The organism is Achromobacter sp. FW305-C-13 (assembly GCF_058783475.1).
Genome location: NZ_JBYSYN010000003.1, coordinates 337,320 through 394,287 on the forward strand (window position 1 = coordinate 337,320; position 56,968 = coordinate 394,287).

Annotated in this window: 51 protein-coding genes and 3 tRNA genes (1 of these 54 running past the window's edge); 30 read left to right on the forward strand and 24 right to left on the reverse strand. The window is 64.5% G+C overall.

The genetic code is table 11. The features are described 5' to 3' along the window. Window positions 1-706 carry the 3' portion of an amidohydrolase family protein gene (locus tag AC3WMU_RS20515; protein WP_492282885.1) on the forward strand. 485 nt of this gene lie to the left of the window's left edge, so 706 of the gene's 1,191 nt are visible here — the last part of the coding sequence; its start codon lies off the left edge, out of view; the stop codon is at window positions 704-706. On the opposite strand, the gene AC3WMU_RS20520 is transcribed toward AC3WMU_RS20515, so the two are convergent. Next, entirely contained in the window at window positions 703-1,587 is an 885-nt protein-coding gene (locus AC3WMU_RS20520) for a LysR family transcriptional regulator (RefSeq protein ID WP_424625424.1), read from the reverse strand. The genes AC3WMU_RS20515 and AC3WMU_RS20520 overlap by 4 nt on opposite strands. A 162-nt stretch (window positions 1,588-1,749) precedes the next feature. Between AC3WMU_RS20520 and AC3WMU_RS20525 the strand changes: the two genes are divergently transcribed. Continuing rightward, complete coding sequence (locus AC3WMU_RS20525) at window positions 1,750-2,877, forward strand: mandelate racemase/muconate lactonizing enzyme family protein (protein WP_280025843.1); 1,128 nt, start codon at window positions 1,750-1,752, stop codon at window positions 2,875-2,877. A gap of 73 nt (window positions 2,878-2,950) precedes the next feature. Further along, window positions 2,951-3,937: a Bug family tripartite tricarboxylate transporter substrate binding protein gene (locus AC3WMU_RS20530; RefSeq protein WP_280025842.1), complete on the forward strand. Its 987-nt coding sequence runs from the start codon at window positions 2,951-2,953 to the stop codon at window positions 3,935-3,937. Between the two features lie 28 nt (window positions 3,938-3,965). On the opposite strand, the gene AC3WMU_RS20535 is transcribed toward AC3WMU_RS20530, so the two are convergent. Next, window positions 3,966-4,814, reverse strand: coding sequence for an IclR family transcriptional regulator (locus AC3WMU_RS20535; protein ID WP_492282886.1), 849 nt, complete (start codon window positions 4,812-4,814; stop codon window positions 3,966-3,968). A gap of 172 nt (window positions 4,815-4,986) precedes the next feature. Between AC3WMU_RS20535 and AC3WMU_RS20540 the strand changes: the two genes are divergently transcribed. From AC3WMU_RS20540 to AC3WMU_RS20555, 4 genes are all read left to right on the forward strand, one after another. Next, window positions 4,987-6,639 (forward strand): MFS transporter, encoded by a 1,653-nt coding sequence (locus AC3WMU_RS20540; RefSeq protein WP_006223600.1) that lies wholly within the window; start codon window positions 4,987-4,989, stop codon window positions 6,637-6,639. Window positions 6,640-6,655: 16 nt separating this feature from the next. Continuing rightward, window positions 6,656-7,615, forward strand: coding sequence for a carbon-nitrogen hydrolase family protein (locus AC3WMU_RS20545; RefSeq protein WP_006223601.1), 960 nt, complete (start codon window positions 6,656-6,658; stop codon window positions 7,613-7,615). Window positions 7,616-7,618: 3 nt separating this feature from the next. Beyond that, on the forward strand, window positions 7,619-8,236 hold the full coding sequence (locus AC3WMU_RS20550) for a flavin reductase family protein (RefSeq protein ID WP_088587805.1): 618 nt from the start codon (window positions 7,619-7,621) through the stop codon (window positions 8,234-8,236). Between the two features lie 326 nt (window positions 8,237-8,562). Further along, the gene (locus tag AC3WMU_RS20555) at window positions 8,563-10,176 is read left to right on the forward strand and encodes a methyl-accepting chemotaxis protein (RefSeq protein ID WP_492282887.1); all 1,614 of its coding nucleotides are present in this window, start codon (window positions 8,563-8,565) and stop codon (window positions 10,174-10,176) included. Window positions 10,177-10,273: 97 nt separating this feature from the next. Here the strand turns inward: AC3WMU_RS20555 and AC3WMU_RS20560 are convergent. Then, a tRNA-Ser gene (locus AC3WMU_RS20560) sits at window positions 10,274-10,364 on the reverse strand. 199 nt (window positions 10,365-10,563) lie between these two features. Here AC3WMU_RS20560 and AC3WMU_RS20565 point away from each other — a divergent pair. The 3 genes from AC3WMU_RS20565 to yaaA all read left to right on the forward strand — a co-directional run bounded on the left by AC3WMU_RS20565 (window position 10,564) and on the right by yaaA (window position 13,468). Beyond that, on the forward strand, window positions 10,564-11,790 hold the full coding sequence (locus AC3WMU_RS20565) for a cation:proton antiporter domain-containing protein (protein ID WP_492282888.1): 1,227 nt from the start codon (window positions 10,564-10,566) through the stop codon (window positions 11,788-11,790). Between the two features lie 104 nt (window positions 11,791-11,894). Continuing rightward, window positions 11,895-12,677, forward strand: a complete 783-nt coding sequence (locus AC3WMU_RS20570; protein WP_088587808.1) for a 3-hydroxybutyrate dehydrogenase — start codon at window positions 11,895-11,897, stop codon at window positions 12,675-12,677. Window positions 12,678-12,697: 20 nt separating this feature from the next. Next, the gene (gene yaaA / locus AC3WMU_RS20575) at window positions 12,698-13,468 is read left to right on the forward strand and encodes a peroxide stress protein YaaA (RefSeq protein WP_006223606.1); all 771 of its coding nucleotides are present in this window, start codon (window positions 12,698-12,700) and stop codon (window positions 13,466-13,468) included. Between the two features lie 264 nt (window positions 13,469-13,732). Here yaaA and AC3WMU_RS20580 read toward each other — a convergent pair whose 3' ends face one another. Beyond that, entirely contained in the window at window positions 13,733-15,958 is a 2,226-nt protein-coding gene (locus tag AC3WMU_RS20580; protein ID WP_006223607.1) for an FUSC family protein, read from the reverse strand. Between the two features lie 438 nt (window positions 15,959-16,396). Here AC3WMU_RS20580 and AC3WMU_RS20585 point away from each other — a divergent pair, with 438 nt between their 5' ends. From AC3WMU_RS20585 to pssA, 4 genes are all read left to right on the forward strand, one after another. Next, window positions 16,397-18,166, forward strand: a complete 1,770-nt coding sequence (locus AC3WMU_RS20585) for an acetolactate synthase 3 catalytic subunit (RefSeq protein WP_492283045.1) — start codon at window positions 16,397-16,399, stop codon at window positions 18,164-18,166. Window positions 18,167-18,176: 10 nt separating this feature from the next. Beyond that, window positions 18,177-18,668, forward strand: a complete 492-nt coding sequence (ilvN, locus tag AC3WMU_RS20590) for an acetolactate synthase small subunit (protein WP_006223608.1) — start codon at window positions 18,177-18,179, stop codon at window positions 18,666-18,668. A gap of 75 nt (window positions 18,669-18,743) precedes the next feature. Beyond that, a complete protein-coding gene (ilvC, locus tag AC3WMU_RS20595) occupies window positions 18,744-19,760 on the forward strand; it encodes a ketol-acid reductoisomerase (RefSeq protein ID WP_006223609.1) in 1,017 nt (338 codons plus the stop codon). Between the two features lie 171 nt (window positions 19,761-19,931). Then, window positions 19,932-20,705, forward strand: a complete 774-nt coding sequence (gene pssA, locus AC3WMU_RS20600; protein ID WP_006223610.1) for a CDP-diacylglycerol--serine O-phosphatidyltransferase — start codon at window positions 19,932-19,934, stop codon at window positions 20,703-20,705. Window positions 20,706-20,773: 68 nt separating this feature from the next. On the opposite strand, the gene AC3WMU_RS20605 is transcribed toward pssA, so the two are convergent. Next, window positions 20,774-21,292 carry a hypothetical protein gene (locus AC3WMU_RS20605; RefSeq protein WP_492282889.1) on the reverse strand — a complete coding sequence of 173 codons (519 nt, stop codon included), beginning with the start codon at window positions 21,290-21,292 and terminating at the stop codon, window positions 20,774-20,776. A 299-nt stretch (window positions 21,293-21,591) separates the two neighbouring features. On the opposite strand from AC3WMU_RS20605, the gene rpsO reads away from it, so the two are divergent. From rpsO to AC3WMU_RS20625, 4 genes are all read left to right on the forward strand, one after another. Further along, window positions 21,592-21,861, forward strand: coding sequence for a 30S ribosomal protein S15 (gene rpsO, locus AC3WMU_RS20610; RefSeq protein WP_006223612.1), 270 nt, complete (start codon window positions 21,592-21,594; stop codon window positions 21,859-21,861). Window positions 21,862-21,955: 94 nt separating this feature from the next. Further along, window positions 21,956-24,118 (forward strand): polyribonucleotide nucleotidyltransferase, encoded by a 2,163-nt coding sequence (gene pnp, locus AC3WMU_RS20615; RefSeq protein ID WP_006223613.1) that lies wholly within the window; start codon window positions 21,956-21,958, stop codon window positions 24,116-24,118. A 182-nt stretch (window positions 24,119-24,300) separates the two neighbouring features. Further along, a complete protein-coding gene (locus tag AC3WMU_RS20620) occupies window positions 24,301-25,026 on the forward strand; it encodes a hypothetical protein (RefSeq protein ID WP_492282890.1) in 726 nt (241 codons plus the stop codon). Between the two features lie 15 nt (window positions 25,027-25,041). After that, a complete protein-coding gene (locus AC3WMU_RS20625; protein WP_006223618.1) occupies window positions 25,042-26,259 on the forward strand; it encodes a threonine ammonia-lyase in 1,218 nt (405 codons plus the stop codon). 21 nt (window positions 26,260-26,280) lie between these two features. Here the strand turns inward: AC3WMU_RS20625 and AC3WMU_RS20630 are convergent, their stop codons facing one another. The 3 genes from AC3WMU_RS20630 to AC3WMU_RS20640 form a co-directional block, all read right to left on the reverse strand. Then, on the reverse strand, window positions 26,281-26,907 hold the full coding sequence (locus tag AC3WMU_RS20630) for a PIN domain-containing protein (RefSeq protein WP_427957925.1): 627 nt from the start codon (window positions 26,905-26,907) through the stop codon (window positions 26,281-26,283). A gap of 442 nt (window positions 26,908-27,349) precedes the next feature. Further along, a complete protein-coding gene (locus tag AC3WMU_RS20635; protein WP_492282891.1) occupies window positions 27,350-28,885 on the reverse strand; it encodes a tetratricopeptide repeat protein in 1,536 nt (511 codons plus the stop codon). A gap of 29 nt (window positions 28,886-28,914) precedes the next feature. After that, complete coding sequence (locus AC3WMU_RS20640; RefSeq protein WP_492282892.1) at window positions 28,915-29,988, reverse strand: RDD family protein; 1,074 nt, start codon at window positions 29,986-29,988, stop codon at window positions 28,915-28,917. A gap of 187 nt (window positions 29,989-30,175) precedes the next feature. Between AC3WMU_RS20640 and AC3WMU_RS20645 the strand changes: the two genes are divergently transcribed. The 4 genes from AC3WMU_RS20645 (at window position 30,176) to AC3WMU_RS20660 (ending at window position 34,405) form a co-directional block, all read left to right on the forward strand. Further along, a complete protein-coding gene (locus AC3WMU_RS20645) occupies window positions 30,176-31,036 on the forward strand; it encodes a LysR family transcriptional regulator (RefSeq protein WP_427957875.1) in 861 nt (286 codons plus the stop codon). A gap of 162 nt (window positions 31,037-31,198) precedes the next feature. Then, window positions 31,199-32,407, forward strand: a complete 1,209-nt coding sequence (locus AC3WMU_RS20650) for a CaiB/BaiF CoA transferase family protein (protein ID WP_088587815.1) — start codon at window positions 31,199-31,201, stop codon at window positions 32,405-32,407. A gap of 71 nt (window positions 32,408-32,478) precedes the next feature. Beyond that, window positions 32,479-33,438, forward strand: coding sequence for a Bug family tripartite tricarboxylate transporter substrate binding protein (locus tag AC3WMU_RS20655; protein ID WP_088587816.1), 960 nt, complete (start codon window positions 32,479-32,481; stop codon window positions 33,436-33,438). Between the two features lie 37 nt (window positions 33,439-33,475). After that, window positions 33,476-34,405: a hydroxymethylglutaryl-CoA lyase gene (locus tag AC3WMU_RS20660; RefSeq protein WP_006223625.1), complete on the forward strand. Its 930-nt coding sequence runs from the start codon at window positions 33,476-33,478 to the stop codon at window positions 34,403-34,405. A gap of 12 nt (window positions 34,406-34,417) precedes the next feature. Here the strand turns inward: AC3WMU_RS20660 and AC3WMU_RS20665 are convergent, their stop codons facing one another. From AC3WMU_RS20665 to AC3WMU_RS20700, 8 genes are all read right to left on the reverse strand, one after another. Next, window positions 34,418-34,855, reverse strand: coding sequence for a universal stress protein (locus tag AC3WMU_RS20665; protein WP_088587818.1), 438 nt, complete (start codon window positions 34,853-34,855; stop codon window positions 34,418-34,420). A 162-nt stretch (window positions 34,856-35,017) separates the two neighbouring features. After that, a complete protein-coding gene (locus AC3WMU_RS20670) occupies window positions 35,018-35,383 on the reverse strand; it encodes a TonB-dependent receptor domain-containing protein (RefSeq protein ID WP_006223627.1) in 366 nt (121 codons plus the stop codon). After that, window positions 35,340-37,115, reverse strand: a complete 1,776-nt coding sequence (locus AC3WMU_RS20675; RefSeq protein WP_492282893.1) for a PepSY-associated TM helix domain-containing protein — start codon at window positions 37,113-37,115, stop codon at window positions 35,340-35,342. Before AC3WMU_RS20675 ends, AC3WMU_RS20670 begins: the two co-directional genes overlap by 44 nt. Beyond that, the gene (locus AC3WMU_RS20680) at window positions 37,105-37,386 is read right to left on the reverse strand and encodes a hypothetical protein (RefSeq protein ID WP_006223629.1); all 282 of its coding nucleotides are present in this window, start codon (window positions 37,384-37,386) and stop codon (window positions 37,105-37,107) included. The genes AC3WMU_RS20675 and AC3WMU_RS20680 overlap by 11 nt, the downstream gene beginning before the upstream one ends. 3 nt (window positions 37,387-37,389) lie before the next feature. Further along, window positions 37,390-39,873, reverse strand: coding sequence for a TonB-dependent siderophore receptor (locus AC3WMU_RS20685; RefSeq protein ID WP_492282894.1), 2,484 nt, complete (start codon window positions 39,871-39,873; stop codon window positions 37,390-37,392). A gap of 76 nt (window positions 39,874-39,949) precedes the next feature. Then, complete coding sequence (locus AC3WMU_RS20690; protein WP_006223631.1) at window positions 39,950-40,954, reverse strand: FecR domain-containing protein; 1,005 nt, start codon at window positions 40,952-40,954, stop codon at window positions 39,950-39,952. Between the two features lie 6 nt (window positions 40,955-40,960). After that, window positions 40,961-41,476, reverse strand: a complete 516-nt coding sequence (locus AC3WMU_RS20695; RefSeq protein ID WP_035212752.1) for a sigma-70 family RNA polymerase sigma factor — start codon at window positions 41,474-41,476, stop codon at window positions 40,961-40,963. Window positions 41,477-41,719: 243 nt separating this feature from the next. Further along, a tRNA-Ser gene (locus tag AC3WMU_RS20700) sits at window positions 41,720-41,807 on the reverse strand. 153 nt (window positions 41,808-41,960) lie between these two features. Between AC3WMU_RS20700 and AC3WMU_RS20705 the strand changes: the two genes are divergently transcribed. The 8 genes from AC3WMU_RS20705 (at window position 41,961) to AC3WMU_RS20740 (ending at window position 49,391) form a co-directional block, all read left to right on the forward strand. Continuing rightward, window positions 41,961-42,938 carry an NAD(P)H-quinone oxidoreductase gene (locus AC3WMU_RS20705; RefSeq protein ID WP_006223633.1) on the forward strand — a complete coding sequence of 326 codons (978 nt, stop codon included), beginning with the start codon at window positions 41,961-41,963 and terminating at the stop codon, window positions 42,936-42,938. A gap of 130 nt (window positions 42,939-43,068) precedes the next feature. Further along, window positions 43,069-43,815 carry a triose-phosphate isomerase gene (gene tpiA / locus AC3WMU_RS20710; protein ID WP_006223634.1) on the forward strand — a complete coding sequence of 249 codons (747 nt, stop codon included), beginning with the start codon at window positions 43,069-43,071 and terminating at the stop codon, window positions 43,813-43,815. 21 nt (window positions 43,816-43,836) lie between these two features. Continuing rightward, window positions 43,837-44,310: a preprotein translocase subunit SecG gene (secG, locus tag AC3WMU_RS20715; protein ID WP_006223635.1), complete on the forward strand. Its 474-nt coding sequence runs from the start codon at window positions 43,837-43,839 to the stop codon at window positions 44,308-44,310. A gap of 129 nt (window positions 44,311-44,439) precedes the next feature. After that, window positions 44,440-45,381 (forward strand): LysR substrate-binding domain-containing protein, encoded by a 942-nt coding sequence (locus AC3WMU_RS20720; RefSeq protein WP_035212754.1) that lies wholly within the window; start codon window positions 44,440-44,442, stop codon window positions 45,379-45,381. 81 nt (window positions 45,382-45,462) lie between these two features. Beyond that, entirely contained in the window at window positions 45,463-46,860 is a 1,398-nt protein-coding gene (gene hglS, locus AC3WMU_RS20725) for a 2-oxoadipate dioxygenase/decarboxylase HglS (protein WP_492282895.1), read from the forward strand. After that, a complete protein-coding gene (locus AC3WMU_RS20730; RefSeq protein WP_492282896.1) occupies window positions 46,857-48,032 on the forward strand; it encodes an alpha-hydroxy acid oxidase in 1,176 nt (391 codons plus the stop codon). The genes hglS and AC3WMU_RS20730 overlap by 4 nt, the downstream gene beginning before the upstream one ends. A gap of 108 nt (window positions 48,033-48,140) precedes the next feature. After that, entirely contained in the window at window positions 48,141-49,142 is a 1,002-nt protein-coding gene (locus AC3WMU_RS20735) for a Bug family tripartite tricarboxylate transporter substrate binding protein (RefSeq protein ID WP_280025801.1), read from the forward strand. A gap of 164 nt (window positions 49,143-49,306) precedes the next feature. Continuing rightward, window positions 49,307-49,391, forward strand: a tRNA-Leu gene (locus tag AC3WMU_RS20740). A 90-nt stretch (window positions 49,392-49,481) separates the two neighbouring features. Here AC3WMU_RS20740 and AC3WMU_RS20745 read toward each other — a convergent pair. The 8 genes from AC3WMU_RS20745 to AC3WMU_RS20780 all read right to left on the reverse strand — a co-directional run bounded on the left by AC3WMU_RS20745 (window position 49,482) and on the right by AC3WMU_RS20780 (window position 56,295). After that, on the reverse strand, window positions 49,482-50,108 hold the full coding sequence (locus tag AC3WMU_RS20745) for a PqiC family protein (protein ID WP_492282897.1): 627 nt from the start codon (window positions 50,106-50,108) through the stop codon (window positions 49,482-49,484). Next, entirely contained in the window at window positions 50,105-51,769 is a 1,665-nt protein-coding gene (locus AC3WMU_RS20750) for a PqiB family protein (RefSeq protein WP_492282898.1), read from the reverse strand. Before AC3WMU_RS20750 ends, AC3WMU_RS20745 begins: the two co-directional genes overlap by 4 nt. Then, on the reverse strand, window positions 51,766-52,398 hold the full coding sequence (locus AC3WMU_RS20755) for a paraquat-inducible protein A (protein WP_492282899.1): 633 nt from the start codon (window positions 52,396-52,398) through the stop codon (window positions 51,766-51,768). The genes AC3WMU_RS20750 and AC3WMU_RS20755 overlap by 4 nt, the downstream gene beginning before the upstream one ends. Beyond that, window positions 52,395-52,922 carry a paraquat-inducible protein A gene (locus AC3WMU_RS20760; RefSeq protein WP_492282900.1) on the reverse strand — a complete coding sequence of 176 codons (528 nt, stop codon included), beginning with the start codon at window positions 52,920-52,922 and terminating at the stop codon, window positions 52,395-52,397. Before AC3WMU_RS20760 ends, AC3WMU_RS20755 begins: the two co-directional genes overlap by 4 nt. Before the next feature lie 257 nt (window positions 52,923-53,179). Then, window positions 53,180-54,160, reverse strand: coding sequence for a helix-turn-helix transcriptional regulator (locus tag AC3WMU_RS20765; RefSeq protein WP_492282901.1), 981 nt, complete (start codon window positions 54,158-54,160; stop codon window positions 53,180-53,182). Window positions 54,161-54,371: 211 nt separating this feature from the next. Further along, the gene (locus AC3WMU_RS20770) at window positions 54,372-54,962 is read right to left on the reverse strand and encodes a lipid-binding SYLF domain-containing protein (RefSeq protein WP_492282902.1); all 591 of its coding nucleotides are present in this window, start codon (window positions 54,960-54,962) and stop codon (window positions 54,372-54,374) included. A gap of 300 nt (window positions 54,963-55,262) precedes the next feature. Further along, the gene (locus tag AC3WMU_RS20775) at window positions 55,263-55,796 is read right to left on the reverse strand and encodes an AAA family ATPase (protein ID WP_492282903.1); all 534 of its coding nucleotides are present in this window, start codon (window positions 55,794-55,796) and stop codon (window positions 55,263-55,265) included. Between the two features lie 22 nt (window positions 55,797-55,818). Next, window positions 55,819-56,295, reverse strand: a complete 477-nt coding sequence (locus tag AC3WMU_RS20780; RefSeq protein WP_492282904.1) for a hypothetical protein — start codon at window positions 56,293-56,295, stop codon at window positions 55,819-55,821. Window positions 56,296-56,968 lie beyond the last annotated feature (673 nt).

Below are 56,968 nucleotides of genomic sequence, written 5' to 3' on the forward strand. Positions count from 1 at the left end.
GGCCGAATTGCTGGACCAGGCGCTGGCCCAAGGCGCCGATGTGCTGGGTGGCCTGGATCCGTCCGCCATCGACCGCGACCCCGCAAGATCCCTGGATGTGTTGTTCGGCCTGGCCGACAAGCATGGCAAGCCCGTGGACATCCATTTGCACGAACCCGGCGAGCTGGGCGCGTTCACGCTGGACCTGACCCTGGACCGCGTCGCGGCACTGGGCATGCAGGGCAAGGTGGTCATCAGCCATGCCTTCTGCCTGGGCGGGATCGACGCCAAGCGGTTGGACGGCCTGCTTCGGCGGCTGGCCGCGCTGGATGTGGCCGTGCTGACCACGGCGCCGCCATCGCGGCCCGTGCCGGCCGTGCGCGCCTGCCGCGAGGCCGGCGTGACGATCTTCGGCGGCAATGACGGCATCCGCGATACCTGGACGCCTTATGGCAGCCCGGACATGCTGGCGCGCGCCATGATGATCGGCTTGCGCAACGACCTGCGCCGCGACGACGAGGTCGAATGGGCATTCGATTGCGTGACCGGGGCCGCGGCCCGTGCCTGTGGTTTCGCGGATTACGGCCTGACGCCGGGCGCGCGCGCCGATCTGGTCCTGGTGGATGCCAGCTGTGTGGCTGAAGCAGTGGTAACCCGCAAGCCCCGCCGCCTGGTCGTATCCGCCGGCGCGATCGTGGCGCGCAACGGGCAGGACGCGATCGCCTAAGGCTGGGACAGGCCGAGCTGCGACTCGGTCAGTTCCACGAAGGCCCGCATCAGCTCCGACCGCACGCCGGCGCGCAGCCAGATCGCGCCTACCGTGCGCACTGGGCAGGGCGCCGGCAACGGCCAGCGCTTGACCCGTGCCGCCAGCATGTCGGAGGCGGCCCAGTCCGGCAACAGCGCCACCCCCAATCCCTCTGAGACCAGCTTGGCGATGGAATCGATGCCATCGAGCTCGAATCGCACGTGGGGCCGCAGGTTGCGCGCCCGCAAATAGTCGTCCGCCATTTTTCCGCCAACCACGCTGCGGTCGTAGCAGATGTAGGGCTCGCGCGCGATTACCGCCAGCGGGTCGCGCACCTTCATGTCGGCGGGGGTGACCAGCACCAGCGGTTCATGGCGCAGGTCGCGCCACGCGCAGGTCTTGGGCAGGGAGAACAGTGGGTGCACCAGCAACGCGCCGTCTAGTTCGCCCGACAGCACCTTGCCGTACAGCAGCGTGGTGGGCGCGGGTTCGATATAGATTTCGATGTGCGGGTGGCGGGCGACCCAGGTGCGCAGCACGGGCGGCATGATGCCGGTCAGCGCGGTGGGCGTGGCGCCCAGCCGCAACGGGCCGGCGGGCAGGTCGGTGTCGCTGGCGGCCGAGCGCAGGTCCCGCACGTCGCGCAGGATGTGGCGCGCGCGGTCCAGGATGCGCAGGCCGGCCGGCGTCGGTTTGACGGTGCGCCCGGAGCGGGCGATCAGCGCGCTGCCTACGTCCGCTTCCAGCGCCCGCAGCCGCTGCTGCACGGTGGCCGGCGTCAGCCCCTGGTGCCGCGCGGCCTGGGCGATGGACCCCAGCTCCACGACATGCACATAGGTTTGCAGAAAACGCGAGTCCACGGTGGCAAGCCTCTTGGGAAGATGGAATATCCATATTCTAAAGATGCGTGACGATAATTGTTGTTTTCTTTGGCGAAGGGAAGAATACGTCCAGAGCATTCAGTCCGCGCAAGCTGCGTTGGCGCCGCCTGTCGGAATTTTTCCCTTATCAAGGAGCCTGCCGTGCCCATCATTGAATCCATTGACGTATGCGCCGCCGCGGTGCCGTTGGACAAAGTCACTTCATTCTCGAACCGCACCGTCTCCACGCGGCACTATGGCCTGGTCAAGGTGCGTTCCACCGACGGCGTGGAAGGCATCGGTTTTTGCTATGTGGGCAGCGCTGGTGGCGCCATCTTCGAGGCGGCGGTGCAAAGCCTGCTGGGGCCCGTGTTGCTGGGCAAGGACTCGCATGCCGTGGAAGGCCTGTGGCAGGCCATGTACCAGGAGGCGCTGCTGCAAGGCCGCCAGGGCACCGTGATGCGCGCGTTGAGTGCACTGGACATCGCGCTGTGGGACCTGAACGCCAAGACGGCCGGCCTGCCGCTGCACAAGTTCCTGGGCGCGGTCGAACTGGAAACCGTACCCGCCTATGCCAGCGGCGGCTACTACCTGGACGGCAAGACGCCGCAGCATCTGGGCGAAGAAATGGCCAGCTATGTGGACAAGGGCTTCAAGGCGGTCAAGATGAAGACCGGCCGCTTGTCGCCGCGCGAAGAAGAAGCGCGCTTGAAGGCGGCGCGCGAGGCCGTAGGCCCGGACGTCGAACTGATGATGGACTGCAATAACGCCTGGCAGGACGTGACTCAAGCCATGCAGTACATCCGCCGCTTCGAGCAGTACGAGCCCTATTTCATCGAAGAACCGTTCAGCCCGGACGATATCGACAGCCATGCCAAGCTGGCGCGCTTGACGCATCTGCCGATCGCCACTGCCGAAATCGGCTATGGCCGCTGGTATCACAAGGAGCTCTTGGACAAGGGGGCGGCAGGCATCCTGCAGACGGACGCGGCGGTGTGCGGCGGCATCACCGAATGGAAGCGTATTGCGGCGACTGCCGCCAGCTATGGCGTGGTTGTTTGCCCGCACTGGTTCCACGACGTGCACGCGCCGCTGGTCGCGGCCACGCCAAACGCCCGCTACGTGGAATTCTTCTGGGACGACCAGGTGCTGAACTTCCGCAAGCTGGTCGATCGCCAACTGACCCATAAGCAAGGACGCGTGGTGTTGCACCAGGAGCCCGGCTTGGGCTTCGGCTTCGACGAACGCATGGTCGAACGGTTCGGCAAGTGGACCCGCGTCGGCCGCTGAGGTCGCATCACCCGCAGGCAGTGCTTCCCTAAAACCAGTCGCCGGCCTACGGGACCGGCGCGAGGAGACAAGAATGCAACGCAGGCAATTCATGACCGGCGCCGCGGCGCTGGGGGTGGGGCTAGTCCTGCCCGCCGCGGCCCGGGCGCAACAGCCGGACTTGCCGTCCGGCCCCGTGAAAATCGTGGTGGGCTTTCCGGCAGGCGGCGGCACTGACGTGCTGGCCCGCTTGCTGGGGCAGAAGCTGGGTGTGATGTGGAACATCCCCGTCATCGTGGAAAACCGCGCGGGCGCGGCGGGCATCATCGCCGCCGAGCAGGTGGCGCGCCAACCCAACGATGGCAACACCCTCCTGATGGCGCACGTGAACAGCCACGGCATCGCGCCAGGCCTGCAGCCCAAGCTGGCCTATTCGGTGGACCGCGACTTCTCGCCCATCGCGCTGGTGGGCAAGACGCCCACCATCCTGATCGGCGGCGCGTCGCAGCCGGCCAAGACCTTGCCCGACCTGGTCAAGCTGTGCCGTGTTCAGCCCGGCAAGATCGTGTTTGGTTCCGCCGGCGCCGGTTCTGCGCAGCACCTGGCGCTGGAGATCTTCAAGGCGCGTGCCGGCATCGACGTGCTGCACGTGCCGTACAAGGGCTCCGCGCCACTCATGAATGACCTGATGGGCGGCCATGTGCAGTACTGCTTCGAAGGCATGACTACTGCTACGCCGCTGCTGCAGTCGGGCAAGGTGATCGCGCTGGCGCAGACCCTGCAGCAGCGTTCGAAAAGCCAGCCGGACGTGCCGACGGTCGCCGAGCAGGGCTATCCGGGGTTCGAGGCCAGCATCTGGTTCGGCATGGTGGGGCCGGGCAAGATGCCTGAGGGCATGGTCCAGCGTATGAACCGCGACATCGACCGCGTGTTGGCCATGGCGGACGTGCAGGAAAAACTGGCGCAGGTGGGGGCGGAAGACGGCGGCGGCAGCGTCCAGCGTTTTGCCGACTTCATGACGCAAGAGCAACAGAAATACGCCAAGACGATCAAGGACGCGAAGATCGTCGTCGAAAGCTGACGCGGCAACGGGCCCGCGACGTGGCGGCTCAGCGCGCGTCCGGGTCCACCCAGCCCGCCATCGCCGAAATCGAGAGGGCCTTTTCCCGCAAGAGGCGCGCGGTGCCGGACTCCAGTTCATCGTCGATCGCGCCCACCGGACCCATCAGGGTAATGGCCGCGGTCATCTCACCCAGCATGTCGAAGATGGGCGCCGACAGCGACGTGAAGTGCGGCAGCAGCGCGTGGCGGCAACGGCTGATGTGATGCTTCTGCACCTCGTCGCGGATCGCCTGCACGTCTTTCATCGTGTAGGAATTGCCCGGCGTGCCGCCATGGCTTTCCGGTACTGACGAAGCCAGTTCCTGCGCCAGCAGGTCGCGTGTCAGGGCATCCGGCAGATGGGCCAGGAAATTGCGCCCCAGCGCGGACGACAGCAGCGGCATCACGCTGCCCACGCGCAGTTCCAGCAACGGACGGCTGCGGCTGCCTTCGACGCGATAGACGATCGTCGGCCCCTTATTGCCCCATACCCCCAGGAACACGGTGTGCCCGGTGACGGCGGCCACTTCGGCCATGATGGGCCGTGCCGTGGTGAACACGTCGAACTGCTCCAGGGCTGCCAGGCCCAGCCGCAAGGCATAGGGCCCCAGGCCGTAGTGGCCGGTGTCGGCATGCTGCTGCACCACGCCCACCTTCTGGAAGCTGACCAGGTAGTAGTGCACGTTGGGCACGGTCAGCTCACAGGCGTCGGCGATTTCCTTCAAGGGCATGGGACGGCCGGTCTTGCGGATCACGTCCAGGATCCGGAACCCCACTTCGATCGATTGGATGCCCCTGCGCGCAGCGGTCGGCGCCTGTTCCGCGTTCTTTTCAACCTTGCCGGCGGGCCTTGCCATCACTGCCTCCACTGTGTCTTTGGCGGCAGTGTAGCAGCGGCCCAGCCGCGCTTTGCACGATGGCGGGGACAGGTTTTCCGGGTTTCCCCCAGCTAGGTGCGGCCTGGATTCCAGTTTGATAATAGTTAATGCGTACAGCAGTATCAATTAAAAACGATCGGGGAATGCAAGCATGGAAGCCAATGTCGCAATGCCGCGGATAGACGCCGCGCCGACGCTCAGCCGGAAAGAGGAACGCCAGGTGGTGGTGGCCTCGACCTTGGGCACGTTGTTCGAGTGGTACGACTTTTTCATCTACGGGACGCTGGCCGTCTTCATGAGCCAGGTGCTGTTCCCGCAGGACAACCCCACCGTGTCGCTGCTTGCCGCCTTGGGTGCGCTGGCGGTGGGCTTCATCATCCGCCCGCTGGGCGCGGTGATGTTCGGCTATCTGGGCGACAAGTGGGGTCGCAAGTACACCTTCCTGATCACCGTGGTGATGATGGGCGGCGCCACCGTGCTGATCGGCTGCCTGCCCACGTATGAATCGGCAGGCCACCTGTCGTGGATCCTGCTGCTGACGCTGCGCGTCGTGCAGGGTCTGGCGGTGGGCGGGGAATACGGCGGCGCCGTCATCTACGTGGCCGAGCACTGCGAACCCCGGCGCCGCGGCCTGTTGACGGGCTGGATCCAGATCACCTCGTCGGCCGGCCTGATCCTGTCGCTGGTCGTCATCCTGTGCACGCAGGCCGCCATGAGCGCCGAGGACTTCCGCCAATGGGGCTGGCGCCTGCCGTTCATCCTGTCGATCGTGATGCTGGCCATTTCGATCTATGTGCGCGCCAAGCTGCATGAATCGCCTGTCTTCACGCGGATGAAACAGCAGAAGCGCCTGTCCAAGAACCCCATCAAGGAAACGTTCGGCCAATGGTCCAGCCTGCGGCTGGTGCTGCTGGCGCTGATCGGCGTGACCGCCGGGCAGGGCGCGACCTATTTCACGGGGCAGTTCTACGTGATGATCTTCCTACAGCAGGCGGTGCAGATCGACCAGACCAGCGTCTACACGCTGATCCTGATCGGCTTCATCATCGGCGCGCCGACCTTCGTGTTGTTCGGCTGGCTGTCCGACCGCATCGGCCGCAAGTGGATCATGATGGCGGGCCTGTTCATCGCCGCCATCGGCTACCACTCCATGTTCGACGTGCTGCTGAAAGCCGGCAACCCGGCGCTGGCGCAGGCCATGCAAAGCACGCCGGTGCGGGTGCACGCCGACACCAGCGGCGGCGCATGCGACTTCGGCCTGCAGGCCGCAATGATCGGCAGCCACGCCGACCACAAGAAGGTGTGCGTGCAGGCCAAGAAATTCCTGGTGGGCAAGGGCATCAACTTTGAATACGCTGCCCCGCTGCCGGGGCAGGACATCGCCATGAGCGTGGGCGGCGTCACCGTCAACGGCTTCGACCGCGCTGGCTACGCGCGTGCGCTGACGGCCGCCGGCTACCCGGACCGCGCCGATCCCGCACGCGTGGACCGTGCCACCATCATCCTGATCCTGGTGCTGATGACGGCGGTGGTCGCCATGGTCTATGGGCCGGTCGCGTCCTATCTGGTCGAGCTGTTCCCGGCCCGCATCCGCTACACCGCGCTATCCTTCCCGTATCACATCGGCGCCGGCATCTTCGGCGGGATCGTGCCGTTCACTGCGACGTACCTGGCGCAGGCAAGCGGCAATATCTTCGGCGGTTTGATGTATCCGGTGGTCGTGATGGTGGTGGTGGGCATCATCGGCAGCCTGTTCCTGCCGAACACCCGCGCCCAGGCCATCGACGAAGACCCCATCCACTAGAAAAGCGAGGAGAGACATGTCAGTGCAATCCAGTTTCAAGGCTGCCGTCATCCAGGCGGCGTCCATCCCGACCGACAGCCTGGCCTGCGCCAACAAGGCGGCCTCCCTGATCCGCCAGGCGGCAGAGCAGGGGGCGCGCGTGCTGGTGTTCCCCGAAGCCTTCCTGGGCGGCTACCCGAAGGGCAATTCCTTCGGCGCGCCCATCGGCATGCGCAAGGCCGAAGGCCGCGATGCCTTCGCCAGCTATCACCAGCAAGCCATCCGCCTGGACGGCGAGGAAGTCGCGGTGGTGGCCCAGGCCGCGGCCGACACCGACACCTTCGTCGTGATGGGCTGCATCGAGGCCGACGGCGGCACGCTGTACTGCACCGTGCTGTATTTCAACGGCCAGGAAGGCCTTGCCGGCAAGCACCGCAAACTGATGCCGACCGCGGGCGAGCGGCTGATCTGGGGCTTTGGCGATGGCTCGACGATGCCCGTCTTCGATACGCCTTACGGCAAGATCGGCGCCGTCATCTGCTGGGAAAACTACATGCCGATGCTGCGCATGTACATGTACAGCCAGGGCGTCGCTCTGTATTGCGCGCCGACGGCGGACGACCGCGACAGCTGGATCCCCAGCATGCGCCACATTGCGCTGGAAGGCCGCTGCTATGTGCTGACCGCCTGCCAGCACTTGCGCCGCGACGCGTATCCGGAAGACTTCGAATGCGCGCTGGGCGACAGCCCGGACACCGTGCTGATGCGCGGCGGCAGCGCCATCATCGATCCCTTGGGCGAAGTGCTGGCGGGTCCGGACTTTTCCGCCGAAACGATCCTGTACGCCGACATCAACCCCAATCAGATCCTGCGCGGCAAGTACGACTTCGACGTGTCCGGCCACTACGCGCGGCCGGACGTGTTCCAGCTGCACGTCGACACCCGCGAGAAGCGGGCGGTATCCGCCATCAGCGCGACTGGCCCGCAGGAGCCCTGAGCCATGCATTTCGATTTCAGCGCCCTGCCATCGCAGACGGTCTACAAGCTGTTGACCTCGACCGTCACGCCGCGTCCGATCGCGTGGGTCACCACAATGTCGGACGAGGGCTGCGTCAACGCGGCGCCGTTCAGCTTCTTCAACGTCATGGGCCACCAGCCGCCCACCGTGGCCATCGGCCTGATGCGCCGGGCCAATGGCGAGCTCAAGGACACCAGCGCCAACATCATCCAGAACGGCGAATTCGTGGTGAACCTGGTGGCCGAGTCGATGATGCAGCAGATGAACCAGACCTGCGCGGACTACCCGCCCGGTGTGGACGAGCTGGCCAAGGCGGGGCTGACGGCGTTGCCGGCCGCGCATGTGCGGCCGCCGCTGATCCAGGGCAGCCCAGTGTCGCTGGAATGCGTCAGCCAGGCGACGATCGTGACCGGGCCGCACCAGGTCGTCGTCATTGGCCGGGTGCTGGGCGCGCACGTGGATGACGCCTTTGTGGAGGATGCCGAGCGCGGCTACGTGAAGACCGCCGAGATGGGCCTGGTTGCCCGCATGCACGGCAGCGGTTGGTATGCCCGCAGTACGGACCTGTTCCAGCTGGCGCGGCCTACTGTCGCAGACTGATGATCCAGGCGGCCGTGATGGCCGCCTTTTTTTTGCCCGCGGCGGCCTCGGGCCGGTTTTGCAAACGCGGGAGCTTCTGTCAAAAAGTTCTCCATTTCCCCCGATGCCCGCCAAATTCCGGCTGCTAGCATTTGCCGGACCGTCGCGGGAATCCTCGATTCCGACTTCTCCGGCGGCATTTTTTCGACACAACGAACACCAATATTTTGGGGGCGGATCATCCAGGGGCTTGCGGGCGTCTGGCTTGCAGGGGAGACGGCATCCGGCCGGCGCCCGGCAACTGCCGAAACCCGCATCCAAGCGCCTGGCTGGATGCTGGAGGCAGTATGAAGAATATGAAGCTTGGAACCCGCCTTGCGGGGGGCTTTTCCGTTTTGCTGGCCATGATCATCCTCATGTGCGTCGTGGGGCTGGTCAGCTTGGCCAACATCAACGAATCGGTCGAAATCGTCACGCAACGTTCGCTGATCAAGGAACGCCTGATCAACGATTGGGCCCGCAATATCCAGACCGGGGTCACCCGGACCACCGCCATCGCCAAAAGCGCCGATGCCAGCCTGGCTGGCTTCTTCACCGAAGAGGCCGCCACCTCCACCCGCAATTCCTCGGCGCTGCAGCAGCAGATCGAACCGCTGATTGAAACCAGCGACGAAAAGCTGCTGTGGGATGGCATCCGCAAATCCCGCGGCGAATACCTGCGCACGCGCGACGCCATCTTCAAGGCCAAGCAGGAGGGCGATGTGGCCTCGGCCGACAAGGTCTTCACCCAGGAATTCCTGCCGGCCACGCGCCAGTTCATCGACCAGATCACCAAGCTGTCGACCCTGCAACGCGCCGAGATCGACGCGCGCGCGGCGGATATCCAAGGCGCCTACCGCAGCGCCAATTTCTGGATGATTGCAATCGGTTCCATCGCGGTCGTCAGCGGTTTGCTGCTGGCCATCCTGCTGACCCGCGGCATCACCCGGCCCTTGTCCGCCGCCGTGCGTGTGGCCCGCACCGTCGCAGCCAATGACCTGACCAGCGTGATTATGGTGAAGTCGCGCGACGAGATCGGCCAATTGATGCAGGCGCTGGAGTCCATGAACGCCAACCTGGCCGGCACCATTGCAAGCATCCGGACCGGCGTGGACAGCATGGCGTCCGCCTCGGGCGAAATCGCGGCCGGCAATACCGACCTGTCGTCCCGCACCGAGCAACAGGCTGCCTCGCTGGAAGAGACGGCGGCGTCCATGGAGCAGCTGTCTTCCACCGTGAAGCAGAACGCCGACAGCGCACGCCAGGCGAACCAGTTGGCCGCCGCGGCGTCCGACACGGCGTCTCGCGGCGGGGCCACCGTGTCCGAAGTGGTCAGCACGATGAACGCGATCTCTGCGAGCTCGGTCAAGATCGCCGAGATCGTTTCGGTCATCGACGGCATCGCCTTCCAGACCAACATCCTGGCGCTGAACGCCGCGGTGGAAGCGGCGCGGGCGGGCGAACAGGGCAAGGGCTTCGCCGTGGTTGCCGCCGAGGTCCGCACCTTGGCGCAGCGCAGCGCCCAGGCCGCCAAGGAAATCAAGACGCTGATTGAAGATACCGTGCAGAAGATCAGCCAGGGTTCGGTCAGCGCCGGCCGCGCGGGCTCGACGATGCAGGAAATCGTCAGCTCGGTGCAGCGCGTAACCGACATCATGGGTGAAATCGCCGCAGCGTCAGCCGAACAGGCCGACGGCATCGAACAGGTCAACCGGGCCGTGTCGCAGATGGATGAAGTCACGCAGCAGAACGCCGCCCTGGTGGAAGAGGCCGCCGCGGCGGCGGGCTCGATGCAGGATCAGGCAGCCGAGCTGACGCGGGCGGTCAGCGCGTTCAAGCTGCCGGGGGCGGGGCAGGCGGGCGGAGGCGAGGCGCAGGCGGTGCGGCTGGCGGCGCCTGTCCGGCAGATTGCGGCGTATTGATGCGGGTAAAGCTTCGGGCGGGGTTTCCCGCCCGATCTTTCACCAAAGACACAAAGAAAAAAGCCCCTGATTTCTCAGGGGCTTCGTTCTTGAATACTGGCGGAGAGGGTGGGATTCGAACCCACGGTACGGGGATACCGTACGCCTGATTTCGAGTCAGGTACATTCGACCACTCTGCCACCTCTCCGTTGCTGGGTTCCAAAACGGCGTTGCCTCTAAGAGGCTTCACGGAAAGATCCCTGGTCGGAAGGATCTTCGTTGTTGGAGCAGCGAAGCCCGCAATTCTACAGGATTTTTTTTGCTTGTGTAAAGGGGGTGCGAAAAAATCTTTACAGGGGCTTATCCCGGGCTTCCGGCGGCGCTGATCTTTGCCCAGAATCGGGTCCATGGATCTGATCCTCATCCTCCTGCTTGCCGCCGTCTTGTGCGTGCCCATCACCCAGCGGCTGGGGCTGGGCGCCATCCCGGGCTACCTGATCGCGGGCGTGCTGATCGGGCCGTCATGCCTGAAGCTCGTGACCAATGTGGACACCATGATCAGCGTGTCCCAATGGGGCGTGGTGATGATGCTGTTCATCATCGGGCTGGAGCTGTCGCCCAAGCGGCTGTGGGCCATGCGCAGCGAGGTCTTCGTGCTGGGGTCGCTGCAGATGCTGGCCTGCGGCCTGTTGCTGGGGCTGGTGTTCGGGGCGGCGCTGCGGCATCTGGCGGGCATGGAGTGGCAAGCGGCGGTGTTGTGCGGGCTGTCGCTGGCGTTGTCGTCGACGGCGGTGGCGCTGCGGCTGCTGGACGAGCGCACGCTGACGCGTACGCCGTTGGGCCGGTCGGCGCTGGGTGTCCTGCTGTTCCAGGACATGGCGGCGATTCCGATGCTGGTGGCAGCCGGGCTGCTGGGCTCGGACGGCACGTCGGCGCCGTCTTTCAAGGAAGCGCTGATTGCCGTGACGGTCGTGGCGGTGGCCTACCGGCTGCGGCTGCTGGGCTGGGCCGCGAAAGCGCAGTTGAACGAGCTGTTCACGGCGGCGGCGCTGTTGATGGTGGTGGGCGCGGCGCAGTTGTTCGACTATGCGGGATTGTCGGCAGGCCTGGGCGGTTTCCTTGTCGGGGTGCTGATGGCGGAATCGCGCTACCGCCACGATCTGGAAAAAGCGATCGACCCCTTCAAGGGCCTGCTGCTGGGCCTGTTCTTCCTGGCCATCGGCATGTCCATCAACCTTGGGGTGGTGGAGGTCCACTGGAAACTTATCCTGGCGGGCGTGGCGGCCTTGCTGGCGGTCAAAGCGCTGGTCCTGTATGGATTCGCGCGCTTTCTGGGGTTGCCGCGCTACCACCGGCTGCTATTCGCCATGGTGCTGGCGCAGGGCGGGGAGTTCAGCTTCGCCATCTTCAACGAAGCCTGGGACAACCATCTGATGAACCTGGAGCAGCGCGACGTGCTGTCGGTGGTGGTGGCGGTGTCGATGGGCGTGGTCCCGGTGCTGATCAAACTGCTGGAACGCGTGCCGGAGAACCGGGGCGGCATGGCCGATCTGCCGACTGCCGAGCCCGTCGCGGCCAACGCTGACGACGCGTCGCCGCCCTCCGAACCCCGGGATAAGCCGCCGTCCGCTTGACCCCGCGCACTGTGGGGACATGGCATGATCGCCGTCACGCGGGGCAGCTACACTTGAACCCCGCTTTTGCATCCCGCACACCGCCAGATCACAGGAGAATGCTCATGCTCAAAGGAAAAGTCGCCCTTGTCACCGGGTCCACCAGCGGCATCGGCCTGGGTATCGCCACCGCCTTCGCCCAGCAGGGCGCCGATATCGTCCTGAACGGTTTCGGCGACGCGGCCGAGATCGAAAAGGTGCGCGCCGGCCTGGCCGACAAGCATGGCGTGAAGGTGATCTACGACGGCGCCGACCTGTCCAAGGGCGACGCCGTGCGTGGCCTGGTCGAGAGCACGGTGCGGCAGTTGGGCCGCATCGATATCCTGGTCAACAACGCCGGCATCCAGCACACCGCGCTGATCGAGGACTTCCCCGCTGAAAAGTGGGACGCCATTCTTGCGCTCAACCTGTCGGCCGTGTTCCACGGCACCGCCGCCGCCTTGCCGCACATGAAGAAGCAGGGCTTTGGCCGCATCATCAACATCGCGTCGGCGCACGGCCTGGTGGCCTCGGCCAACAAGTCGGCCTATGTGGCCGCCAAGCACGGCGTGGTGGGCTTCACCAAGGTCACGGCGCTGGAAACCGCCGGCCAGGGCATTACGGCCAACTCCATCTGCCCGGGCTGGGTCCGCACCCCGCTGGTGGAAAAGCAGATCACCGCGCTGGCTGAGAAGAATGGCGTCGACCAGGAAACCGCTGCGCGTGAATTGCTGAGCGAAAAGCAGCCGTCGCTGCAATTCGTGACGCCGGAACAATTGGGCGGCACCGCCGTGTTCCTGGCCTCGGACGCCGCGGCCCAAATCACTGGAACGTCCGTCTCCGTCGATGGCGGCTGGACGGCGCGTTAATCAAGTAAAGGAATCCCCGAATGTTGTTTCTGCTTTCCCCCGCCAAGAAGCTGGACTACGACTCGCCGCTGCACATCGAGACGCATACCCAGCCGCTGTTCGTGGATCAGGCCGCCGGCCTGATCAAGGTCTTGAAGACCAAGTCCGCGGACGATATATCCGAACTGATGAGCCTGAGCCCGGCGCTGTCCGAGCTGAACGCGCAGCGCTACGCCCACTGGAAGCGCTCCTTCACGCAGACCAACTCGCGCCAGGCCGTGCTGGCCTTCAATGGCGACGTGTACGAAGGGCTGGACGCGTCGACCCTGTCGGCCAAGCAGCTGGAATGGGCGCAAGAACACGTGGCCATCCTTAGCGGCCTGTACGGCGTGCTGCGCCCGCTGGACCTGATGCAGCCCTACCGCCTGGAAATGGGCACGCGGCTGGAGACGCCCAAGGGCAAGAACCTGTACGAGTACTGGGGTTCGACCATTGCCGCCTACCTGAACGAACGCCAGGAAGGCAAGAAGTCGCCGGTGATCGTCAACCTGGCGTCCGAAGAGTATTTCAAGTCGGTCGACCTGAAGACGCTGAAGGCTCGCGTGGTGCAATGCGTGTTCCAGGACTGGAAGAACGGCGCCTGGAAGATCATCAGCTTCCACGCCAAGCGCGCACGCGGCTTGATGGCCCGCTACGCCATCCAGCACAAGGTCACCAAGCCCGAAGGCCTGCAAGGCTTCGACCTGGAAGGGTACGCGTACGACGCGTCGGCATCGTCGGAAGACAAGCTGGTGTTCCGCCGCAAGCTGTAAGGGGCGATTGCCGTATGGGGAGGCCGGACGTGCTTGTGATGGCGCGCGGGTTTATCGACCGTAGGATGGGTGAAGCGCGAAAGGGCGTAGGCAAGAACTCGTTTGTCGAGCGCGCGGAACCCATCAAGCGGCGGTGAATCCTTAGCGGCTTCAGCCACAACGCAACCGATGCTTGATGGGTTCCGCGCGTTTGGATATCAGGTCCTTGCGGGCATTCTCCCGCGCTTCACCCATCCTACGACCCGTCTCTCCACGTGAGAATCTTCAGGACGCCGCCGCCGCCACCGGCGGCGCGTGCGTCGGGTCGGCCAAGGCCTGCAGTTCTTGCCGGATCATATGGGACGCCTTCAGCATCTGCTTGACGGGGTAGGCCAGCGCGGCCTGTTCGCCTTCGGTGTCGAACTGCGTGGGCAGGTTCGCGGCGATCTCAGGACGGCGTTCATCCAGCAGGTCGACCATGCCGTTCATGGCCAGTTGCACCGCTTCGGGCGTCTTCGGCAAGGCCGCCAGAATGGGGATCGCCGCGGTAATCTGCGAGGCCAGCACGTGGTTCTGGATCAGCAGGTTATTGAGCTCGGGCACGCTGACCTGGTGCGATTTCGGCTCGCTCATCATGCGATAAAAGGCTTCGGCGAAATTGCTGAACGCGATGTGCACGTTCTTGCGCGCCAGGCGCCACGCCAGGTCGGCATCGATCACCGCCGGCTTGTCGGCCGCGGCGTCGCCGACCGGTGCGCCATGCGCCTGCATCGCATCGGCATAGCGCAGGCCGGCGATCAGGTATTCGCGGTTGGCCCGCGTGGCGGCGGCAGCCAGAGGCTTCAGGTAGCGGGCCTCCCACCACGGCAGGATGTAGCTGCACACCAGCGCCAGCGCGCAGCCCAGCAGCGTGTCGAGGGCGCGTTCGCCGATCACGGACATGGACACGGTGCCCGGCGACACGAAGTGGAACACCAGCACCACGAAGAGCGTGTTGAAGATGGCGCTGGCCATGTAGTTCAGCTGCACCAGGCTGTTGCCCATGACGCAGGCGCCCAGCAGCACGGCGAAAAGTATCTCTGGCCGGTCGGTGACGTTGAACAGGAGCAGCGCGCAGATGCAGCCGATCAGCGTGCCGCCCAGCCGCCAGCCGTTGCGCTGCCGCGTCAGCGCAAAACCCGGTTTCATGATGATGACGATAGTCAGCATGATCCAGTAGTTGTGCGCCGAAAACGCCGGCGACAGCCAGCGGCTGGCCAGCGTCATGGCGATGGCTGCGGCCGCCGTCACGCGCAGCGCATAGCGGAAATGCGGCGAATCCAGCCGCAGGTTGCTGGTCAAGAGGCCGAAGCGGAATTCCTGGCGCGAGATGAATCGCGTCAGCGACTTGTTGATGCGCAGCACATCGGTGGGCTTGGCATCCGGCGAAGCCGCGGTGTGGTCCGCCAGCCGGTCGACGATGCGGGCGGAATTGCGCAGCCGGCGCAGCACCTGGATGATCAGCGCCAGCATCTCGGGTTCGCGCTCGCCCAGGCCCTGTTGCTTCAACTGTTCGATCTCGTATTCGATGGCGCGCAATTCGGCGCGGGCGCTGCTGCGGTACTGCACCTGGCGGCCGCGCGACACGTCCAGCGCGATGCGGTTCAGCTCCAGCGACATCTTCACCAGTGCGTCCCGCATGAACATCAGGCAGTCGTTGCCGGCCAGCGTGCGGCGCAGCGCCGCGTAGTCGGTGTGCGTGGCTACCAGCGTGTCCAGCAACTGCAGCATGTCGACGAACATGTTCCAGATCATCACCCGCTGGCGGTCGCCCAGGCCCTTGCCGCGGGGCAGGGCGCGCAAGACCATGTCGCGGGCGGCCTGATGCTTTTCCGTCATGACGGACTGGCGCTGGATCAGCGTTCGGTAGGCCTCGTCCAGGTCGGCGGTCGCGTCGTAGAAGGCGGCGCGGGCCGCCACGTAGTCGCCGGTGGCAAACAGCGCCACCGACATGGCTTGCTGTTCCTCGCGTAGCCAGAACAGGCGCGAAAAGCCCAGGCTGAACACCACGTAGAACAGGGCGCCGCCCAGGGTGGCGGCGGCATGCGCCAGGACCTCGTGCGGCTCCAGCGGCGAATGCATGGTCAAGGTCATCAGGAGCAGGCCGGCAAAGCCGATCAGCCCGCCGCGCTTGCCGAACACGGTGAACATCGAATAGACGAAGCACTGGGCAATGACGACCAGCCAGATCAGCACCGGGTGCGTGGACGCCAGCCCGGTGATGATGACGGTCAACGTGCCCAGCGCGGCCCCGCCCAGCATCTCGTTGGTGCGATGGCGCTGCGGCCCGCCCGGCTGGTCGATGATGGCCAGGCACTGCGCACCGAAAGTCGCGACCAGCCCCGTGGTGTAGTTGCCGAAGATGCCGCCCAGCACCAGCACGGGCAACAGCATGCCGACCCCCTGGCGCACCCCTCCGAAGAAGTAGTGGCTATAGAGGAAGCGGCGGATGCTGGCAATGCGCAAATCCATGGGAAGGCGGCGGGCTGTGGGCGACCGGATAAGTATAGAGACGTCGTCTGGATTTTTGGGGTCAGATCGTTACCGGAGTTTCCCTGCATGCTCGGTGCATCGCCCGTGCAACGGTTGTCAAACCTTGATTTGCTACCTTTGACGCAACGCGGTAAATTCCATCTCTTGCGTCGGTCTGCCTATCCGAAACCGGCGCGTTGAGGCGGATGGCCAGGGTCACCTCCCAGCCATCCTGCCGCAGTGATACTTGCTGTTGGCCGCGCCACAAGCGTGTGTTGCCAAAGCTTCCATTTCGACCTCCAGCGTCCCCCAGGGGCGTTTGCACTGCGTTCTGTCGAGCGTGTGCCGGGTCGGCAGGGTGTCCGGGTGGCGTGGCTCCGTGAGCCGCTAAGCGCCGGATCATGTTGTCGTAGCCGGTATGGGTTCCGTTGCCGCCGTATCCGGGCGAGCAGCAGTCAGGGTTGCAGGGCCGGTACTGAAAGGAAATACAACATGGAAATGAATGGCGCCGATATCGTCGTGCGCTGCCTGGCCGATGAGGGCGTGGAACACGTTTTCGGCTATCCCGGCGGCGCAGTGCTTTACATCTACGACGCGATCTTCAAGCAAGGCAAATTTCAGCATATCCTGGTTCGTCACGAGCAAGCTGCCGTGCACGCTGCCGATGCCTATTCGCGCTCGTCGCAAAAGGTCGGCGTCTGCCTCGTGACCAGCGGCCCGGGCGTGACCAATGCCGTCACCGGCATCGCCACCGCCTATATGGATTCCATCCCCATGGTCATCATCAGCGGGCAAGTGCCCACTGCGGCCATCGGCGAGGACGCCTTCCAGGAATGCGACACCGTCGGCATCACGCGTCCCTGCGTCAAGCACAACTTCCTGGTGCGCGACGTCAAGGACCTGGCCGAAACCATGCGCCGCGCGTTCTATATCGCGCGCACGGGCCGTCCCGGCCCGGTGCTGGTGGATATCCCCAAGGACATCACCGTCGCACAGTGCAAGTACACGCCGCCCAAGGGCGAGATCTCGATGCGTTCCTACGCGCCCGTGAACAAGGGCCACCAGGGGCAGATCAAGAAAGCCGTGCAGATGCTGCTGGCCGCCGAGCGGCCGATGATCTACACGGGCGGCGGGGTCATCCTGTCGAACGCCGCGCCCGAGCTCAACAAGCTCGTGTCGCAGCTGGGCGCGCCCTGCACCAGCACCCTGATGGGTCTGGGCGGCTACCCGGCCAGCAGCGGCCAGTTCGTGGGCATGCCCGGCATGCACGGCACGTACGAAGCCAACATGGCGATGCAGCACTGCGACGTGTTGCTGGCTATCGGGGCCCGTTTCGACGACCGTGTGATCGGCAATCCCAAGCACTTCGCGCAGAACGCCCGCAAGATCATCCATATCGATATCGATCCGTCGTCGATCTCCAAGCGCGTGCGCGTGGACGTCCCGATCGTCGGTAACGTCAAGGACGTGCTGGCCGACCTGAGCGCCCAGTACGAAGTGGCGGCCGCCGAGCACAAGCCCGCCTCCATCACCAAGTGGTGGGAGCAGGTCGAGACCTGGCGCGGCAAGGAATGCCTGAAGTTCGCCAACTCGGATGAAGTCATCAAGCCGCAGTACGTGGTGGAAAAGCTCTGGGAAGTGACCGGCGGCGACGCCTTCGTCACGTCCGACGTGGGCCAGCACCAGATGTGGGCGGCCCAGTACTACAAGTTCGACAAGCCGCGCCGCTGGATCAACTCCGGCGGCCTGGGCACCATGGGTGTGGGGCTGCCGTACGCGATGGGCGTGCAGATGGCCAACCCTGGGCACGACGTCGCCGTCATCACCGGCGAAGCGTCGATCCAGATGAACATCCAGGAACTGTCGACCTGCCACCAGTACCGCCTGACACCGAAGATCGTCTGCCTGAACAACCGTTTCTTGGGCATGGTCCGGCAATGGCAGCAGATCGATTACGGCTCGCGCTATTCCGAGTCCTACATGGATTCGCTGCCCGACTTCGTCAAGGTGGCCGAGGCCTATGGCCACGTGGGTCTGCGCATCGAGCGTCCGGCAGATGTCGAACCGGCGTTGCGCGAAGCGTTCGGCAAGCACAAGGAACGCCTGGTCTTCCTGGATTTCATCACCGACCGCACCGAAAACGTGTGGCCGATGGTCAAGGCAGGCCGCGGGCTGACCGAAATGCTGCTTGGCTCTGAAGACCTGTAAGGAGGCCACTATGAAGCACGTGATTTCCGTCCTCCTCGAGAACGAACCCGGCGCGCTGTCGCGCGTGGTGGGGCTGTTTTCCGCGCGGGGCTACAACATCGAGACCCTGACCGTGGCGCCCACCGAGGATTCCACGCTGTCGCGCATGACCATCGTGACGACCGGTTCCGATGAAGTCATCGAACAGATCACCAAGCACCTGAACCGCCTGGTGGATGTCGTTAAAGTGGTGGACCTGACCGAAGGCGCCCACATCGAGCGCGAGCTGATGCTCGTGAAGGTGCGCGCCGTGGGCAAGGAACGCGAAGAGATGAAGCGCATGGCGGACATCTTCCGCGGCCGCATTATCGACGTCACCGACAAGTCCTACACCATCGAATTGACCGGGGTGCAGGAAAAAGTACAGGCCTTCCTGGAGGCCCTGGACCGCAGTGCCATCCTTGAAACCGTACGCACCGGCGTGTCCGGCATCGGACGCGGTGAACGGATTTTGAAGATTTGACCGGCCTTCCAGGCCAAGCCGCACCCTACATCTGAACCAATCGAATATCCAAATACTGGAATCTGGAGCACAACCATGAAAGTTTTCTACGACAAAGACTGCGATCTGTCCCTCATCAAAGGCAAGACCGTTGCCATCATCGGCTATGGTTCGCAAGGCCACGCGCACGCGCAGAACCTGCATGAGTCGGGCGTGAAGGTCATCGTCGGCCTGCGCAAGGGCGGCGCTTCGTGGAACAAGGCCGCCAACGCCGGCCTGGAAGTCAAGGAAGTGGCTGATGCCGTCAAGTCCGCCGACATCGTCATGATGTTGCTGCCCGACGAGAACATCGCCTCGGTCTACAACAAGGAAGTGCACGCCAACATCAAGGCTGGCGCCGCCCTGGCTTTCGCCCACGGCTTCAACGTCCACTACGGCCAGGTCGTGCCGCGTGAAGACATCGACGTCATCATGATCGCCCCGAAGGCCCCGGGCCACACGGTGCGCAACACGTACAAGCAAGGTGGCGGCGTGCCCCATCTGGTGGCCGTGTACCAGGACAAGTCGGGCGCCGCGCGTGACGTGGCCCTGTCGTACGCCAGCGCCAACGGCGGCGGCCGTGCCGGCATCATCGAAACCAACTTCCGCGAAGAAACCGAAACCGACCTGTTCGGCGAACAAGCCGTCCTGTGCGGCGGTACCGTCGAACTGATCAAGGCCGGTTTCGACACGCTGGTGGAAGCCGGCTACGCGCCCGAAATGGCGTACTTCGAATGCCTGCACGAACTGAAGCTGATCGTCGACCTGATCTATGAAGGCGGCATCGCCAACATGAACTACTCGATTTCGAACAACGCCGAGTTCGGCGAGTACGAAACGGGCCCGAAGATCGTCACCGACGAAACCCGCAAGGCCATGCGTCAGTGCCTGACGGACATCCAGACCGGCGAATACGCCAAGAAGTTCATCCTGGAAAACACCGCCGGCGCCCCGACCCTGACCTCGCGCCGCCGCATCAACGCGGAATCGCAGATCGAGCAAGTGGGCGGCAAGCTGCGCGCCATGATGCCCTGGATCGCCGCCAACAAGCTGGTGGACAAGTCCAAGAACTGATCGACGCCCATGCGCGGGGGGTTAACCCTCGCGCAACAGCGGTCAAAGCGGCATGCCTGCGAGGGCATGCCGCTTTTTCTTGGCTTATTGCTCAGGCACGCGGCTTGCTCTGTCCCGCAAGCGGGGCCAGATGGGTTAACCTTTCACAGTCCGTTGTAAGTTATTGAGACCATGCCCAATTTTTCCATGCGCGATTCCGAGAACCGCCACCGAAGCATCTACCTGCTGCCCAACGCATTCACCACCGCGGCGTTGTTCGCGGGGTTCTATGCCGTGGTGCAGGCCATGAACGATCGCTTCGAAGTCGCCGCCATCGCCATTTTCGTGGCCATGGTGCTGGACGGCATGGACGGCCGGGTTGCCCGGCTGACCAACACGCAGTCCGCCTTCGGCGAACAATACGACTCGCTGTCGGACATGACGTCCTTCGGCGTGGCGCCCGCGCTGGTCATGTACGAGTGGATCCTGAACGACCTGGGCCGCTGGGGCTGGCTGGCCGCCTTCGTCTACGTGGCCGGTGCCGCCTTGCGCCTGGCACGGTTCAACACCAATATCGCCGTCGTCGACAAACGCTATTTCCAGGGCTTGCCCAGCCCGGCTGCGGCCGCGCTGGTGGCGGGTTTCGTCTGGCTGGCCGTGGACAATAAACTGCCCATCCATGACAGCCTGATGGCCTGGGTGGCGTTCACGCTGACCATGTACGCCGGCATCACCATGGTGTCGAACGCCCCGTTCTTCAGCGGCAAGAGCTTCGCCCTGGGCCGCAGCGTGCCGTTCTGGGGCATCTTGCTGGTGGTGGCGGTGTTCGTCTTTGTGTCCAGCGATCCCCCGGTCGTGCTGTTCGGCCTCTTCGTGCTGTACGGCCTGTCGGGCTGGATCATGTGGGGCTGGCGCTGGAACAAGGCCCGCCGCCTGACGCAAGAGCGCCGCGGCCATTCTTCCTGACCCGCTCGCACTATTCAAAACAAAACCCGCCGATTCGGCGGGTTTTGTTTTTGGGGCGGGGGGGGGCGTCAGCGCCACATGAATTTGTCGTCGTCGTACATGGGGTCGGGGCCGGGATGGAAGTGCGTCAGCTTGCTGCCGTCGCGGCCCATGTAGACGTACATCAGCGAATTCCAGACGCCGTTCTCTTTATAACGGTACGACCACACGACTTCGCGTTTTTCGCCCAGGCCGGCTTCCTCGATGCGGGCAGGCGGGCCGAATTCGCAGCGCACGCGGTCCGGTCCCCATTCGCCCACTTCCAGCACCTTGAAGTGCTGGTCGGTCAGCAGCGGCACCACTTGGCCCACGCGGCCGTCGGTGCCCACATTGGTGCCCCAGGCATACTGGCCCATCGGTTGTTGCGTCCAGATGACGCGGCGCCCGCCGCCAGCTTGCGGGCATTCGAAGTTGGGCTGGCCGAACTGGGTCAGGACCTCGCCGTAGGGCGTGCCGGGGGGCACCTGGGCCAGGTTGGCACAAGCCGCAAGCCCGGTCAGCGCCAGCGAGGCGAGGGCAGCGCGGGCGGTTTTGTAATATTTAGACATATCTTTGCTCCTCTGGGGCGCCGGTCGGGCACCTGCCGGCCTCTGCCGATCGGCCGAAACCGTCTCTGGGGTAATTCTAGCGAATCAGCTATAATCATCGAGCTTTATCAAGTGTATTGATTTTGCAAGATGCTTTGCGCCGGCAGTCCGGCTGGAGAAGGAACCGCCTTCAGAGGGCCCCTTCACAGCTATTGAAGCAGCAGTGAGAAAGCAAAAACGCTTATCGCCGGGATCACGCAAATTTTTTCCAAACCACGTCAGGGCACCTCGGCCCTGTCGCATGTCCGAAGAGGTCATCAATGTCTGTAGCTGACATCAAGAAATCCGATATCGTTGCGCAATTCCAACGCGCTCAAGGCGATACCGGCTCCCCCGAAGTTCAGGTGGCTCTGCTCACCGCCCGTATCAACGAACTGACTGGTCACTTCAAAGAACACATGAAGGACCATCACTCGCGCCGCGGTCTGCTGCGTATGGTCAGCCGTCGCCGCAAGCTGCTCGACTATCTCAAGGGCCGCAATCCCGATTCGTACCGCGCTCTGATCGAAAAACTCGGTCTGCGTAAGTGATCGACGGGGCTGGCTCCCCATGACGCAATAACCGTGGTCGGTGCGACGTATTGTCGCGACGGCCACGGTTTTTCATTTGTAAGGAATAATCGTCATGTTCAACAAAGTGACAAAATCGTTCCAATACGGCCAGCATACGGTCGTTCTGGAAACTGGCGAAATCGCTCGCCAGGCCTCCGGCGCCGTTGTGGTGTCGATCGAGGACACCGTTGTTCTGGCCACCGTTGTGGCTTCCAAGAAGGCCAAGCCGGGTCAAACGTTTTTCCCGCTGACCGTCGACTACATCGAGAAGACCTACGCTGCCGGCCGTATTCCGGGTGGGTTCTTCAAGCGTGAAGGCAAGCCGTCCGAAAAGGAAACGCTGACCTCGCGCCTGATCGACCGTCCGCTGCGTCCGTTGTTCCCCGAAGACTTCTACAACGAAGTCCAAGTGGTCATCCACACGCTGTCGGTCAATCCCGAGATCGATCCCGACATCGCCGCCATGATCGGCGCCTCGGCCGCTCTGGCCATTTCGGGCATCCCGTTCAACGGCCCGATCGGCGCCGCGCGCGTGGGCTACATCGATGGCCAGTACGCCCTGAACCCGACCGCTTCGCAGCTGAAGTCGTCGAAGCTGGACCTGGTTGTCGCCGGTACCGAAAACGCCGTGCTGATGGTGGAATCGGAAGCCCAACAGCTGTCCGAAGAAATCATGCTGGGCGGCGTGGTCTACGGCCACGAGCAAATGCAGGCTGTCATCAACGCCATTCACGAACTGGTGAAGGACGCTGGCAAGCCCGACTGGGACTGGCAAGCTCCGGCCAAGGACGAAGCCCTGATCGCCGCCGTGACCTCGGCTGCCCAGGAAGGCCTGAACGCCGCCTACCAGATCCGCGAAAAGCAAGCCCGTACCGCCAAGCTGCGTGAAGTGTCGGCTGACGTGTCGGCCAAGCTGGCTGCCGCCGCCGCTGAAAAGGGTGAGTCGCTGCCGGATGCCGTGACCGTCGACAACATCATGTTCTCGCTGGAATCGGCCATCGTCCGCGGCCAGATCCTGAACGGCGAACCGCGTATCGACGGCCGCGACACCCGCACCGTGCGCCCCATCAGCGTGCGTCTGGGCGTGCTGCCCCGCGCACACGGCAGCGCGCTGTTCACCCGTGGTGAAACGCAAGCGCTGGTCGTGGCCACGCTGGGCACCAAGCAAGACGAACAGATCATCGACGCGCTCATGGGCGAGTACCGTGACCGCTTCATGATGCACTACAACATGCCTCCGTTCGCCACTGGCGAAACGGGCCGCATCGGTGTGCCCAAGCGCCGCGAAATCGGCCACGGCCGTCTGGCCAAGCGCTCGCTGATCCCGCTGCTGCCGGCGCCTGAAGACTTCCAGTACACGATCCGCATCGTGTCGGAAATCACCGAGTCCAACGGCTCGTCGTCGATGGCTTCGGTCTGCGGCGGCTCGCTGGCCATGATGGACGCCGGCGTGCCGGTCAAGGATCACGTGGCCGGCGTGGCCATGGGCCTGATCCTGGACGGCGGCAAGTTCGCTGTTCTGACCGACATTCTGGGTGACGAAGATCACCTGGGCGACATGGACTTCAAGGTTGCGGGCACCGAAAACGGCGTCACCGCACTGCAGATGGACATCAAGATCCAGGGCATCACGAAGGAAATCATGCAAGTGGCGCTGGCGCAAGCCCGCGAAGGCCGCCTGCACATCCTGACCAAGATGAAGGAAGCGCTGGACGGTTCGCGTGGCGAACTCTCGGCTTTCGCCCCGCGCATGCTGACCATCAAGATCAACCCCGAGAAGATCCGCGACGTGATCGGCAAGGGCGGCGCCACCATCCGCGCGCTGACCGAAGAAACCGGCACGCAGATCGACATCTCCGACGACGGCACGATCGTGATCGCCAGCGTCGACGAAGCGCAGGCCAAAGAAGCCCAGCGCCGCATCGTCGAACTGACCGCCGACGTCGAAGTGGGCCAGATCTACGAAGGCTCGGTCCTGCGTCTGCTGGACTTCGGCGCCATCGTGCAAGTGCTGCCGGGCCGTGATGGTCTGCTGCACATCTCGGAAATCGCCAACTACCGCATCGCGAACATCAACGATGTGCTGAAGGTCGGCCAGCAAGTCCGCGTCAAGGTCATCGAGGCCGACGACAAGGGCCGCCTGCGCCTGTCCATCAAGGCGATCGGCGGCATCGAAGCGCAGCAACCCGCTGCCGCTACCGAAGCAGCCCCCCAATCGGAACCGCAAGCTGAATAAGCTGGCAGGCTGATTGAATGAAGAACGGCGCCGCGAGGCGCCGTTTTTTATTGTTGCGCCACAATAAATCGGCCAGCGGCCTGATTCATCTTCTTGCGACTTCACCCCGCTGACGTCTCCCATCTTCGCCGACCTTGCTGTAAAGTCTTGCGGCAGAAAAGGGGGAATCGGATGAGTCAGGTATGACGGGATGGCCAGGTGGCGCCACCGCCGCGGTGCTGCTTGTCGTGCTGCTGACTGGCTGCATGAGCAGCCCCGGTCCGGGCCAGCGCGGACCCAATAGCGAGGATATGTCGGCCGATCAGTTCGGCCAGACCGACTTCAACCGCACCGTCACGCTGGAAGTCCGCGACAATCTGGCGAGCCTGTATTCCCTGCTGGACAAGCTCTACCGCCGAAACCCCCGAGAATGGCGCAAGACCGGCGTGGCGGACCAGAAGACGGCCGTGAATCGCGTCAAGCACGCCATCGAGGTCCGCATCCCGCCCAGCGACCTGGCCGGCCTGCGCGACATCCAGATCCTGGCTGTGTCGCTGGACCCCAATTACTCGGGCGACCGCGTCGGCGCCTTCATCTACGGCCTGGCCGACACCATCATCGCGGCCCACAACGGCAAGACCCGGCTGTATGCCACCGACGCGCTGGACGGCCAGCGGGTCTACAATGCCGCACGGAATGTCGAGGCCGCCGCCTGGTTGCTGGCGTCGCGCCGCAACAATCAAGGCGAGCCGCTGTTGCTGGCCAACGAAATGTCCCCCAACGCCACGAACCTCAGCTTCGAGCGGGAGTTCGGCGCCATCATCGGCCGGCTGGACCTGATCGCCAACCTGCTGGGTGAAAACTCGCGGCGCATCGGGATCAACTATGCGCAGGGCCTGCTGCTGTTCAATTTTCTGCCTGTCCGCTAACCGGATCTACCCATCGTGATCGATATCGCATCTATCCAGACCGCCCGCGAAAACCTGCGCGGCCAGGTGCTGAAGACCCCCTTTACCCTGTCGCGCACGCTGTCCGACATTTTCGGTGCCGAGATCTGGCTGAAGTTCGAGAACCTGCAGTTCACGGCTTCGTTCAAGGAACGCGGCGCGTTGAACCGCATGCTGACCCTGTCCGATGAAGAGCGCGCCAAGGGCGTGATCGCGGTATCGGCCGGCAACCATGCCCAGGGGGTGGCTTACCATGCGCAGCGCATGGGCGTGCCCGCCGTGATCGTGATGCCGCGCTTCACGCCGACGGTCAAGGTAGCCAACACGCGCCGCTTCGGCGCCGAAGTGGTGTTGGCGGGCGACACCTTTGACGACGCCAAGGCCCATGGCTATGAGCTGGCGCAAGCGCGCGGGCTGATCATGATCCACCCCTATGACGACGAAGCCGTCATTTCGGGGCAGGGCACCGTGGCGCTGGAGATGCTGGAAGACCAGCCCCAGCTGGACACGCTGGTCATCGCCATCGGCGGTGGCGGCCTGATCTCGGGGATCGCCACGGCAGCCAAGGCCTTGAAGCCGGGCATCGAAATCGTTGGCGTGCAGACCGAGCGCTTCCCGTCGATGTACGCCGCCGTCAAGGGCGTGTCCATGCCGCAGGGCCAGTACACCATTGCCGAAGGCATCGCCGTGAAGTCGCCGGGCGCGTTGACCCAGCCCATCGTCAGCCAGCTGGTCGATCAGATTGAACTGGTCAGCGAAAGCGATATCGAGCACGCCATCGTCGTGCTGCTGGAAATCGAGAAGACCGTGGTGGAAGGCGCCGGCGCCGCGGGTTTGGCCGCACTGCTGCGCGCGCAGGAAGCGGGCAGCGACCGCTTCAAGGGCAAGCGCATCGGGCTGGTGCTGACGGGCGGCAACATCGATCCGTTGATGCTGGGCGAACTGATCGAACGCGGCATGGTGCGCGCCGGGCGTCTGGCCCGCATCCGCGTGGACTTGCGCGATTTGCCGGGCGCTTTGGCGCACGCCACCAAGCTGATCGCCGATGCCCAGGCAAACATCACCGAAGTGCATCACCAGCGCGCGTTCACCTCATTGCCGGTGCGTAACGTTGAAGTGGACTTCGTGTTGCAGACGCGGGGTCCCGATCACATCCTGGAAGTGATCGACATTCTGAATGCTGCCGGGTTTGCGGCCAGCAATCACGATCACTAGAAACGGCGGTTAGCCGAGCGATCAGGCGGCGTCGCGTTGCGCGGCGTCGCGCGCCACCAGGCTCTTCAGGCCGTACAGGCGTTCGCGATGCAAGGTCGTGGACAGGGGCTCGGGCTCGCGGCCCAGCGCGACGTAGTCGGCGGGAATCTGGGCGATGGCTTCGCGCATGCGCGCCGCGTTGGCCTGCCACCATTGCACCAGCATCCGGTCCGGGTTGTAGACATCCAGCCCTTGGCGGCGCAATTCCGACCGGTTGAAATCCTTCAGGTTCCAGGTGGCGATCTGCACGACGGGGGGTTGTTGCAGCCCGCAGCGCGCGCGCCGCGCCAAGCCGGCCGCGATCACATGGAAGTCTTTCGGGTCGCTGTAACGCAGCGAGGCTTCGTAGACCTGCGTGTCGGCTTCGTTGGCCTCGGGAAAGCGCGCGTTCATGTCGGCCCAGAATTCCGCCAGCACTTCCGGCGGGATGTCCCAGATGCGTGAGGCGTTGCGGCGCCATTCTTCGCCGATGCGTTCCGTCCAGACCGGAATGAACACGCCAGCCTCGGCCAGACGCAGCAGCAACCGGCGCAGAATGCCGGACATCAGCACGCAGGCGTCCAGGACGATGAAGGGGGCGGGGGCGGCAGGAGCGGTCAAGATGGGAATGTGAAAGGCCAAGGCCTTCGAACGGCAAGAATGGTGGTGCCCGAGACCGGAATCGAACCGGTACGACCTTGCGGCCGAGGGATTTTCTTACCACTTCGGCTTTCGCCGCCAGCGCGGGGCGCTGTTCGTGGTCTGGAGCACGCCTTCACCATAGCCTTGTGGCCTTAGGTGCCCGCCGTCTGCTCTCTACACCTTCCCCGGTTTTTCAACCGGGGCTTGGCTCGGCGTTGGCTCGGAACGGGTCCAGGGCGTTCGCCGAATTTGACGGGCTACACCTTTGGAGTTTCCTCCAAAGGGCTCAAATTAGTTTAAGTCCCTTGTGTCTACCAATTTCACCACTCGGGCGTTGCGCGGCTCATGCAGGGCCGGCAGCGGGCGTGACTATACCATCTTGGGCGCAGGGATATTGTCGCGCCCGCGGCAAACCGGGGCAACCACGCGCCTACTTCCGGCCGAACAAGCGGCCCAGGAACCCGCGCGGCGCGGCAGCGGCGTCGTCGGCCGCCTGGGCGCGGCGCAGCGACAGGTCCTGGTATTCGGGCTTGCCGTTCTGCTGGTAAGAGGCCGCCGCCTGGCGGAAGGCCATGGCCGATTCGGCATGGCGCTTCAGGTGGCCGTAGATTTCGCCGCGTGAAAACATGGCCCAGCTGCGGTAGTCGGGATCCAGCCCGATCAGGCGGTCGCACGCGGCGAGCGCTTCTTCCTGTTGCTTGGCGGCAATCAGCGCGTTGATGCGCTCGGCGTGCAGGGGGCCGCTGTCCGGCCACTTCGTGAGTGCGCGGTCGGCATCGGCAACTGCCTCGGCGCCACGGCCCAGGTTCGTCAACGCGTCGATACGGACCCGGTGCCACTTGAGCCAGTCGGGGTCCAGCGAAATCGCCACTTCCGACAGCGGCAGGGCTTCGGCGTAGCGCTCCAGGCGGGTCAGCATGTCAGCGGCGTTGCCCGGCAGGAAATCGTTGTCGGGCGCAAGTTCATAGCCGCGCAGGTAGTAGGCAAGCGCGGCTTCCCAGTTGCGCTGGTCGCGCTGCGCGTTGCCGGCGACGAAGAGCAATTGCGCGTCGCCGCTGTTCATCGGATCCAGCCCTTGCAAGGCTTGCTCCGCCAGTTCAGGGTCGCCGCTGCGCACGTATTCGCGGGCCTGTTCCTTGCGGCCTTCCCAGCCGTTGTCCGACAGCGCGTCCAGATGCCGCCACAACGGCACGGCCTCTTGGGCGCGGCCCAGGCGGTGCAGCGACCGCGCCTTGCCTTCCAGCGGCCAATCCCAATCGGGTTCGCGGCGCAGCAGGCTGGTCCATTCTTGCACCGCATCTTCATGACGCTCCAGCGCTTGCAGGCATGACGCCCGGTTGTGCTGGATGGCGTTTTCCTCGCCCAGGATGGCGCGGGCGCGGTCGAACATCGCAATGGCGTTCTTCAGGTCGCCCAGGCGGCGGTAGTTGTTGCCAGCGTCATACAGGAAGCCGCCGTTGTTGGGCGCAAGCGCGACAGCGCGCTGATGGTAGGGCAGGGCGTCCTGGTAGCGGCCGGCGTTGTGCAGGTTGGAACCGATGTAGCAATGCGGGGCCGCGGCGGACGGCCGCAGCTGGGATGCGCGGGTCCAGCATTCGATGGCGTCTTCCAGCCGGCGGTCGTTGATCAGCAGATAGGCTTCGGACATCATCAAGCCGAAATGCGAAGGCGCGCGCTGCCGTGCGTCGCGCAGCAGGCGCCAGGCTTCCTGCTGTTCGCCGGCGTCATAGAGCGCGGTGGTGCGCACGCGCAGGGCGTCGCTGCACTGCGGGTCCAAGGTCAGCGACCGGGCCAGGTCGGCATCGCGCAAGGCGTGGGCGCTGCGCTTGTCGTGATAGCGGGCGCGCAGGGCCCACATCACCGCGGACCCGGGCTGTTCGCGCACGCCCTGTTCGCACAAGGCGAGCATCTGCGCGTGGTCGTGGCCGTCGTCGGCGCGGTGGATGGCTTCGATCAGACTGGACATGCGGGGTGTTCCGTATTCAAAAGGGCGGACTAGCGCGCAAAGGCGCTGGTGTCGTGGCGGCAGCTATAGGGGCGGTCGGCTTGGGCGATATCGTCGCTGCCGCACTGCCAGCGGCGGATGCCGCCGCCTTTCTTCTCCGAGCGCAGCTCCGGCAGGTACATCAGGTGCTTGCCCGCCAGCGTGGGAAAACCGTCCTCGCGGGGCGTGCCGGCAATCGTCAGCCGCAGCACGCCATTGACGGGGTTCATCTCCAGCTTGGAAAAGCCGCTGTTCTGCAGCGATTCCTGAGTCATGCCGATATCTTCCAGCGTTGCGGGAAAGGCCTTCTTGCTGCGGTAGTGGTTCTCGACCAGCATGCGGATGGGGTCGGACACCAGGTCAAAACGGCGGACGTCGGCGTGCAAGGGGTTGTCGCTATCGTCCCCGCTCATGACGCCCACCCCGATGACCACGCCGCCCAGCACCAGCGCCAGCACGCCGAACACGAAGAACAGGAACTTGCCCGTGCCAGTGACTGCGGGCGCCTTGGCGACGGCCGCCTGCACCGCACGCGGGTGCGCCCGGCTGGCGACGACATGCGTGCCGGCCAGGGCGTTGTGCATCGCCCGTTCGCCGAAGATGGCTTGCTGGATATGGTGGAACAGACCCGGCAGCGCCAGGTTCAGCGTGTACTTCAGCGTGTGCCGCCATATCGAGCGGGCGAGGCCCGGGGCTTGCCCCTTGCGGTTCACCACAAGCAGTTTCAACAGGCGTTTGCCGGGGGATCCATTGGTCCAGGCGTCCATGAAGGCTGGCAGCAGCCAACCGATCAGCCCGGCCAGCACCAGCAGCAGCACGGGCCGGGGCTCGCCGGTCAGACCCTCGTAGGTAAGCGAGGCGGCCCAGATCAAAGTGAATATCGCCGCCACCATGAACAGGCCGTCGATGGCGGTGGCGCCCAGCCGGACCCAGATGCTGGGGAACACGGGGTCATTCTGCGCCGGGGCCGCCCGCTTGGCGGGGGCGGACGCAGGCGCTGCCGCTTTGACCGGCAACGGCGCTTGGCAACTGAAGCACAGGGTGTTGGAGGCCGGGTTCTGCCAGTTACAGCGTGGGCATTGCATGGGGGCGCGTGATCCGCAAAACGAAGGCCGCTGAGCGGCCGGACTGCGGATCATACCCAGGTCCTGCGTGCGGGAAAACCCCGATCCCTCCCCGGGCGGGCAACGCGGGACACTTCCTGCCATGAAGCCTGTCCTGCCTGCCCCGCCAGCCCCCCGTGATATCGACCCCGTATCGCTTCGATTGTTCTTGTCCGCCTTGGAAGAAGGCAGCCTGGCCCGCGCCGCCGCGCGCGAAAACATCGTGCCGTCCGCCGTCAGCAAGCGCATGTCCGAGATGGAAGAAGCCTTTGGCGTGCCCCTCCTGGAGCGTGGCGTCAAAGGGGTGCAACCCACCCCGGCGGGCAACGCGCTGGCTACCCATGCGCGCCGCCTGCTGCAGGACATGGACCGCATGCATCGCGAGATGGCGGGGTTTGCGACCGGCGTGCGCGGCCATATCCGGCTGGCCGTCAGCGTGGCGGCCCTGTCGGGCGAGCTGCCCGCCCAGATCCAGTCGTTTCGCCGGGCCTATCCGCAAATCGATATCTCGCTGGAAGAAGACACGACCCAAGCGGCGTTCCGCGCCGTGCTGGACGGCCACGCCGATGTGGCCGCCGGGTCGGATTTCGGCCATGACGGCTTGCAGGTGTTCGCCTGCGGCCATTGCGAGCTGGCGGCGGTGGTGCCGGGCCAGCACCTGCTGGCCGACCGCGAGACGCTGGATTACGCGCAATTGCTGCCCTTTGAACAGATCGAGCTGAACCGCGACAACGGCATCAGCAGCGTGTTCGAACAGGCCGCGAAAGACGCGGGCGTGATGCGGCGCATCAGCGCGCGGGTGAGTTCGCACGAGACCATCTGCATGTTGGTCGCGCGCGGCATGGGCGTGGCCGTGGTGCCGCAGTACCTGAAGGCGCGCCTGTCGCACCTGGACATCCGCTTCGTGCCGTTGACTGGCCCGTGGTCCAGCACGCCGATCTGTATTGCAGTGCGGGATCCGGATGCCCTGTCGCCCGCCGCCCGGGCCTTGCTGGCCCATTTGGGCGTGCTGCCGGCAGGCGAGCGTTAGGGGCAAACCCGGACGTTCCCAAACGAGAATGCCCCCGTGCTGAAAGACCGCTACCCGGAAGACGGGCAGGCCCGCGATGATGAACACATTCGCGGGGCGGCATGACGGTCTTCTGACCTGGCCGGCACGCATCCGACCACCCGGCAGGCAGAGGAAACGTTGATGAGCGCAGCACCGGCTTCACCCTTCATGGATAGTTCTGAATTGCCCCTGCGGGGAATCAAGGTGCTGGAACTGTCCCACATGATCATGGGGCCGGCCGCCGGCCTGTCGTTGGCAGACCTGGGCGCCGACGTGATCAAGGTGGAACCCATCGACGGCGACCGCACGCGCCGCCTGAAAGGGTCGGGCAGCGGTTATTTCCCGGTGTTCAACCGCAACAAGCAGAGCCTCGCGATCGATCTGAAATCGCCTGAAGGGCAGGACGTGGTGCGCAAGCTGGCCCTGCAGACCGACATGGTGGTAGAGAACTTCCGCGATGGCAGCCTGGCGCAGTACGGGCTGGACTACGAGTCCCTGTCGGCCGAAAACCCGGGGCTGATCTATGTGTCGTTGAAGGGTTTCCTGTCGGGCCCGTACAAGCATCGCACGGCGCTGGATGAAGTCGTGCAGATGATGGGCGGGCTGGCCTATATCAACGGCGGCGCGGATACGCCGCAGCGCGTGGCGGCGTCCGTCAACGACATCCTGGGCGGCACCTTCGGGGTGGTGGGCGCGCTGGCTGCGCTGCACGATCGCCATGCTACGGGCCGTGGCCGCCATGTGCGGTCGGGCCTGTTCGAGAACAACCTGCTGCTGGTGGCGCAGTTCATCGCGCAATATCAGCTGACCGGCACGGCGCCCAAACCCATGGGCGCGGAGCGCAAGCCGCCCTGGGGCGTGTACGACGTCTTTGAGACGGCGGACGGCCGCGTGTTCGTCGCCGTGGTGGGGGATGCGCAATGGCGCAATTTCGCTCAGAAATTCCTGCCGCCGGAGTGGGCCGCCGACCCGCGGCTGGCCACGGCCGTCGACCGCGAAGCCGCCCGGTCGTGGCTGGTGCCCGGCGTGGCCGAGATCCTGAAAACCTGGAAGACCGATGCGTTGTGCGAGGCCCTGGAGGCCGCCAATCTGTCTTACGGACCGATCCGCCAGCCGCATGACTTGCTGGACGACGCGCACCTGAATGCGGGGGGCGCGTTGCTCAAGACCCTGCTGCCTGACGGCAGTGAAATATCCACGGCCGCGCTGCCCATCGAATTCGACGGGCGCAAGGCCGGCAAGCGTTGCGATCCGCCCGTGCAAGGCGGCCAGACCCACGCCATCTTGCAGGGCCTGGGCCTGGATGCGGCGCGTATCGATGCGCTGCGCGCGGCGGGAGTCATTGCATGACCAGGCCATAGCGCTTGTGCCCTGTCGAGGCGGCGCCAGACCGCCAAGACATCCATCAAAGAGGAGACCCCATGATTCGAAAACTGATTGCGCTGGCCGCGTTGGCCGTCGCCTGCACGGCCAACGCGCAGGACTATCCCAACAAGCCCATCCGCATCATCATCCCGTCCACGCCGGGCGGCGGCACCGACTACATCGGCCGCCTGATGAGCAACAAGCTGCATGAGCTGAACGGCTGGGCCGTGGTGCCCGAGAACAAGCCCGGCGCCGGCACCGCGCTAGGCCTGGCTGAAGCGGCGCGCGCACCGGCGCAAGGGTATGACCTGGTGATCGGCCAATCCGACAACGTGACGCTGATTCCGTTGCTGATGAAGGTGGCCTACGACCCCATCAGGGATCTGGCGCCCGTGGCCCTGGTGGCCACCACGCCCATGGTGTTGCTGGTGGCCGAGAACTCGCCCTACAAGACCTTGCCGGAAGTGATCGACGCCGCCAAGAAGGAGCCCAACAAGATCTCCTATGGCACGTCGGGCACGGGCGGCGGGGTGCACATCGCTATGGAAATGCTGCAGCACGAGGCTGGCTTCAAGATGCAGCACGTGCCGTACAAGGGATCGGCGCCCGCGCTGGCCGACCTGATGGGCGGGCATCTGCAGTTTGCCGGTTCGTCGATCTCGTCGGCGGCCTCGCTGATCAAGGCGGGCAAGGTCCGCGCGCTGGCGGTGACGTCGCCCAAGCGCAACCCCGCATTGCCGGATGTGCCGACCGTGGCCGAGCTGGGCTACAAGGATTTCAGCGTGGTGACCTATTACGGCGTGCTGGCGCCGGCCAAGACGCCCGCCGATATCGTGGCGCGCCTGAACGCCGATTTCAACAAGCTGCTGTCGCGCAAGGACGTGCAGGAGGCATTGGCGTCCCAGGGGCTGGAAACGGATCCGGTGTCCAGCGCGCAGTTTGCCGCGCTGATCCAGTCGGATATCGGCAAGGCGCAGCAGACGATCAAGAGCGCCGGCATCGTGGTGCAGCAATAGGCCTGCGCAGAGGCTTGAGCACACGACAGGAGAGCACATGAACCAGGAAGTCAGGCTTTGTGAGGTGGGGCCGCGTGACGGGCTGCAAATGGCCAAGGGCATGATGCCGGCGGCCGACAAGCTGCGCTGGATCCGCCAGTTGGCAGAGGCGGGCTTGCGGGAAATCGAGGTGGGCAGCTTCGTCTCGCCGCGGCTGGTGCCGCAGATGGCGGACACGGGCGCCATCCTGCCTGACGTGCTGAAGATAGACGGCCTGACCGTCTGCGCGCTGGCCTGCAATCTGAAGGGGGCCATCGCCGCCTACGAGGCGGGTGCGCACGTGCTGTCGTTCCCGATCTCGGTTAGCGACACCCACAGCCATGCCAACGTGGGCAAGGGCACCGACGCGCAGGTGGAGATGATGGCGTCGATCGTCGACTGGGTGCGGTCGCAGCCGCGCCCCATGCGTATTGATGCGGCAGTCGCCACGGCGTTCGGGTGTTCGATGGAGGGCGACGTGCCGGTGCGGCGCGTCGCGTCGGTGGCCGAGGCCGTGGCGCGAACCGGTGTCGATGAAATCGCGCTGGCCGACACGGTGGGCTATGCGCATCCGGCTCAGGTGCGCGACGTGGTGCGCGCCACGCAGGATGCGGTGGGCAGCCAACTGACCAAGCTGCATCTGCACGACACCATGGGGTTGGGCCTGGCCAATGCGCTGGCTGGCTTGAACGAAGGCATCCGCAGCTTCGATTCCTGCCTGGGCGGCCTGGGCGGATGCCCCTTTGCGCCGGGCGCATCGGGCAACATCGTCACCGAGGACCTGGTGTTCATGCTGGAAAGCATGGGCTACCGGACGGGGGTGGACCTGGGTCGGTTGCTGGCCGCGCGCGCGTTGCTGGCCGAAGCCTTGCCGCAAGAGACCCTGCGCAGCGGCGTGGCCGCGGCAGGCATCCCCAAGACGTTCCACGGCGCGGCAGCCGTGGCGTAACGGCCCGCAGGCCTAGCGGTACACCAGTACCGGCACCGTCGAGTGCGCCAGGACCTTTTGCGTCTGGCTGCCCAACAACAGGGCGGCCATGCCGCTGCGTCCGTGCGAGGTCATGGCGATCAGGTCGCAGCCTTGCGTCAAGGCGATGTCGATGATGACCTGGTAGGGCGTGTCGCTTTCCCGCATTTCAGTCGTGCAAGGCACGCCCAAGGCCTGGGCCCGGGCGGCGGCTTCTGCCAGGTACGAGCCAGCCAGTTCCTTGGCCTGATGTTCGTAGGTCTTGCGCACGCCCTCCAGCTGCACGGTTTCCATTGATGGCATATGGAAGGAGCCGTATGCCGTCACCACGGTAACGCTGGCGCCCAATGCGCGGGCCAGGCCCAGCCCTTGTTCCAGGCCGGTATTGGCCAGGCTGGATCCGTCGATGGGGATAAGGATGTGCTTGTACATGGCAACCTCCGAGGGTGGCGAGGGCGGCGCGGGTCATGGCCGCCACGCGGGGCGAGGACAACAAGTCCCATACTACGCCTGCGCTACCCGGCCCGGTAGGCGCGCGTCCGCCCGCGCCTGACGCGGATCAAGCGCCGGCCACGAAGCGTGGCCGGCCGGTCTTCACCAGCGGTAAGTGGCGGTGCCCACGACGGTGCGCTGGTCGCCGTAGTAGCAGTTGCCATAGCCGCAGTTGGCGATGTAGGTCTTGTTGGTCAGATTGCGGGCGTTCAGCGCCAGGGTCCAGTTCTTGATCTGGTAGCCGATCATCGCGTCGAACAGCAGGAACGACGGCACCTTGGCCGGCGCGGCTTCGCCGTCGCCGAAGTTCGTGCCGGTGTAGCGTGCGCCCACGCCGACCTTGATGGCGGATTCGAACCGGTAGTCCAGCCACAGCGATGCGCGATGCTTGGGTACGGCGGTGGCAGGGGAAGACCCGCAGGGCTCAGCCGCTTGCCCAGATGCTGTCTTGCGGGCCGTTACGGGCACGCTGCCGGGCGGCGACGGCAGTCCGCCATAGGAGGGCCGCGCCCGCCAGGGCCACCGCGTCTACCCCTGGAGCGCTTAGCGCCACCTGGGCGTTCCAGCCCGACAGCGCCCACGCCACCAGAGTCGCCGCTGGAATGGCCAGCGTGGCCGCCGCGGCCGCCCGCGGCAGGGCCGTGGCGGCACGGGCCGGCCCCAAGGCAAATGCGGCACCGGTAAACCCCAGAAAGGTCAGATAATAGAGCGCCCAGGCCGGGCCCTCCACGAAACGCGCCGCGGCGATCGCCACTGAAACGCCCGCGATGCAGCCCATGCAGGCGCCCACGGTCAACGCCCCCATGGCGCGGACATCCCGGCGCTGCGTGACATTGCCCGATGCGCCTCGCGCGCGTTTGCGCCGCGACTCTATCCAGAGCAGGTTGCCCGTGTAGAACAGAAAAGCGCCGGCCAGCCCCAAGACGAAGTAACCCCAGCGCACGGGTTCACCGCCATAGCTGCCGAAGTGCAGGGCGAAGAATCCGGTCACCCAGCGCATCCACCCCTGGCCCCCCGGCCCATATTCCCGGTTCAGCACCTGGCCGGTTTCCGCGCTGACCAACAGGAACCCCCCTTCGGGCTTGCGCATGAACTGGCGGTCGTCGCGGCCTTGCAACCAGACCGTGGCGCCTGTCTGTCCATAGTGGCGATAGGTCAGCCGCAGGGGCGTGACGCCGGGTTCCTGTTCGCGAACTCGAGCCAGAAGGTCCGCGACGGGCAGCATGGCGCGGGCGCCTTCCCCAGCGCGGGCTTCCCGCATGGGGCTGCTTTCTTCGTACATCCGGGCCAGTTGCCCGTCGTACACCAGGCGGTCTTGCACGGCGTAGATCGGGTCATGCAAGCCGAAGACCATGGCGCTCAACGCCATCGTCATATGAAAGGGCAGGCTGACGATGCCGATGACGTTGTGCGCATCCAGCCACAGGCGTTTCAGATTGGCGCCCCAGCGCAGCGCGAAGAAATCCTTGATCAGGGTGGGCCACAGCACGACCACACCCGACACCAGAGCAAGCGCGTAGAGGCCGCTGATGACGGCCATCACCAGGACGCCGGACTCCAGGTCGGTCGGAAGGCCGGCGGTGCGATGCAGCTCATCCACGAATTGCCCGATGCGGCTTTGCCGGACCGCGTCCACCTGCAGAGTGCCGTCGGTTTCCTGGCGCGCCGAAAACGTCGTGCCGGCGCCGAGCGGCTTGCCTGCAGCCCCCGGTTCTTGCCAGTGCAGAGCGGCGCCGCCGCTCGGGTCCGCGGCCAACTCCACCACGAACGCGCGGGCGGCGGCCGGGTGCGCGGCCATCACCTGGTCAATCAATGCGGGCAACTGCGGCAACGTCGTCTGCAAGCTCGCCTGGGGAGCCGACCAGCGCGCAATCGGTTCCTTGAACATGGTGATCGCGCCGGCATAAAAGGCCACGAACAGCGCCAGGCCGCTCAACAAACCGGTCCAGGTATGCACCTGCTTGTACGTTTTGATCAGACCGGCGCGCGAGGTTGTGCGCAACGAGAAACCGATACCAACCACCGCGACCCAGAGCGGCGGCACCATCCACATCGCGACCTGGTATTTGTTCAGGTGCATGATGCCGTCTCCGGCCAGCGCGAAGCAGGCCGGAACGAAGAACGCGAGCGTCAGGCCAGCCGTGCTACCGGCCAGGATCCGCCAGCACCAGTCCCACGCGGTCCAAGGTTTAGCCGCCATGTCCGCCCTTGTTTCGCCCTAGCCAGATCGCGCCGTAAGGCAGGGCGATCCACGTCGCCATGGTAAGGATCAGGGCGGTGTACAGGCCCGCCGCCACGTGCATCAAGCTCGCCCAAACGCACGTGCTCAGGCCCAGGACCATCGCGCCCAGCCAGCCGCTTGCGCGCCCCAGGGGGTGCGCAAGCCACTGCTGATGGCGGGAGCTCAAGTGCATCAGTGCCGCGCCCGCGACGGTGGCCGCCGATGCGCCGACCAGAATCATCGGCGTCATGGGTTACCAACGATAGGTCAGGTTGGCGATGACGCTGCGGCGGGCGCCGTAGTTGCAGGTTGCGCCGGTCGCGTTCAGGCAGTGCGACACATAGGATTTGTCGGCCAGGTTCCAGACCGAGACGCGCAGCATGGTGCCCTTGAGCGTGTTGCTGACCGCGCCGAAGTCATAGGCCACGCTGGCGTCGGCCAGGAACAGTGACGGAATCGTCAGATCGGGGTTGTAGTCTGATGCCGTGTCATAGGAAGACATGAAGCGGCCGCCGATGCCCACTTGCAGGCCGGGCACGGCGGGCAGCCGATAGTTGATCCACGCACTTGCCTGATGCTCCGGCACGTACAGCATGTGGCGGCCGACGTCAGCCGGGTTGCTGCTGGAGCGCACCTCGGAGTTCATGTAGGAATAAGACAGCAGGAAATCCAGGTTGGTGGAGAGTTGCGCCTTGCCTTCGAATTCGATGCCTTGCACGCGCTGCTTGCCCGATTGCACGAAGAAGATCGAGTCGACCGGATCCGGCGTGCGGGCGTTCTTCATGTCATTGCGGAAGAACGACAAGGTCGCAAACCCCCAACCGCCTGCCGGCTCGTACTTCGCGCCGAATTCGAACTGGCGTCCGGTCTGCGGCTTGAACGTATTGCCCTGGCGGTCCAGGCCGGTGGTGGGCAGGAAGGAGGTGGAGTAGCTGGCATAGGGCGCGATGCCGTTGTCGAAGACATAGGTCAGGCCGGCGCGGCCGGTGACCTTCGAGTCGGACGTGATCGTGGTTGCGTTCGTGATGCGGTTATTGGCCGATATCCGCGAATCGTCGTGACGCAGGCCCAGCGTGGCGATGGCCCGCCCGAAGCGGATCTGGTCCTGGGCGTACAAGCCCACCTGGCGCACATTCTGGAAGGACGACGAGGTGTAGGCCGGGGGCTTGGGGATGACCCGGTCGTAGATAGGGTCAAGAATGTCCAGCGGCGGGACGCCGATGGAACTGTTGGCGAAGTTGTTCGACAGCGTGCCGCGCTGGAGGTCCAAGCCCACAAGCAGGGTGTGGCGCAACGCACCGGTGTCAAACCGGGTCTCGATCTGGCTGTCGACCGCCAGCGATTTGATGCTGTCGTCCGAGATCGCCGAGACCCGGTTCAAGGTGTGGCCATCCGGCTGATAGGCCACGAAGGGATGTGCGCGGATCAGGAACATGTCCTGCTTGCCCTGCGCGAAACGCAGGTTCTGCCGGACCGTCGTGGTGTCGTTGAACGTGTGTTCGAACTCGTAGCCGATGGATTGATAGGTGCGGTTGAAGCTGTCGGATGACGGCTCGCCCAGATACATGCTGCGCGGGATGTTGCCGGCCGGATTGTCGTGCAGCGTGCCCTTGGCCGGGTAGAAGCGCGCGCTCATCTGGGGCTTGTCTTTCTGGTAGAACGCATTGAGCGTCAGCGACGTGGCCGCCGATGGCCGCCACGTCAGGCTGGGGGCGACCAAGGTCTGGCGATCGCGTTCCAGGTCCACCTGCGTGTGCAACTGGCGTTGCAGGCCGACGACCCGGTATAGCCACTGCCCGTCCTCGGTGACGGGCCCGGTGAGGTCGGTGGCGAACTGCGTGCCGCCGAACCCGCTGGCCTGCACCTGTACTTCGCGCATGGCTTCTTCCTGCGGCCGCTTGCCTACCTGATTCAGCAGTCCGCCCGGCACGCTCTTGCCGTAAAGGACCGATGCGGGGCCCTTGATGACTTCCACGCGCTCCAGCGCGTAGCCGTTGATGCGCGGCACGGCATAACTGCTGGGATCGCCCGGCAGCGCCAGGCCGTCCAGCCACTGCGTGCCCATGGTGGAGTAGCCGCGCACGTAGTTCCAGTCGTAGCGCACGTCGAACCCGTTGGGTTCGGCGATGACGCCAGGCGTGTACCGCAAAGCCTCGGCGACGCTGTTGGCGCCTTGCTGGTTCATCTGGTCGCGCGTAATCACGTTGATGACCTGCGGGGTTTCCAGCAGCGATGTGTCCGTCTTGGTGCCCGCCAGGCTGCGCGTGGCCACAATGCCGTCGACCGCCCCGCGCGCCGTATCCTGGCGGCCGCTGACGGTGACGGGTTGCAGGGTCGTCACACCCGGGGCCGGCGCGGCCTGCACCAGCCACGTGCCGTTGCTTTGTTGCGCCGCGCGCAGGCCCTGTTCGCCCAACACGCGCGACATGGCTTCCTGAGGGGTGTACGTGCCGCTCAGCCCGGAGCTGCGCTTGCCGCCCGTCAGCGCGGAATCCGCCACCACGAAGATCTTTGCCCGGGAAGAGATCTGCGTCAGGACCTGACTGAGGGGGCCGGGCGGGATGTCGTAGTGGATTGCCGCCGGCGCCGTGGCAGCTTGGGCCAGGGTAGGCGCAGGCTGCGCGCCGGATGCCGCCAGCGCCGGCTGCATGGACAGGCCCAGCGGGGCCAGCAACGTCAATCGGGACAGCAGGCGGCCGTGGGAGCGGTGTCGCGCGGGCAGGGGCAATGAGGTCATGGCAGGGTTCCGATCCGGAAATAGAATTACGTGTTCTTCCGGTATGACGGACAGGCCGCAAAAAAAGGGAACTTGCCTAGCGCGGATCCACGGTGGTCCACCAAGGCAGCGTCGTGCGCACGCGCACGGGCAAGGCGGCCGCCAGCATTTCCAGCGCCCGGTCGGTGTCGTGAATCGGAAAGGCGCCGGTGACCCGCAAGGCGGCCACGCGGGGATCGCACCCGAGGTAGCCGCTGCGGTATTGGCTCAAGGTCCGCACCAGTTCGCCCAGTGCGGTGTCTTCCGCCAGCAGCACGCCCGAGGCCCAGGCTTGCCGCGCCGGTTCCGCTGCCTGCGCTGCGCCGATCGCGCTTCGGGTAAAGCGCAATTGCTGTCCCGAAGCCACCACCTGCGGCGGCGTGGCGCCGTCGGCAGGCCGCACTTCCACCGCGCCTTCGTAGACCGCCAGAAAGGTCTGGCCCGGTTCCAGCTTGACCGTGAACCGCGTTCCCAGCGCACGCAGCAGGCCATCGGCGGTGCGTACCGTGAAGGGCCGCGCGGGATCCGCGGCAGTTTCGACCAGTATTTCACCTGACAGGCAGACAATTTCGCGCAGTCCGTCGGTGTAATGGGTGTTGAAGGCGGTATCGGCATTGAGCCAGATCCGGGTCCCGTCCGGCAGCGTGACGGCGCGCGTCCCGCTGAACGGGCTGCGGTAATCGGCGTTCATCGCCGCCAGCCAGGCAGCGCCGCGCCCATCGCGCCATGCCGCCCAACCCAACAAGGACCCCAACCCCAGTGCAGCCAGGCCGGCCAACGCGCGGCGCCGCGTCGCCTGACGCCTGCGGCCGGCGGATTGCAGTGCCGCCATGGACGGGACGCGGGTGGCGTCGGTGGACAAGGGAGAAAACTGGCCGCTGATGGCTTCGACCCGGGCCCAGGCGTGCCGATGCTGCGTGGAATCCGCCAGCCATCGGCGCCAGCCCTCCTGATCCTGGGACGTCACCGAATCCGACGCCAGCAGCGCGAACCAGTTCGCGGCCTCTTGCAGGATGCGGAACTCCACCGAATCCGCGGAAGCCTCCGGCGGGCGTTGCGGCATGGTGGGCTACGCCGCCGGCGCTGCGGACATGTCCAGCGCCAGGCAATGCAGCATGGCCTGCGCCATGTACTTCTTGATCATGCGTTCGGACACGCCCAAGGCGGTGCCGATCTCGTGATAGCGCATGCCGTAGACCTGTGACATCAGGAACGCCTGCCGTGGCCGCTCGCCCAACCGATTGAGCATGGTGTCCACCGCCATCAGCGCTTCCAGCGCCAGGGCGGTTTCTTCGGGAGACGGAGCGAACTGCTCGGGCTGCGCCGCCACGGTCTCCAGCCAGGCCTGTTCGATCTGCTGGCGCCGCCAGTGGTCAAACAACAGATGGCGGGCGATGGTGGTCAGGTAGGCGCGCGGCTCGCGGACCTGATCCAGGTCCGAGGGCTTGCTCAGGACTCGCACGAACACGTCGTGGGCCAGATCCGCCGCCTGATGCACATTGTTCAACTTCCCGCGCAGCCATGTCCGAAGCCAACTGTGGTGGCTGTCGTAAAGCTGGTGCACTTGATCAGAGGAGGTCGACACAAAGCACGTCGCAGGGGAAGTGGGAGCCCTGGAATATTAAAGGATAATCGTTCTCATTGTAAAACCTGCCGAATCCGGGTGGCGCGCGCGCAATCCTTCACACAAAAGTGATGCAGGGCAGGGCTTTACGTCGGAAGAGGAGGGAGCCGGCGGCAACGGCCGGTGATGGCGCCCAGCCCGAAGGCTTGCACGGGGGGCGGTTCGGGCCGCAGTCTGACGACGGGCCCTGATGATGCCGATATTTGGCGGAAGCGGTGAGATTCGAACTCACGAACGGTTGCCCGTTGCCGGTTTTCAAGACCGGTGCAATCGACCACTCTGCCACGCTTCCGGGGTCTGCTGATTTGTCTTGCTGGTGAAGGCCTGGTTGACCTGCACCCGCTGTCCGGCGATTCGGCCGTCAGGCAAACATTCTGCCCGAACGACAACGCGATATGCCGTAAAGGGCGCAATAATAATCCATTTGCTGCAAAGGAGGCACGCGATGCAAGCTGTAGAAATCTCCCGCCCCGGCGGCCCCGAGGTTCTGGTCCCCGTAGAACGCCCCACGCCCGAGGCTGGCGCGGGTGAAGTCTTGATCAAAGTCAGCGCCGCGGGCATCAACCGCCCCGACGTGTTCCAGCGCAAGGGCAACTACGCCCCGCCGCGCGGCGTGTCCGACCTGCCGGGCCTGGAAGTGGCCGGCGAAATCGTGGGCGGCGACGTGGCCGGCAGCGGCTTTGCCGTGGGCGACAAGGTCTGCGCGCTGGTGGCGGGCGGCGGTTACGCCGAATACTGTGTGGCGCCCGTCGCCCAGTGCCTGCCCATCCCCAAGGGCCTGTCCGACATCGAAGCGGCCGGCCTGCCGGAAACCTACTTCACCGTCTGGAGCAACGTGTTCGACCGCGGCCGTCTGTCCGACGGCGAGATCCTGCTGGTGCACGGCGGCGCAAGCGGCATCGGCACCACGGCGATCCAGTTGGCCCGCGCAATGGGCAATAAGGTCTATGCGACGGTCGGCAGCGACGACCGCGCCCGTGCCGTCGAAGCGCTGGGCGCTGAAAAGGGCATCAACTACAAGACGCAGGACTTCGTGAAGGAAGTCATGGACGCCACCAGCGGGCGGGGCGTGGACGTCATCCTGGATATGGTGGCCGGCGACTACATCGCCCGCGACATGCAATGCCTGGCGGATGACGGCCGCATCGTCATCATTGCCCAGCTAGGCGGTGCGCGCGCCGATGTGGATACGTCTCAGGTCATGCGCCGCCGCCTGACCATCACCGGATCCACGCTGCGTCCCCGGTCTATCGACTTCAAGGGCGCCATCGCGCGCGCCCTGCGCGAACACGCCTGGCCCTTGCTGGAAAAAGGGGCCATCAAGCCGATCGTGCACGCGACTTTCCCCTTGGCCGAGGCCTCCAAGGCGCACGCCATGATGGAAGGCGGCGAAAATATCGGCAAAATCATCCTGACAATGTAAGAAACGCGCGGCGTTCGGCGTATCGCCGCGCAACAGGATACAATCTCGGGTTTCGCCTGGAATTTTTTCCAGGCAGGCCCGTGGGCGGTCGCGTCATCCCCCGGGACTCACCCTCTCTGACAATTGCGCCATGACTTCAGTCGAAAACCGCGCCCGCCTCGTGCTGGGCAACTGGAAGATGCACGGCAACCTGGCCGAGAACGCCGCGTTGCTGACCGAGTTGCGCGCCGCGGATGCCGCGAGCCACTGCGACATCGGCATCTGTGTTCCGTTTCCCTACCTGGCGCAAGCCGGTTCGGCCCTGACCGGAAGCAGCGTGTCCTGGGGCGCGCAAGATGTCAGCGCGCACGAAAAGGGTGCCTACACCGGCGAAGTGTCCGGTGCGATGCTGAAAGAATTCGGCTGCCGCTGGGCGCTGGCCGGTCACTCCGAGCGCCGCGTGCTGCACGGTGAAACCGATGAAGTCGTGGCCGCCAAGGCGCAAGCCGCGCTGGCCGCCGGCCTGACCCCCGTGGTCTGCGTAGGCGAGTCGCTGGCCGACCGCGAGGCCGGCAACACCCTGGCCGTCATCGAACGCCAGTTGAAGCCCGTGCTGGCGCTGGGCGCGGACGCTGTGTCGCGCATGGTCCTGGCCTACGAGCCCGTCTGGGCCATCGGCACTGGCCGCACCGCCAGCCCCGAGCAAGCGCAAGAAGTCCACGCCGCCATCCGCGCCGCCTTGCGCGCGCTGGGCGCGGCGCAGGTGCAGGTTTTGTACGGCGGCAGCGTCAAAGCTGCCAACGCCGCCAGTTTGTTCGCCATGACTGATATCGACGGAGCCCTGGTCGGCGGCGCGTCGCTTGTGGCTGAAGAATTTTTGCGTATTGCCGCCATCTAAGTTTCCGTTCCGGAGTCTGTAATGCCCTTGATGCTTAAACTTCTGCTGGCCGTCCAAGTCTTTTCGGCGCTGGCTATCATCGTTCTGGTCCTGCTGCAGCAGGGCAAGGGCGCCGACATGGGTTCCGCTTTCGGTAGCGGTTCGTCCGGCAGCCTGTTCGGTGCCACCGGCGCCGCCAACTTCCTGTCGCGCGCGACCAAGTGGGCCGCCGTGGTCTTCTTCGCATCCACCGCTGGCCTGGCTTACGTCAGCCACAAGGGCACCAACGGCCCGGCCGTGGATTCCGGCGTGATGCAAAGCTTCCCGTCCGACCGTTCGGTTCCGCAAGTGCCGGGTTCTGTGCCCGCCGCGCCGGGTGCCGGTGCATCGTCCGTCCCGGGCGCCGCTTCGGTTCCTGCCGCGCCGGCCAAGCCCGACGCTTCGGTGCCCACGGCTCCGGCTGCGCCCGCAGCAGGCGACAAGCCGGCTGAGGCGCCCGCAACGCCGGCGAAGTAAGCGCCAGCGTAGACCAGAAGGCCGGCGTCTGACGCCGGCCTTTTTCATTGGTGCCGTGCCTCGGGCTGCAAGGCCGGATATCCTGTCATCGCAGTCCGGCTCCCGCGCCGGACATTTCGGATCGGCCCCATGGAAAAGCGTTTGATGCCGTCAATGATGGCGCTCCAGAGCTTCGATGCGGTTGCGCGGCACATGAGCGTCACGCGCGCCGCCGAAGAACTGCACATGACCCAAAGCGCGATCAGCAAGCAGATCGCGCAGCTGGAGGCGCTGTTGCGCAACCCGCTGTTTCTGCGCGTGCGCCGGCGACTGCAATTGACGCCTGCGGGGGCGCTGTACCAGTCCGAGGTCAGGGCGATCCTGAACCAGGTGGACATGTCGTCCCGCTACATCCTGACCTACGGCAGCGAAACCCAGGTGCTTACCATCGGCACGCAGCCCACGTTTGGCGCGCGGTGGCTGATTCCGCGGCTGCAGCGCTTCATGGCCGCGCATCCGGATATCCAGGTGAAGGTACGCAGCGAAACCCGGCCCTTCGATCTGATGCAGGCCAAGATCGACATTTCCTTCTTCTTCGGCCATGGCACCTTGCCCGGCGCCCAATGCCGCGAGCTGTTCGCAGCCGAAGTAGTGCCGGTGTGCGCGCCCGGCTTTCTGCCCGGAGATGCGGTGCCCAGCCTGGAGGCGCTGAGTGACCACGCGTTGATCCAGTGCGCGTCCCGCCCGGAAGCCTGGCACGACTATTTCTCGCATCAGCAATTCCAGTCCGACCGCAGTTATCACGGCCCCCGGTTCGACACGTTCTACATGTGCGTGCGGGCAGCCGAAGGCGGCTGCGGCATCGCCCTGACCCCAAGATTGCTGGCCGAAGAAGAACTGCAGGCCGGCAAGCTGGTCATCCCCTGGGGCTACGTGCAGCCCAGCGACGGCGCCTACTTCGTGGCCTATTCCGAACACTCCGCCGAAGTCCCGAAGATCAAGCAATTCGTGGCGTGGGTCGAAGAAGAGGCCGCGCAGAAACGAGACCGCGACGCCCTGCGCGCGCGATCCATGAAAAAACGGACTGATTAGGCCGAATTTTTTCATTTGATTGCGCTTGCCGGGCGTGATTTCATGCGGGCCATCCCTGTTTACCGATGTGCCGAGCCCGCCATGAGTCAGAACTTCGTCAATCCCGATCAGATCCGCGCCTGGTTCTCCCGCGCCATGTCCGACATGTACAAGTCGGAAGTGCCCCTGTACGACACGTTGCTGGACCTGGTGGCTGAGGTCAACGCCAAGACGCTGGCCGAGCAGCCCGAACTGGCCGAGCAACTGGCGCGCACCGGCGAAATCGAACGCCTGGACATCGAGCGCCACGGCGCGATTCGCGTAGGCACGCCCGAAGAGCTTTCCAACATGCGGCGCGTGTTCGCCGTGATGGGCATGCAGCCGGTGGGTTACTACGACCTGTCGCCGGCCGGTGTGCCGGTGCATTCGACGGCATTTCGCGCCACGCACGAAGCCTCTCTGCAAGCCAGCCCGTTCCGCGTCTTCACGTCGCTGCTGCGCTTGGAACTGATCGACGACGTCGCGTTGCGCGACAAGGCCGCCCGTATTCTGGCCGCGCGCCAGATCTTCACGGCTCGGGCTCTGGAATTGGCTGGCCGCTTCGAAACGCAAGGCGGCTTGAACGACGCCGACGCCCGGGAATTCGTCACCGAAGCGCTGCATACCTTCCGCTGGCACAGCGAGGCGACGGTCAGCCTGGATGACTACCGGGAATTGCACGGCCAGCATCGCCTGATTGCCGATGTGGTGGCCTTCAAGGGACCGCACATCAACCATCTGACGCCGCGCACGCTGGACATAGACGAGGCCCAGGCCGAGATGCCGCGCCGTGGCGTGTCGGCCAAGGCGGTGATCGAAGGTCCGCCGCCGCGCAAGTGCCCGATCCTGTTGCGTCAGACGAGTTTCAAGGCGCTGGAAGAACCGGTCCTGTTCGCCGGGGCGGACGGCCAGAACGGGGTGGGCAGCCATACCGCCCGCTTCGGCGAAATCGAGCAGCGCGGTATCGCCCTGACCCGCAAAGGTCGGGCGCTGTACGACCAGTCGCTGGATCTGGCGCGCAGCCGTATCCAGGGGGCACCCAATGAAAGCAATGCCGCCGCCTACATGCAGAACCTGCAGGACTGTTTTGCCGCGTTCCCGGACGACTATGCGCAATTGCACGATCAGGGTCTGGGCTATTTCCGCTACTTCCTGACCGGCAAGCAGGGCCCCGCGCCGGAGGGCGACGTGCAGTCGCTGATCAGCCAGGGCTACATCCGGTTCGAGCCGCTGGTCTACGAGGACTTCCTGCCGGTCAGCGCCGCGGGCATCTTCCAGTCGAACCTGGGTGACAAGGCCCAGGCCGAGTACGCGCAGAACGCCAGCCAGACCGCCTTCGAAGCCGCGTTGGGCGCGCCGGTGCAAGACGAACTGGCGCTTTACCAAGACACGCAGGACCGTTCCCTGGCCGCTTGCCTGCAGGCGCTGGGCCTGCGAACCGGTACCCCGGTGGCGGCATGAGCCGCTTGAACCGCTGCTTGTCGGTGCGCGACTTCGAACGTGAGGCGCGCCGCATCCTGCCGCGCTGCGTCGAAGGTTACGTCTGCGGCGGCACGGAAGACGGCGCATCGCTCGACGAGAGCGTCCGGGCGCTGCGCGACATCGGTTTCCGGCCCCGCGGCCTGCGCGTGGTGGATCAGCGCAGCAGCCAGGTCGAGCTTTTCGGCCAGACCTATGCCATGCCGGTCGGCTTCGCGCCGACGGGGTTCTCCGCCATCGTCATGCACGAGTGCGATCTGGCACTGGCGCGCGCTGCGCAGGATGCCAAGATTCCGTTCATCATCAGCGGCGCCTCCAGCGTGCCGTTGGAGCGGCTGCAGGAGGCGACCGGCAAGCGCTGCTGGTATCAGGCCTATCTGCCGGGCAACGTCGATCGCATCGGCAAGCTGATCGCGCGTCTGCGCCAGGCCGAGATTCCCGTGCTGGTGGTGACCATCGATACCTGCGTGGGCGCCAATCGCGAAAACCTGCAGAAGCTGGCATTCACGGTGCCATTCAAAATGAGTTCCAGCGTGGTGCTGGACGGCATGCGCCATCCGCGCTGGAGCGTGAACGTCTTCATGCGTACGCTGCTGGGCAGCGGGGTGCCGCGTTTTGCGAACCTGTATGAGGAAATCGGACCACCCATCACTCAAGACCCGCCCAACGGCTTTCGTGGCGAGCGTGACAAGCTGTCTTGGGAGCATATCCGCTGGATCCGGGAAAACTGGCCGGGCAAGCTCGTGCTCAAGGGCGTAATGCACGCCGAGGACGCGCGGCTGGCTGCCGACGCGGGCGTAGACGGTGTGATTGTTTCCAACCATGGTGGGCGTCAGCTGGACGGTTGCATTTCGCCCTTGCAGGCGCTGCCCGACGTTGTGGCCGCCGTGCCCGCGGGTTTGCCGGTCATGGTCGACGGCGGCTTTCGCCGCGGTTCCGACGTGCTCAAGGCGGTGGCCCTGGGCGCGAGCATGGTCTTCACCGGCCGTCCCCAGCTGTTCGGCGCCGCCGTCGGCGGCAACGCCGGCATCCGCAAAGTCGCTGAGATATTTCGCAGCGAAATCTCGACCAACATGGCGCTGCTCGGTTGCCGGACGCTGGCTGACGTCACGCCGGACTTGATCGCGCCGGTGCGCGCGGCCTGCGCCGCCTAGAACGGCCAGGCGGCCGACCGGCCGTACCGGGGCAGCATTGCCCCACACCACTAAAAAATACGGGCGCACCCATTGCCGTGCGCCGATCCGCTTTCAACAGGAGGAGACATGATGAAGATGAATTTCAAAATGGCCGGCATGGCTGCGTTGCTGGCCTGCGCGGCCACGGGCCACGTGCAGGTCCAGGCCCAGGCCCAGGCCGACAGCTATCCGGCGAAGCCTGTCCGGCTGGTGGTGGGCTATGCCCCGGGCGGCACGACCGACATCAGCGCCCGCATGATTGCGGACGTGCTGGGCAAGGAACTTGGCCAGACCTTCATTGTGGAAAACAAGCCGGGCGCCAACAGCAACATCGGCGCCGAAGCCGTCGCCCGCGCTCCGGCCGACGGCTACACTTTGTTCGTCGGGTCGATTTCCACGGCGATCAACCAGTCGCTGTATTCCAAGATGTCGTACGACGCGCTCAAGGACCTGGACGCCGTCGCGCTGTTGAACGTGGTGCCCAACATCCTGGCCGTCAATGCCAGCGTGCCGGTCAAGTCGGTGCAGGAATACATCGCCTATGCCAAGAAGAACCCCGGCAAACTGACCTGCGCGTCGCCCGGCAACGGCTCGTCCGCGCACTTGGGCTGCGAGCTGTTCAAGATGAAGACCGGCATCGATATCCTGCACGTTCCCTATCGCGGTAGCGGCCCGGCCGTGGCCGATTTGCTGGGCGGGCAGGTGGACTCCATCTTCGACAACCTGCCGCCGCTGCTGCCGCATGTGCGGGCCGGCAAGCTGACTGGCCTGGCGGTGACCACAGCGGCCCGCGTGCCCTTCGCGCCGGAAATTCCCACCATTGCCGAATCCGGCGTGGAAGGCTTCGACGTGGCGGCCTGGTTCGGCCTTTTTGCGCCGGCCGGCACCCCGCCCGAAATCGTGCTGAAGGTGAACGCCGCCATCAACAAGGCGCTGACTTCGGACACCGCCCTGGCCGCCAACTATCAGACCAACGGCTTTTTGATGCCCCCGCCGCCCAACACGCCGCAAGCATTCAAGGCCTTCATGGAAAGCGAAACCCGCAAGTGGGGAGAAGTCGTCAAGGCGACGAACCTGCAGATCAACTGATTGCCATAGGCGGGGCAGGGCGGCGATCCGCCCGGTTCCCGCCCGGGCACCCGGTTGGCTGAGGGGAAGGTCAGGCCCAAAAATGGGGCCGACTCGCCAGAACGCCTAATTGCGTGATAGAATGCTCGACTTTCCAGGAAGGCATGCTTTTCTGGTTTGGATTTGCCGACGTGGTGAAATTGGTAGACACGCTATCTTGAGGGGGTAGTGGCGAAAGCTGTGCGAGTTCGAGTCTCGCCGTCGGCACCAAGAATTCCTCGTAAAAAGCCCGCTGAAACGTCAAGTTTCAGCGGGCTTTATGCTTTTGCTTTTCTTGCTTCTGGGGGCGGAGCAGTCCGTCTAGGACATCTGCGCGGCCCCGCATTTCGACTGGCGCGAGGCCGACCATGTCGTCGCGTCTTGGCCGATCCGTTCGGCCAACGCCGCGATCAAGCGCTGCTGCGCTTGCACAAGCGCGGGATAGCCGGCAGCCGCGGGTTCCTCGAAGCGTCCTTGGCAGACCAGCTTGGCGCTGCCAGGGGCCCGCGCATCCCCCAAGGTCCAACCTGCTTCCAGATGCACCCGCTTGCCCGGCCACGCGTCAAACCGGCGGATCTGCAATTTCACCCTGATCACCTGCCCGTCGCTGGGCAAGGTCAGGCCGGCGACGTCCTGGGTGCCCAGGCGATCGACCAACTGCGCCGACAAGGCGTTGCGTATCTCTTCGTCCAACGGCCCCAGCCACCGCTCGTCATCCAGGACGGCGAGCATGCCGCTGTCGTCTTGCCTGACCACCAGTTGGGGTTGATTCAGATACTCCGGCAACGTCACGGGCAGCACGTCGACCACGAAGCGCGCTGGCAGCCCCTGAGGTGCCACGTCCCCCTGAGGGGTGAGCAAGGTGTAATGGCGGACAGGCGTAGACGCGCTGCAAGCTGCCAGCGCCAGGGTCAGGGCGAGGAGGCTGATACGAATAGGTCGGGTCATCGCTGGGGAGTCTCCATCGTGCGGGCTGGCGGCTCTGTGGAAGCCTCGAGGGTGGCGTTCTTGGGGCGGCCTCGCACCATCGCCTCGGGATAGCGGCTTAACAGGTCAGTCAAGGTGCGTACCGAGCGCGCGGCGCGCTGGATTTCCTGGAGGGCCTGGCCCAGGTTCTGCCGCAACGTGGCATCTTCGGCAAGCATGCCGTGCGCGGCGCCGATGGTTTGTTGGGCCTGGCGCAGGGTCTGCGTGGCCTGCGGCAGGACCAGGCCGTTGACCTGCTGCAGCGCTTTATTCAGGTTGGCAAAGGACGCGTCAAGATTTCGGCCAATGCTGTCCAAAGGCATCTTGTCGATCTTGCCCACGATGCTGGCGACCCGCTCCTGCAATTGGTCGAAGCTGCCGCTGACGGTGGGCAGCATTATCGGACGACGTTGCGGATCAAAAACGACCTTGGGCGTATTCGGGATGAAGTCCAGGGCGATGTAAAGCTGGCCGGTCAGCAAGTTTCCTGTCCTTGCCTGAGCCCGCAGGCCGTGCGCCACCATTTCTTGCAGCATGTGCACCAGCCGGTCTTCCTCGGTGCCGTCGACGGCCGGCATTTTCTCCATGATCTCGCCCAGCCGCTGCGGATAAACCACAACGCCGACCTTGGACTGAAAGCGACGTCGGTCGGGGTCGTAATCCGGCTTGATGGAGATGACCTTGCCCAGGTCCATGCCATCGAACTGCACGGGCGCACCAATGGTCAGGCCGCGCAAGGATTGCTCGAAGACCAGATAGGCGGTCTGCGACGGCCCGTCGGGCGGGGCCAGCGCGGCCTGCTGATCCTTGGCCAGTTCGTAGGTCGAATCTTCTGCTGCAGGCTCGCCGGCCACGCCTGGGGCCGTTCCGAAGGACACACCCCCCGCCAGGATGGTGGCGATCGATTGCGTTTGCAGCTTGAATCCGTCCGCACCGAGCGAGACGTCCACCCCGCTGGCGTTCCAGAAGCGCGTTTCCGTAGTGACAAAACGGTCGTAGGGCGCGTTGACGAAGAGGCGCAGGGCGACCGCTTTGCCATCCTCGCCCAACTGGTACGACGCGACACGGCCGACTTGGATCCGTCGGTAGTAGACAGGGGAACCGACGTCCAGCGAGCCGAGATCTTCGGTATGCAGAACGAAAGACCGGCCAGGTGTGTCGCCGATGACGGTGGGTGGGCTTTCCAGGCCCGTGAATTCCTTGCCGGGCTCTGTCGATTGCCCTCGGTCAACGCCGATATATGCCCCGGACAGCAGCGTATCCACGCCGGAAACCCCATCGATGCCGATGCGCGGGCGCACCACCCAAAACCGGGAGTCCTCACGCGCCAGGCTCGCGGCATCCTTATCCAGCGCGACCGTTGCGACCACCCGGGAACCGTCTTCGCTCAAGCCGATCGCCGTCACCGTGCCCACGTTGACGTCCTTGTACTTCACCAAGGTCTTGCCCTCTTCCAGGCCGGCGGCCGTGCGAAACGTGATACTGATCACGGGGCCTTCGGTCATCCAGGTTTGCACCAGCATGGAAAGGCCGATCAGCGCGGCGATGACGGGCACCAGCCAGATAAGCGAGATCCGCCATTTTTTGCGCGGTATCACCGTAGGAGCATCGAGCCCGTGGAGCTCCCGGGAAGCATCATTCATTCATCACCACCATTGATTTCACCATCCCAAATATGTCGGGGGTCGAACGACATGGCCGCCAGCATGGTGAAAATCACGACCATGCCGAAGAAAAGGATGCCGGCGCGTGGAGAGATGTCGGTGAGGCCCTGGAATTGCACCAGCGCGGCCACCACGGCCACCACCAGCACATCCAGCATCGACCAGTACCCGACGAACTCCACCATGCGGTACAACTTGGCGCGCTCTCGCGTCGCCCATCGGCTACGCCGTTGGGAGGTCGAGAGCAACAGCCCGAGGATCAGGAATTTCGCGCAAGGCACCGCCACGCTGGCGATGAAAATCACGAACGCGATGCCGTAAGAGCCCGATGTCCAGAACTCCACCGCGCCTTCCATGATGGTGCTGCTGCTGCCCCTGCCCAGCAGGCTGGTGTGCATGACGGGCAGCACATTGGCCGGGATGTAGCAGATGACGGCTGTCAGCAGCAGCGCCCAGGCGCGCGCAATACCGTTGGGACGGCGATCGTGGAGCGTCGAGCTGCAGCGAGAGCACTGTTGCGTTCGCCCGGACGCATCCAGGTCGCAAACCAGGCCGCAGGTGTGGCAGCCGACGATCGACAAATCGCTTGCGAAGGGCTGTCTGCTCATGCCGCGATGCCGCTTCGCAATGCCGGATCGCCTTCGGTCTGATCCCACAGCGCAGCAAGGTCTCGATGGGCAATCACGGTCAGCAATACCATCAGGGCGGCGGTCGCCCAGACGCCCGCGCCCAGAGTGACTTCCACCAGACTGATCAGCTTGATGATCGCCACCAGGATGCCGAGGATGCCGACTTCGACCATGCTCCATGGCCGCAACAGCGCCAGCATCCGCAAGGCCCGGGAAAAACCCGGCGCGCGATGGCCAACTCGCGCATAAAGCAGCACCCATGCAAGCAGGACAATCTGCGCAAGCGGCACCAGGATGATCACCAGCGCGGCGATGATCGCAAGGGGCGCCACGCTGCCCTGGGCGAGGGACCACGCGAATTCCCACAGCGTCGCCTCTCTGTGCGTTCCGTTCAGGCTGATGCGTACAACGGGGCAGACATTCGCGATCACGAATACGACCGCTGTCGTGAGGGTCAACGCCAGCCACCGATTCACATCCATCGGGTTGGCGCGTTGGAGCACGGCGTCGCATCGACGGCAGCGCGCGACCTCGCCTGCCGCCAACGTGCAGCGCTGGTACACGCTGTCGCAATGTTCGCAGGCCACCAAGTGTGGATAAACGTTCATGTCTTTGAATGGATAACCGTGCTGTTGCCTTGCGAAGGCCTGCGCCTTGCAACCGACTGCCGCTGTTGAGTTGCCCGCTAGCGCAGCCCCGCGAGGCTACAGAAGATGCTGCGCCCGGGCTTGCCATTCGATGCCAAAGTGCTTAGCCAGTACTAACGTTCGCGTTGCGCCGAACGAAAATGGGACGGGGTATGGCCCGTCCAACGCTTGAAGGCACGAGTGAAATGCGCCGGATCGCTATACCCGACCATGTAGGCAATTTCGGTCGCGGAATACTTGCCCAGCCGGATCAACCGAAGCGCCTCGCTACGGCGGGTCTCGTCTCGCAAGTCTTCGAAATCGACCCCGCTGTACTTAAGCCGCCGTTGCAGCGTCCGGGCAGACATGCCGATTTCTTTCGCGACGGATCTGAGGTTGATGTCATCTTGCTCCGAAATCCGCTCGATCAGCAGTCCTGCGGTATCGACCGTCGACTGCAGCGCCTGCGTGATCTTGTGAGAGTCGTCCTTCAATGGTCGAAGCGGCGCTTCAAGCAAGTCGCGGTCGAATTCGATCATGTTGTAGTCGGCCCCGGTTTCGATGTGGGGGCCCAGGCATTCTTCCAACGCGTCATCGCCCCGGGTTCGCGAACTCTGCAAGTGAACGCGTATGGCCGAGGGTTCGCCGGACATCAGCGGCACCTTGCGAAGCACCGCGAGACTTCCCAGAATGAACTGCTGCGGATCTGCTTCCAGCGGGCCCGTGAAACGATGGATCAGCCGCGTCGTGCGACCTTCCGTGACGATGCGGACTTCTCCGCCCTGATGCAGCATTTCCGCATTGAGCGCTGCCATGGCACAGGCCTGGGCCACATTCGCCGACCGCAGCACCAGATGCCCCCATGCGCCGAGTGAACCCAACTCCATCAAGCGGCCGACGTAGGCGCCGGCAAAGGAGTCACCTGCGATGGCCGCCATGTCGTTGGCGATCTGAAAGCACAGAGTGCGTGGAAGCCAGATATCAGGGGTTTGGAAAATATTCGGAGAAACTCCCACGCGCTGAAAGAATTCAAGCGGAGAGACGCCCCGACTGGCCAGGTAGGGGCTGATGTGCAGGAAGCTTCTGAGTTTGATGGACGGGGTGGCGTTCGACATGGATCCAGGCTTTACCGTCAGCCAGATTGCCGGACGCTCCACCTCTGCAGAAAATTGTTTGCCCTACGCATCGATTTGCGAGAAATCGTGGGCGAATTTACATCGCGCTCCTTCGGGAGGAATTGAAAAAAATCCAGGTGAGACAAACCGGTGCAAAAAAGGAGACGGCGGCGTCCGCCGCCGACGCGTCTCTTCCCTGCCGTCGATGTCGTCAGGGGGTGATGCTAGAAATCTTGGAGCCTTCAAGACCCATGCCCGCCATCAAGCCCTGGGCGCCGAAGGGCACGGCAAAAACGTCTTGGGACAAGGTGGTGGTAGACAGGCTGGAAGCCACGGATTTATCCCAGGCGACCAAGCTCGGGCCGCTGCCCAACGCCCAGCCATCGCTCTTTTCGAGATAGTTCAGCGACTTCTGGTTCATGAAGAAAAGCGCATAGCCGAACGTCTGGGCACCTGCCTGCAGGCCCAGGGACATGGCGGAGATTTCGTAATAGCCGATAGGCTCTTTACCCTTGAACAGGGTGCCTTGCCCGTGTTCGCCGCCAACAACGAAGCCGGCCTTGTAGATCTTGGGAAAAACCAGCACCGCCACCGCCTTCTCACCCAGTTCTTTCGTGCTTGGCTCGGCAGCGTAAAGGTGTTGCAACGCGCTTGCGGAATCATTGCGGATCGCCAGCGCAGAATCGGCAAAGGCTGCGCCCGTTGGAGCCAGTGCGCAGGCGAACACCAGCAAGGCCGACTGCAGATAAAGAGATAAGCGACTGCGAACACAATCCACGTGTTTACGACTTGCCATGAACATGAAAGACCTCGGGTTTCGTTATACGCCTGATAAATCGGCGCGCAGCGAGTATTCAGACCGAGGTAATGCTTGTCAATAGGGCCTATTGAAGCTTTGCTCGCATTTTTTTATCGAGCCAATTTCCTGTTTTTTATTTGGCGCCAAATGGCAAGACGTCGATGAATTATTGGCTTAATCTACGCTAGATTCCCGCTCTGTTGCGAGATGGGTCGATATCCAGAATTAATACCGGTCAGGCATTACTAATGTCGCGGTATCCAAAAATATGAGCCGAAAATCGTGCTCAAGTCATCGTTCGACTCAGCGTAATCGGAAGCGCCCGCTATCGACCGCCTTGCCGATGGCGGCACAGGTGTCGTCAACGCTCAGACCTTCGACGGACAGGACATGGGCTTCCAGTGCGCCCAAGTTTTTGAGCTGCTGGAACAGCGCAGAAATCGCAGCAGGATCCGTCAGCGTGTCCCCGCCCCGTTCCTGGCAGCGCCTGATTGCCTCCGCAAGATCCGGAAGAAGCACGATGTAATGCAGGGCCACCCCCAGGCCGCGGAAAGCGTCGAGAAACCACGGCCCGATAATGCCGTCCACCAACACGAAGTAGCCGCCGTTGGCGTAGCCGGCCGCCGCCTGGGCCAAGACGTTTATCACCGTGGCATTCTGGCCGTGGGCTTCGGTTTGCCAAGGCGGGATCGACCCCGTCTTGATGAAACGCCAAAAGTCGTCCGCATGCAGGTGGACCTTTGGACTGCCTGGCAGTTGCGTAATGATGTTCGCCGCGGTCGTTTTGCCAGAACCGGGTGGCCCTGTCAGGACGAGTATTTCTTTGGGGCTGAACATATCGTGCCGTAAAAGTGGATTTTCAATACGGGCCCGCAGGCAATATGTCTTCAAGGTACGCAGGCGGGTTGGGCTTGGCGGTCAGCATGTGCCGCACCCAAGCGTTGCGCTCATGCGCCGTGACGACCAGTTCCCAGACGCACGCCAACGCCGGTGTGCTCACCGGCGTGAACCGGTCCGGTTGCGCCAGAGGCGCTGATAGCATCTGCTGGCACACGATCCCGCCCGAGATCCACCAATCCACCAGCAGCCATACGGCTTCCTCTCCGACGTGCACGATGCAGAATCCCAGCCCATAGCTACGCTCGTCGCGGGCCTGGGTGGTCAGCACATCTTGTACGGCGGCGCGCGCCGAGGCGATGACGGCATCGGAGAGAATAGGGGAGGCCCAATTGGAATCGCGATGGATGCCATAGACCTTGATCGCGTGGTTAGCAGTGCGCCAAGTGTCGATGTGGGCGATTCCGCGCGGGGTATAAGGTTCCGGTGCGAGTGCCATGTTGAGTAATGCGTGGTGGCGGTGTGTGCATTTTAAGGGCGAGACATGCGTCACGGATCGCGGGTGCCATATTGGGTGGTCCGGCGGTGAGTTGCACAGACGCGGGCTGAACGTCGTGTTAGCCACCCTGTTTGTTCTGCCAATCCGCATACTTGCGCCCATTGTGGGACTCGTCCTCGCGGAATTCGAGATCCCATTCGGAAACGTGCGGTGGAAGCCGCTTCCGTACGTCTGCAATCTCTTGGATGTGGACCGCCGGCCCGATTTCCTCCAGGAACGCTGTCGCAGGCTCGGAGGGAGACCTTCTGACTGCTTTCGACCCGTTGCAGTCGTTCGAGCTTCGCCAGTCTATGTCCGCTACTTCAAGAGCGCCCAGTGAGAACCACGGTCTCAGCGGCCGAGCTCCGTGAGTTGCGCTGAGAGTCCGCTCTGACAGCCAATCTTCATTTTCATCAATTGAACCGAAGTCGCGAATCAGCCCCGACTTGTGCAGGCCGACTTCATAGGCACGCTTGACGAAGCACTCGAACGAGGAGCAGGGGAGGAGAAACGAGTGCAGGCAATTATGACAACCTATAGCCCCTCACTGGTGGCCACTGCGCGCATCGAAGACATGGCGCTAGTACATAAGGCAAAAACCTCTCTGCTTGCGGCGGGCCGACCACGCTCAAAC

Bases quoted from the DNA above. Each gene is read 5' to 3' on its own strand.
- AC3WMU_RS20570 (WP_088587808.1), top strand. From the start codon at position 11,895: ATGCTCAAAGGAAAAGTCGCCCTTGTCACCGGGTCCACCAGCGGCATC.
- AC3WMU_RS20565 (WP_492282888.1), top strand. From the start codon at position 10,564: ATGGATCTGATCCTCATCCTCCTGCTTGCCGCCGTCTTGTGCGTGCCC.
- AC3WMU_RS20765 (WP_492282901.1), bottom strand. From the start codon at position 54,160: ATGTCGAACGCCACCCCGTCCATCAAACTCAGAAGCTTCCTGCACATC.
- pnp (WP_006223613.1), top strand. From the start codon at position 21,956: ATGTTCAACAAAGTGACAAAATCGTTCCAATACGGCCAGCATACGGTC.
- AC3WMU_RS20650 (WP_088587815.1), top strand. From the start codon at position 31,199: ATGAGCGCAGCACCGGCTTCACCCTTCATGGATAGTTCTGAATTGCCC.
- AC3WMU_RS20680 (WP_006223629.1), bottom strand. From the start codon at position 37,386: ATGACGCCGATGATTCTGGTCGGCGCATCGGCGGCCACCGTCGCGGGC.
- AC3WMU_RS20685 (WP_492282894.1), bottom strand. From the start codon at position 39,873: ATGACCTCATTGCCCCTGCCCGCGCGACACCGCTCCCACGGCCGCCTG.
- AC3WMU_RS20620 (WP_492282890.1), top strand. From the start codon at position 24,301: ATGACGGGATGGCCAGGTGGCGCCACCGCCGCGGTGCTGCTTGTCGTG.
- AC3WMU_RS20640 (WP_492282892.1), bottom strand. From the start codon at position 29,988: ATGCAATGCCCACGCTGTAACTGGCAGAACCCGGCCTCCAACACCCTG.
- AC3WMU_RS20550 (WP_088587805.1), top strand. From the start codon at position 7,619: ATGCATTTCGATTTCAGCGCCCTGCCATCGCAGACGGTCTACAAGCTG.
- AC3WMU_RS20780 (WP_492282904.1), bottom strand. From the start codon at position 56,295: ATGGCACTCGCACCGGAACCTTATACCCCGCGCGGAATCGCCCACATC.
- AC3WMU_RS20675 (WP_492282893.1), bottom strand. From the start codon at position 37,115: ATGGCGGCTAAACCTTGGACCGCGTGGGACTGGTGCTGGCGGATCCTG.
- AC3WMU_RS20555 (WP_492282887.1), top strand. From the start codon at position 8,563: ATGAAGAATATGAAGCTTGGAACCCGCCTTGCGGGGGGCTTTTCCGTT.
- tpiA (WP_006223634.1), top strand. From the start codon at position 43,069: ATGACTTCAGTCGAAAACCGCGCCCGCCTCGTGCTGGGCAACTGGAAG.
- AC3WMU_RS20775 (WP_492282903.1), bottom strand. From the start codon at position 55,796: ATGTTCAGCCCCAAAGAAATACTCGTCCTGACAGGGCCACCCGGTTCT.
- AC3WMU_RS20755 (WP_492282899.1), bottom strand. From the start codon at position 52,398: ATGAGCAGACAGCCCTTCGCAAGCGATTTGTCGATCGTCGGCTGCCAC.
- AC3WMU_RS20770 (WP_492282902.1), bottom strand. From the start codon at position 54,962: ATGTTCATGGCAAGTCGTAAACACGTGGATTGTGTTCGCAGTCGCTTA.
- AC3WMU_RS20750 (WP_492282898.1), bottom strand. From the start codon at position 51,769: ATGAATGATGCTTCCCGGGAGCTCCACGGGCTCGATGCTCCTACGGTG.
- AC3WMU_RS20730 (WP_492282896.1), top strand. From the start codon at position 46,857: ATGAGCCGCTTGAACCGCTGCTTGTCGGTGCGCGACTTCGAACGTGAG.
- AC3WMU_RS20635 (WP_492282891.1), bottom strand. From the start codon at position 28,885: ATGTCCAGTCTGATCGAAGCCATCCACCGCGCCGACGACGGCCACGAC.
- AC3WMU_RS20605 (WP_492282889.1), bottom strand. From the start codon at position 21,292: ATGTCTAAATATTACAAAACCGCCCGCGCTGCCCTCGCCTCGCTGGCG.
- AC3WMU_RS20720 (WP_035212754.1), top strand. From the start codon at position 44,440: ATGGAAAAGCGTTTGATGCCGTCAATGATGGCGCTCCAGAGCTTCGAT.
- hglS (WP_492282895.1), top strand. From the start codon at position 45,463: ATGAGTCAGAACTTCGTCAATCCCGATCAGATCCGCGCCTGGTTCTCC.
- AC3WMU_RS20735 (WP_280025801.1), top strand. From the start codon at position 48,141: ATGATGAAGATGAATTTCAAAATGGCCGGCATGGCTGCGTTGCTGGCC.
- ilvN (WP_006223608.1), top strand. From the start codon at position 18,177: ATGAAGCACGTGATTTCCGTCCTCCTCGAGAACGAACCCGGCGCGCTG.
- yaaA (WP_006223606.1), top strand. From the start codon at position 12,698: ATGTTGTTTCTGCTTTCCCCCGCCAAGAAGCTGGACTACGACTCGCCG.
- secG (WP_006223635.1), top strand. From the start codon at position 43,837: ATGCCCTTGATGCTTAAACTTCTGCTGGCCGTCCAAGTCTTTTCGGCG.
- AC3WMU_RS20530 (WP_280025842.1), top strand. From the start codon at position 2,951: ATGCAACGCAGGCAATTCATGACCGGCGCCGCGGCGCTGGGGGTGGGG.
- pssA (WP_006223610.1), top strand. From the start codon at position 19,932: ATGCCCAATTTTTCCATGCGCGATTCCGAGAACCGCCACCGAAGCATC.
- AC3WMU_RS20580 (WP_006223607.1), bottom strand. From the start codon at position 15,958: ATGGATTTGCGCATTGCCAGCATCCGCCGCTTCCTCTATAGCCACTAC.
- AC3WMU_RS20745 (WP_492282897.1), bottom strand. From the start codon at position 50,108: ATGACCCGACCTATTCGTATCAGCCTCCTCGCCCTGACCCTGGCGCTG.
- AC3WMU_RS20545 (WP_006223601.1), top strand. From the start codon at position 6,656: ATGTCAGTGCAATCCAGTTTCAAGGCTGCCGTCATCCAGGCGGCGTCC.
- AC3WMU_RS20540 (WP_006223600.1), top strand. From the start codon at position 4,987: ATGGAAGCCAATGTCGCAATGCCGCGGATAGACGCCGCGCCGACGCTC.
- AC3WMU_RS20665 (WP_088587818.1), bottom strand. From the start codon at position 34,855: ATGTACAAGCACATCCTTATCCCCATCGACGGATCCAGCCTGGCCAAT.
- AC3WMU_RS20690 (WP_006223631.1), bottom strand. From the start codon at position 40,954: ATGCCGCAACGCCCGCCGGAGGCTTCCGCGGATTCGGTGGAGTTCCGC.
- ilvC (WP_006223609.1), top strand. From the start codon at position 18,744: ATGAAAGTTTTCTACGACAAAGACTGCGATCTGTCCCTCATCAAAGGC.
- AC3WMU_RS20535 (WP_492282886.1), bottom strand. From the start codon at position 4,814: ATGGCAAGGCCCGCCGGCAAGGTTGAAAAGAACGCGGAACAGGCGCCG.
- AC3WMU_RS20660 (WP_006223625.1), top strand. From the start codon at position 33,476: ATGAACCAGGAAGTCAGGCTTTGTGAGGTGGGGCCGCGTGACGGGCTG.
- AC3WMU_RS20705 (WP_006223633.1), top strand. From the start codon at position 41,961: ATGCAAGCTGTAGAAATCTCCCGCCCCGGCGGCCCCGAGGTTCTGGTC.
- AC3WMU_RS20655 (WP_088587816.1), top strand. From the start codon at position 32,479: ATGATTCGAAAACTGATTGCGCTGGCCGCGTTGGCCGTCGCCTGCACG.
- rpsO (WP_006223612.1), top strand. From the start codon at position 21,592: ATGTCTGTAGCTGACATCAAGAAATCCGATATCGTTGCGCAATTCCAA.